This is a genomic window from Bacillus taeanensis (genome assembly GCF_003318295.1).
GTDB classification, from domain to species: Bacteria; Bacillota; Bacilli; order Bacillales; family UBA6769; genus Maribacillus; species Maribacillus taeanensis.
The window spans coordinates 1-57,671 of the sequence record NZ_QOCW01000012.1 but is presented as its reverse complement, the minus strand read 5'-3'; the positions used below and the strand labels follow the sequence as shown (position 1 = coordinate 57,671).

The window sequence follows — 57,671 nt, the reverse complement described above, 5'->3', positions numbered from 1 at the left end:
ATAAAAACACTCCCCCGCACTGGTCTGCTTAAATAAAATAAGAACAGGATCAAGATGCTGACATATTTTGTTAGCATCTTTTAAATTCGTTTTTTAAAATTTCACTTACCGTATTAATAATATAAAATAAAAGAATAGAAAACAACAATTATATAAAAACTAAAAAAAATTAAAATGGAGGTCTTCCTATAATGCGAGTTCGATTATTTATTGTAATCATTATGTATCTTTTTTTTATTGCAACACCATTAACAAATATCTATGCTGAAGATTTATCATCCAAAGAAACTAAAAAAGCTGCTATTATTATTGATGATTTTGGTGGAAATGTGAAAGGTGTAAAAGAATTTTTATCTGGAAATATTCCGATCACCGTTGCTGTAATGCCATTTTTGGAACAATCAACTGAACAAGCAGAACTGGCTCATAAGCATGGACTTGAAGTAATTGTTCATTTGCCATTACAGCCTAAGAAAGGAAAATTATCATGGTTGGGTCCAAATCCGATAACGAGTAATTTATCAAACAAAGAAGTAAAAAAAATAGTAGAAGAAGCCATATTAGATGTTCCTCATGCGGTAGGAATTAATAATCATATGGGTTCTTTAATTGTAGAAGATAAAAGAATTATGCGCGCCATTCTAGAAGTTGCAAAAAAACATAACCTCTATATCGTAGATAGCGGAACAAGTCCTAAGTCTGTTATTCCAGAGCTGGCTGAAGATCTAGGAATACAATGGGAGAAACGTGATATCTTTTTAGATGACACCCATTCTTCAAGGGAACATGTTTTGTCACAAATGAAAGAGCTATTAAAGGTTGCGGAACAAGAAGGAGAAGCAATAGGAATTGGCCATGTAGGAATTAAAGGGGAAAATACTGTAAAAGGAATACAGGTAGCATTAAAATTTTTTGAAGAAAAACAAATTGAAATTGTCCCGGTTTCTCAATTATTTAATACGGATATTCCTCCATTGTTAGAATAAAATAAGGAAATACAAACAGAAGGCTCCCTAAGGTTAAACCTTAGGGAGCCTTCTGTTTGTATTTATATTGACATTTCTTTTAAACTTCTAGATAATTAAATGCTGGACTACTTTTTTTAGAAAGTTGAGGTGCAACTATGGGTACATATCATTCATTACCTTTTTCATATGATGCTTCTTCTTCATTTTTTGAAAAATTAAATGAGTGGATTGGAGATGTTTTCTACGATTATCTTCCTGAACAAGGGTTTGAACTTCGCGATGAACAAATTTTTATGGCTTTTCAACTTGAAAGAGCTTTTCAAGAAAAGAAAATTATGTTCGCAGAAGCTGGAGTAGGAACGGGAAAAACAATTGCCTATTTGCTTTATTCAGTCTGCTATGCAAGATATATGAGGAAGCCAGTTATTATTTCATGCGCAGATGAATCGTTAATTGAACAGCTTGTGAAGCGTGAAGGAGATATTGCAAAGCTATCTAAAGCATTGAATCTTAATATTGATGCTCGGTTAGCTAAATCGCCTGATCAGTATTTATGTTTAAAGAAGTTAGATCATGTGCGAGACGGCAAAATAGATTATGATGAGATCTACGATGAAATTTTTGAAACCTTACCATCGTTTGTAAACAGTAATGAAACCATGCAGTCATTTTATCATTACGGCGATCGAAAAGACTATTCGAATTTAAGTGATACTGAGTGGCATTCCATTGGATGGGATAAGTTTCAAGACTGTTTTGTATGTGATAAACGACATAGATGCGGTCAAACGTTATCGAGAGACCACTATCGTAATGCAGCTGATTTGATCATATGTTCACATGACTTTTATATGGAGCACCTTTGGACATATGATGCTCGCAAAAGAGAAGGACAACTTCCGCTTTTGCCAGAAGCAAGTGCTGTTGTATTTGATGAAGGACACTTAGCAGAAGTTGCTGCTCAAAAAGCGCTAACATATAAAATGAGCCATAAAGTATTAGAAGAAATTTTACTTCGTTTAAGTGCAAATGATGTGCGTGAACAGGTTGCTCTTTTAATTGATGAAATCATTTTACAAAGTGATCATTTTTTTCACACCTTACAAGAACATACTGAAAAGGTTGCGGGATCTGATCGGAGAGAGATTACTTTTTCAAATGTGTTATTAAGAGAAGGGGAAAACCTTCAAAAACTTCTTTCACAGTTAGAAGATGAACTTGTGTTTGAAAGTGAACTATATACCATTGAAGAATATCAACTTCGAATTGTAGAAGAGCATATTGAAATGATTCAACATGCATTAAGATTATTTTTAAAGCAGGAAAATTTAATTGCATGGACAGTTCAGGAAACTGAAGGGCTAATCCTAGTCATTATGCCTCGATTGGTTCAAGAAGTTTTAAAAGAAAAACTTTTTTCAAAGAGAATACCGATTATTTTTTCTTCTGCTACTTTATCAAATGATAAATCTTTTGATTATATGGCAAATGGTTTAGGGATTCAATCTTATTTATCTTTTTCAATTGACTCTGCGTATGATTATGAAAAACAGATGAAGGTGTTGGCTCCAAATCTAGCAAAGGGGACGTTTAAAGAGAAAGTTCAATTGGCGATACAAGCGTTAGAAAGATCAGAAGGGCGAGCACTCATACTATTTAATCAAAAAGAAGATTTAAAGCGATTTAAAGAAATGATTAAAGGACATGAATGTTTTCAGAAATGGCCATTTTTATTTGAAGGAGATCAAGAAATTAGCAAATTAATTTCTGTCTTTCAAAGAGAAGAATTAAGTGTTTTATGTGCGGTAAGCTTATGGGAAGGGTTAGATATTCCGGGACCATCTCTTTCCAATGTAATTGTATGGTCATTGCCATACCCTCCAAATGATCCTGTTTTTGCTGCAAAGCGTAAGTTTTCTAAGAATGCTTATTATGACGTGGATGTACCGTATATGCTTCTTCGTCTTAGACAAGGAATGGGCCGCTTAATTCGTTCGGAGCAGGACTATGGCAGTATTTTGCTTCTTGCTGAAAATCTTTATCATGATACTGAGCTTTTTGATGCAATAAAAAGTATTATGCCAAAAAACTTAAAAATACTTCAAAATGAATTAAATTCATTCTAAAAAAACGGGTCCTTTTTGTGACCCGTTTTTTATCTAGAGAGGGATAAAAAGTTTATTGAATTGAAACCCTAACGATGTGTTATCTAACATTGATTCAAGAAAGGAGAGGAAGCAATATGAAATTCTATAATTTACCTCTTATAGAAAGGTTAGAACAGGTGTATGTGCTTTCAGAAACTTATCAGCTTTTATTAAATCAATTAGAAGAACATCATTATGAGGCAGCAGCAGCTGAAAAAATTACAGAAGACATTAAAAAAATTGAACAAGAACTTATCACCTATACTGGAGAAAAGTATAAAGAAGATCTTGCTTCAATGTTAAATAAAGAATTTTTCTTTCCCGATACTTATGATGAGTATGAATAATTGTAATGATAGGTGGAAAAAACGACCTTAAAACGCGTCGTTTTTTCTAAGTGCTTCATAAACTGTATTTGCTAATTGTTCCATATCACTACTATTAAAAAGCTTTAATTCATTAATAAAGTTATAAAATACCTGATCTGTTTGACATTCTCCATTTAACCCTAATAAAATTTCATGTAAATCAAGAAGTAACGTTCTCTGTATAGGATTATCAATGTTATCACGATCATGCATTACAATCACCTTGCCTTTTTTATTAATAGTATGCGAAAATAATGAAGCAAAACATACATTCAGAATGTGATAGATAACTATAGATATGAAAAATCAATGGAGGTTTGCATATGAGTATACATATCGAAGCAAAAGAAAATGAAATTGCTGAAACGATTTTACTGCCGGGTGATCCACTGCGAGCACAATATATTGCTGAAAACTTTTTAGAAGATGCGCTATGTTATAACAATGTGCGCGGGATGCTTGGATTTACTGGTACATATAAAGGACAGCGGGTTTCTGTTCAAGGGACAGGTATGGGAGTTCCTTCTATTTCTATTTATGTAAACGAGTTAATTCGCAGTTATGGTGTGAAAAACTTAATTCGTGTTGGGACATGCGGAGCGATACAAAAAGACGTAAATGTTCGCGATGTTATTCTTGCGATGACTTCTTCAACAGATTCGCAAATGAATCGTCTTGCCTTCGAAGGGTTTGATTACGCACCAACTGCCTCATTTAATCTTTTAAAGAAGGCATATGATGAAGGAGTAAAAAAAGGACTTCATATTAAAGTGGGCAGTGTTTTAACAAGTGACGTCTTTTATCGCGACAGCATGGATATTGTAAAGAAACTAGCTGACCACGGGGTGCTTGCAATTGAAATGGAAACAACTGCACTCTATACGCTGGCTGCAAAGTATGGAGCAAATGCACTTTCTGTTTTAACAGTAAGTGATCATGTGTTTACAGGGGAAGAAACAACTGCTGAAGAACGACAAACAACATTTAATGAAATGATTGAAATCGCACTTGAAGCTGGCATTGCTGAATAACTAAACATACACATCCGCATATCAAATGCGGATGTGTATGTTTAGTTAATGGTTTTGTTCATACTGCGCTCGCTTTATAAAAGCTGTTTCTTCTTCAATTAAACCGCATGCCCCGCATTGAATTTTGACTGAAGCCCCGCGGTAGGGAATGTGAAATGGCTCTAATGTATCGTTTGAATATTGTTCGACCACTTCACCAGATTGCGGGTCGAGCTTCACAGGTTTTGCAACTTGTTCAATAATGTTAAAACGGGTACGGTTTGTTTTACAATTTGGGCATAAGTAAGGTTGATTCATCTTCATTACTCCCTTCTAATCCCTATTATTCCCTTAATATTTTTAGATTATGAAAGCAGCAAAGGCTGTTTAAGAAGGGCTCTTTAAAATTTTTATACTTCGCTGATGTTGAATTTGATATAACCTCATAAACAAAGTAATGGCTGCTGCTGTTAGCCCAGAACTTAAACCAATCCAATAGCCAAATGCTTCAAAAGTAGTATAATTGGCGAGGTAATACCCAACAGGAAGTCCAATAACCCAATACGAAATAAGCGCCATAAACAAAGTTACATTTACATCCTTATATCCTCTAAGCGCTCCTTGTATCGGAGCCGCTACTGCATCTGATAATTGGAAGAAGATCGCATAAAGCAAAAACTGTTTTATAAGCTTCAAAACCGCTTCATCCCTTGTATATAAATTTGCAATCTGTTCATTAAAAACTAGTAATCCTACTGCGCAAAGCAGGGCCATCATTATACCGGTACCAATTCCTAAATAACTATAATGGACGGCATCTTTATATCGTCTAGCTCCGACTTCATAACCAACTGCAACTGTTAAAGCGATAGAAATACTGAGCGGAACCATATATAAAAATGAAGCAAAATTTAATGCGGCTTGGTGAGCGGCAATTGTTATTGTATCAAAATTACTCATTAGTAATGTGACTGCCGCAAATATACTTGTTTCAAAAAAAATCGCAAACCCAATTGGGACGCCGATTTTAAGCTGTTCTCTCCAAACTGAAAGAGAAATAGGAAAAAAGGTTTGGAAAATTCGATGATGACTAAACGGTTCTTTGCGGTGAATAACATATAAAGTGATTAAAAAAATACACCAATAAGTAATGGCAGATGCATAGCCAGCACCAACTCCACCTAATTTAGGAAAGCCGAATTTTCCAAAAAATCAACAAATAGTTAAAAAGAACATTAATTGGTAATGAAAGCAATGTAATAGTCATCGTTACTCTTGTTTTACCAAGGGCATCAATAAAGCACCGAAATACTGTATAAATAAAGGTCGGTAATATCCCAAATGACAAACCGGTTAAATAATTTTTGGCAATGGTTTGAACTTCAGTTTCTAAGTTCATCGTATTTAAAATACTGTCTAATGAAAAAAGCCCTATTATAAAAATAATAATGGTTATACCAATAGAAAGATAAATACCTTGCATAACAGAAAAAGATACATGTTGTTTTTGTTCTGATCCAATTAACTGCGACACAATCGGAGTAATAGAAAGTAAAATGCCGCTTAGACCGGTAAACACTGGCACCCAAATGCTTGATCCTATTGCAACACCAGCTAAATCATTTGACCCAGCATGACCTGACATCATCGTATCGAAAAAGTTCATCGCATAAAGACCAAGCTGTGTCACAAGGACTGGAAGTAAAATTGTCATGAATAATCCAATTTTTTGTTTGATTGTTTTCGTTTGATACATAAGTGTTCGCCTCTTAAAATTTAAATTAGTATAACTGCAATAGAGTGAATTATAGCACAAAAATAAAAGATTGATAGCATTCATAATAAAAATGAGGCTGATCAATCAGATCAGCCTCATTTTTAAAACAGCTTTCTTATTAAAAAATAAGATGAGCAATGAGTACGATAATTGGGAGTGTAATAAGCGTTCTTTCAATAAAAATAATGATTAAATCTTTAAAGCTCACTGGTAGTTTTGACCCTAATAACAGACCGCCAACTTCAGACATGTAAATGAGCTGTGTAACAGAGACGCACGCAATAACAAATCGGGTAAATTCACTTTCAATGCCGCTTCCAATCACAGCAGGTAAAAACATATCAGCAAATCCAACGACCATTGTTTGGGCAGCTTCTGCAGCATACGGAACCTGCATGATCGAAAGAAGTGGAATAAATGGTGCACCTAATAGTTTAAATAGAGGTGTATATTCAGCAATAATAAGTGCTGTTGTTCCGATTGCCATCACAACCGGAATAACACCCAACCAAAGGTCTAACACATTTTTAGCGCCGCTTTTTAAAAGAGCGGGAAAATCATTATTTCTCTTTGCTTCTGCTGTTGCTTTTAAAATCCCCCATTTAAATGGAGAAACTCCTTTTGGCACCACGTTATCTCCTTTAGCCTCTACTTTTTCAAAAAATGTATCAGGCTTGGTTGAAAGAGGAGGAATGCGTGGGCAAATAATAGCTGCCGCAAGTCCTGCTATGACAATTGTAAGATAATATTGAAAAAATAAATGTTGTAGTTCCATATAGGAAAGGATAACAATCGTAAACGTGATGGATACAACAGAAAAAGTTGTCCCAATTACTGCAGCCTCACGTTTTGAGTAAAATCCATCTTCATACTGTTTATTTGTAAGAAGAATTCCTACCGTTCCATCTCCTAACCACGATGCTAAACAGTCAATTGAAGACCGACCAGGGAGAGTGAAAATGGGCCGCATAATTTTTGTTAGCAGCGCACCAAAAAGTTCAAGCAATCCAAAATTAAGAAGAAGTGGAAGGAAAAGACCGGCAAACAGGAAAACCGAAAATAGAACAGGAATTAAATCAAACAGCAGCAAGCCTCCAGTATATTCTGAAGTAATCCACTTAGGACCTATGTTAAAAACGGTTAGGAGGGCAAACAGAGCGCCAACAATTCTCGTTATTAACCAAAACGTATTTACATTAAAAAGTGTTTTCATAAACGAGCGCTTCATAATAAAAGCTGGCTTTATAAGAATGGCAAGTAATGAAAAAAGCGCTGTAAGTATCATGATTACAGTCATCATCATTGGTAAGTAGTTCGCTAAACTGCTTTCCACGAAACCCGCTAACATGGCAACCGGAATTGTAATTTCCTCATTATAAGAAAAGGGTATCATAAATAAAAAGATGCCAATGAGAGAAGGAATAATAAAGGTTAAATAGTCTCTAAAAGAGTGTTCCTGCTGTTCTTTCTCGGTTTGTATGGGAATCTGTTTTTTACTGCTTTCCATTTAATCATCACCTCAAAATGGTTTATTTTAGAAAACGCATCCATCTAATTATTAATCTAAATTTTAATTTAAGAAAAGTCAATATTGTAAGAAAATTTAAATAACTACACAAAAATAAATAACTGTATAAATATTAAGGTTTTAATTAGATCTTCTGTTAGTTAAAATCTTTATTAATATAGTTTTTCAGTATTTAATTCTGTATGTTTAATAAGAAAACAGTATAAGAATAACATAATTTTCATTGAAAAAAATTTAAAAAAATTTTCAAAAAACTAGTTTTTTTGCAGAAATGGTATGATTTCTAGTAGAATACTCTAGTAGAGTTTTTATTATAAAAGAAAAAACATGTTAAAATAACATGGTTGAAAGGATTGTTTTTATGTCGGTTTATACAGATAATCTGCAGCTTCCTCAAGAAATTGAGGCAGGACTCATTCAAAATAAAACCAATTTATTATCGCTGTCTCCGGAAGATAAAATGTTAGTTGGCTCAAGTGGCTATACTGCAAGTGACCGTTCCATTTTATTTGACGCTATCATTGCGCTATCGTTAGGTAAAAATGTTTTATTAAAAGGGCCAACTGGATCGGGTAAAACAAAGTTAGCTGAAACATTATCCCATCTTTTTTCAAAGCCAATGCACAGCATCAACTGTTCAGTTGATCTAGATGCAGAAGCCCTGTTAGGCTATAAAACGATTGTTGAAAAGAATGGAAAAAATTCAATTGAATTTATTTCAGGACCTGTCATCAATGCGATGAAAAAAGGTCATCTGTTATATATTGATGAAATTAATATGGCTAAACCTGAGACACTTCCTGTTTTAAATGGGGTGTTGGATTACCGAAAAATGATTACGAATCCATTTACAGGAGAAGTTGTAAAAGCATCTGCAGGGTTTGGCGTCATCGCTGCGATTAATGAAGGATATGTAGGAACAGTGCCTTTAAACGAAGCATTAAAAAACCGCTTTGTAGTGATTGACGTGCCGTATATTCAAGGTCCGCACTTAAAAATGGTTTTAAGTAATCAAACAATGTTAAAAAACGAAGCACTCCTCAATCAATTTGTAGCGTTATCGGCTGACTTGATTGTTCAAGTAAGAAATGGTCAAATTTCAGAAGAAGCGGCATCTGTACGTGCATTAATCGATACTTGTGATTTAGCTGTGTACTTACCGCCAATTCGCGCCATTCAAAGAGGGATTATTGAAAAGCTAGAAGACGAGAGGGAGAAAGCAGCCATTCAAAATATAGCTGAAACGTTATTTGAGTGAGGTTTTTATCATGAAGCATATACTTTTTAACGATAAAAAAATAGATTCTTTTTTGTTTATGGAACTTTCCGATTTAGCTAAAACTTTATCAAAAATGGCTGACCTAGAAGTGGAATATGGGTATCGCTCTTATTATGATCCTGTTCATAAAAAGATTTTATTAAGTCATTTTTGGGACAACCGTACAAATGAAGAACGTGTATACGGCTTAAAAAGTGAAGTGTTTTTAAGAGCGGTTGGAAATATGAACAATTCGAATAGAAAAGAAATGAATCAATTTTTAAAAAGAGCAGCAAAAACGTCTCTGCCAAGTTTTGCGAAACAGCTTTTTGTATTGGGAGAAGACTTGCGGCTTGAGGAAATTATTAAAAGACAGCGTCCAGGAACGAAAAAAGCTTTTGCAGTTAGGCGAGCAGTATATCAACGAGATTTTGAAAGTCAATTTAAAGTGAATATTGTAAAAAGTGTTCATACGGATGCTCTTTTTAATTTGATGTATGGTCTGTTAACAGCTCAGTCATTTGTCGAAGAAGTGCCTGCCATTAACGAAAGTATTGACCGGGCAATGCCGTTTATTCAAAATGAACTTACAAAGTTTTTCGAAACGAAATCAACAAAAGATGTTTCGAAGGTTTGTCTAAGTCTTATTGAAGTGCTTGAAGAGATTTTAGAAGGTGATATGTTAAATACGTATTTTCTCCTTCCTGAGCTTAATTATGAGGCAGGAGAGAACTCATTAACATTTGAGGATTTAAAGAGAAAAGATAAGCTAACTAATTGTGATGTATTAGAAGAAGAAAAAGATGGCGACGAAGACATTCATGAACAAAAAATGCCGATGTGGCATAGAGAGACGAGTGAAACAACGAAAAGCTTTCTGCAGTTTGACCTTGAACAAGGTTCCCAAACTGATATGTTAGGTGAAGGAGTTCGTGAAGGCGATTCAGGAGACCAAGCAATGGGAATTGTTCAAGGTTCGGCGCAAAAAAGTACCCAAAATGATTATTCTGAAATGGAAGCGTTGGAAAGCAAACAGGAGTTGAAAGAGGGGGGAAAAGACAACGAGTATGGCAAAGAAAATAAATTTGCCTTTTCCATCTTTTTAACGCCTGAGCCGCTAACTGCTGTTCATCTTTCAAATTACGAAAGCAATAAAACGATTGTGGCACCTTATCAAAAAAAGTTAAAACAAATGATTCAAAAAACGTTAGAGCATAAAAAAATTATGCCTAGAAATGATCTTCATTTTGGGCGGTTAAATAAAAAGTTAATTCGTCTTTTTACGGATGAAAACCCGCGTCTTTTTTATAAAAAACAGGAACCTTCCACGGAAATCGATGCGGCTTTCTCTCTGCTTGTTGATTGCTCTGCATCAATGTTTGATAAGATGGAGCAAACCAAACTTGGTATTACGCTATTTCATGAAGCGCTTAAGTCCGTTTTTGTTCCTCACACGATTGTTGGATTTTGGGAAGATACAAATGAAGCAACAGAAACAAAACAGCCGAACTACTTTAAAACTGTTGTTGATTTTAATTCTTCATTAAAACGAAAAATTGGTCCGGAAATTATGCAGCTTGAACCTGAAGAAGATAACCGCGATGGTTATGCGATTCGCCATATGACGGAAAACTTATTAAAGCGAAGTGAGAAACAAAAGTTTCTGCTCGTCTTTTCTGACGGCGAACCTGCAGCAATGGGATATGAACAAAATGGAATTGTCGACACACATGAAGCGGTATTAGAAGCGAGAAAACATGGGATTGAAGTAATCAATGTTTTCCTAGCAAACGGAGAAATTGATGAAGCACAACAAAAAACAATTCAAAATATATATGGAAAATACAGCATTCTCGTTCCAGTTATTGAAGAACTGCCTGATGTTTTATTTCCATTATTAAAAAAGCTGCTTCATAAAAGCATATAACAAGTTATAAACCCAGGGACTAGTCCCTGGGTTTATGCTAATTACATTTGTTCTTTTTAATCACACGAATGTAAATAAAATATGTGCTTATTGTTAGAAGAACTAACCAAATATAAGGAGTTAAATCGTTTAAATGTCTATTTACATCATTCCATTTTTCTCCTAATTGAAAGCCTAAAGTGATAAACGATAAAGTCCATACCAATGCCCCAGAGTAAGCAACAACTGAGAATTTAAGAGGCTTATAATTAGAAATACCCGCCAAGTAAGCTGTTACATGTCTTATTCCTGGAATGAAATAGCCAATAAAGAGAAGAAAGGAACCGTATTTCCTAAAAAGTTGTTGAGTCAGCACAAGTTTTTTTTCAGTTATATACATTTTACTTCCATACCGTTTTAAAAATGGTAAACCTAACTTAGATCCTAAAAAATAGCTGATTGTTATTCCAATGGCACTTCCTAAAAAAGCAAATAGTAATGCCATGACAAATGTCATATTTCCTCGATAAACATTATATCCTACAAATGTTAATAAAATTTCATCTGGTAATGGAATTCCCACAATGCCGCCAATAAGAAGTAGTAGTATTCCGAAATACCCGTAATGGATTAAAAATTGATCCCAAGATTGTTCCATGTCACATCTCCATTTAGAAATTATTAATATAAACTACTTTTTATTAAATCATATTTAAACAGCATAAAAAACAAGAACATTGTTTGATTTTATTTTAATTTGTATGTTTTTAGTGTGTCAGGCACAAAATATTCCTTGGAAAATGATTTTAAATAAAGGATGGTATATTATATGTGGCATGCATTATTATGGGGTGGGATTGCTGGATCTGCTGTTTTTATTGGTGCCTTAATGGGACTTTTATTACCTATTAAAAAGAAAATCATTGGTTATATTATGGCTTTTGGCACAGGGGTTTTAATAGGCGCCGCTTCCTTTGAAATGCTTGATGAATCGCTTCAAATTGGCGGTCTTTCTGTTACGATTAGTGGATTTATGATCGGAGCTGCTTTGTTTACAGCATTTGATATCATGATTGCAAAACGAGGCGGAAAAGAGAGAAAGCGTTCAAAAGAAAATCCCAAAAACAATTCAGGATTAGCGATTTTTATCGGAACGGTGATTGATGCCATACCAGAGTCTGTTATTATCGGTATTAGCTTAATTCATCAGCAGGTGAGCTATTTGTTAGTGATCGCGATTTTTATTAGCAACCTTCCTGAAGGATTATCAAGCAGTATTGGTTTAAAAAAAGATGGATATTCCAACAGGAAGATTTTATTTTTATGGGTAATCGTATTTTTATTATCTAGTTTAAGTGCTTGTTTAGGGTTTATTTTCTTACAAGATGCTTCCAATTCATTGGTTGCTGGAATTAGCGCGTTTGCTGCAGGAGGCGTGGTCGCAATGGTTTCTTCTACAATGATGCCCGAAGCACATGAGGAGGGTGGACCTATTGTCGGCTTTATTACGGCACTTGGATTGATTGCTTCACTAGTGTTAACAACGATTCAGTAAAAAAATATTTTACAACAACCTTTCCAATTTAAAAGAAAATAATGTTATAGATAGATCTCTTATTCTAGCAATAAAATGAAAAGTTATTTATAATGACATATATCTCTTTAAATCTTCTAAGAGAGGATGTTATTGTTGAAAGTTAAAGTAAAAAGTAAACTTGGAGAATACTTAAAAGAAAAAGGGATTAAAAAAACACAAATGTCAAAACTATTGAATGTCCATCATAGTCAACTTCACAGATGGTGTGAAAATGATAAAAATGGCTTTATTAAAGCAATGCCTTCTGTTGGGGTAGCAATTTTAATTTCGCAAATTCTCGGCTGTGATATAAGAGATATATTTGAAATTATTGAGCAATATCCAGGCGGCGAAGATAACTAAACCTGCAAGGAAGCGAATCACCCAAGTGTTTTAAATAATAACAAATAAAACGTTTGGCTGATTCGTTTTATTTTGCTATTCAAGCATTAACATTGCATTTCTTTTAGGAATTATGGCAAAATAAATATTGAATATTATAAAAATAACCACCATTATAAAAGTAAGCAGTTTTAAAGCGCATATCAAAGGAAAAACAGGAAACGAGATGAAGATTATATTATTTTAATTTTGGGAGAGTGAAAAATCGTGAGTAAAGATATGAACAGCTTTTTTAAAGAGAAAATTTCTGAAGCAAAAGTGCAATTTGAACGTACAGTAGATTGTAAACATATTGAATTTGACGATTTATACCCCTATATGAGCGAACAACCACAGTTTTTCTGGTATAAGCGTTATGTTGCTTGGCAGGAATTATTAACGGTTACAAAATTAGCTGGTGAGCTGGAGGTTGATTGGAAACCTCAGTTTACAGACAAGCAGGTTAATTATATTGAAGAAAAAGTATTAGATGCAAAAGTTTTAGATCAGTGGTATGAAGAAAGTCAAATTGAGACAGAAGAACAAACAAATAACAATGAAAAATAAATAATCACCTAAAAACGCTGAACTGTTAACAGTTCAGCGTTTTTAGGTAGAAAGTACAGATAGTACGTAATCCTCTGCAAATAATTTTTTGAAATTTTTCTAAAATCACATCTTTACAAAAATAAATAATTCCTGTTAAATATACAAGTATAAAAAATAGTGTTACAATATTAAAAAATCAAAATATGTAGAAGATTGAAAAGTTAATAATGTGGAGGGATTTGTTGTGGCAGAATTACGCAGTAATATGATTAAAAAAGGATTTGACCGAGCACCGCACCGAAGCTTACTTCGAGCAGCAGGTGTAAAAGAAGAAGATTTTGATAAACCGTTCATTGCGGTTGTTAACTCATATATTGATATAGTTCCTGGGCATGTTCACCTTCAAGAATTTGGGAAAATTGTAAAAGATGCCATTCGTGAAGCAGGCGGTGTACCGTTTGAAATGAATACAATTGGCGTTGATGACGGAATTGCAATGGGACATATTGGCATGCGCTATTCATTACCAAGTCGTGAAATTATTGCGGACTCCGTTGAAACGGTTGTTTCAGCGCACTGGTTTGACGGTATGGTTTGTATTCCGAACTGTGATAAAATCACACCGGGAATGATGATGGCAGCAATGCGCTTAAACATTCCGACAATCTTTGTCAGCGGCGGTCCGATGAAAGCCGGCGTGACAAGTGATGGAAAGAAAATCTCTCTTTCTTCAGTATTTGAAGGCGTAGGTGCTTATCAATCTGGTAAAATTGATGAAAAAGGGCTGCAGGAACTTGAGCAATTTGGTTGCCCGACATGTGGTTCTTGTTCAGGAATGTTTACCGCGAATTCAATGAACTGTTTAGCAGAAGCGCTTGGAATTGCACTTCCTGGAAACGGAACAATTTTAGCGGTTGCGCCGGAGCGTAAAGAATTTGTAAAAAAATCAGCAAAACAGCTTATGAACTTAATTGAAATGGATTTAAAACCGCGTGATATCGTAACTGAAAAAGCGATTGATAATGCATTTGCGCTTGATATGGCACTTGGCGGTTCAACAAATACAGTTCTTCACACACTTGCTCTTGCAAATGAAGCAGGTGTTGACTATCCGCTTGAGCGAATTAATGAAGTAGCAGCACGTGTACCGCATCTTTCAAAATTAGCGCCAGCTTCTGACGTGTTTATTGAAGATTTACATGAAGCAGGCGGTGTATCAGCGGCCCTTAACGAATTATCGAAAAAAGAGGGCGCACTTCACCTTGATACAATGACTGTAACAGGTCAAACATTAGGTGAAAATATTGCTGGCTGCGATGTAAAAGATTATAACGTCATTCGTCCAATTGATAATCCATTTACTGAAAAAGGCGGTCTTGCTGTATTATTCGGTAACCTTGCTCCAGATGGCGCGATTATTAAAACAGGTGGCGTTGATGCTGGTATTACAAGTCATGAAGGACCGGCAATTGTATTTGAATCTCAAGAAGAAGCACTATCAGGAATTGCAAATGGCAAAGTTAAAGAAGGGCATGTAGTCATTATTCGTTATGAAGGACCAAAAGGCGGTCCTGGAATGCCGGAAATGCTTGCACCAACTTCACAAATCATGGGGATGGGGCTTGGAGCAAAAGTTGCGCTTGTAACGGATGGTCGTTTCTCTGGAGCTTCCCGCGGTATTTCAATCGGACATGCTTCACCGGAAGCAGCAGAAGGCGGACCATTAGCATTTGTTAAAGACGGCGATCATGTTGTGATTGACATTGACAAACGTATAATGGACGTTCAAGTGCCTGAAGAAGAGTGGGAAGCTCGTAAAGCGGATTGGAAAGGCTTTGAACCTAAAGTAAAAACAGGTTACCTTGCCCGCTATTCTAAGCTTGTTACTTCCGCGAGCACTGGCGGTATTATGAAAATCTAATTTTTTATGTGAAAAAATATGAAAAGATACATGGTAGACTGCTAGTATAACAGTTTTACCATGTATCTTTTTTTATACTTTTAAAGGTGTTTTGGACTGATGTCTTTTTGCGGCAATAGTTATTAACAGCCATCTAATAAGATATGTTGAAAAAAGTGCAAGAATAAATGAAGCGATGAATACATAAACAGCATAAGACGCAATGAATTTCATCACTTCATCGATTATCTCCTCTTTCCCTGCGAATATTGTTAATAAAACGAAATAACATTACATCCAATATTAATATACCTTCTTTAAAATTACTTTTAATTGATATTATCTTAATTATAGCTGTCTTAAAGTTCCTTTTCGATAGAAAAACGAAACCTTTTATTTTTTTAGTCGTATATATTAGTAATTCAAAGTGAAGGAGAATGACAATGTTAAAAAAAATAATAAAAATGCTTTTAAATAGACGTAAACATTATCGTTCATACAGCAGCAGTGATAAACGTCATCGGTATAGAGGATATAATAGAAAGGGACATTCTCATTACGGACATTCTCATTATAAAAGAAAACATAAAAGCGGCAGCTTCTTTTCCAGCTTTTTCAGCAGTTAACATGTTTAGTTAGGTGAAGACATTGGTAACTTCAATTTATAAGAGTATAAAAGCTTTTTTACAAGATCGCCCCCTCAAAAACGGTACAATGATAAAAGGAAAATATGAGATTGTTGAAACACTTGGTATGGGCAGTTACGGCATTACGTATCTTGTTCGCGATACTAGGCAGCAAAATAAGTTATATGTATTAAAGCAAACAAAACCAAGCCGGCGAAAAGACGAAAAAAGTAAGCTGTCTTATCATTATGAGACAAACATCTTAGGTACGCTTAATCATCCTGCGATTCCTAAAATCCATGAAAATTTTTTCTTTAAAGATGATTTCTATTTCACAATGGAATTCATAAACGGAAATACTTTTGAGGATTTAATTTTTCATAAAGGCAAAACTTACACAGAGAATGAAGCGTTTCAAATTCTTCAACAATTGTTAGTCATCGTAAAATATATACACAATGAAAATATTGTGCATCGAGATTTACGAATTCCAAATATTATAGTGGTGAAAAATCAACTCCACCTCATTGATTTTGGATTAGCCAGGTATATTGGTGATAAACCAACAGTACATGCAGAAAGGCTTTCAGATTATATGATCGAAAAGCAATTAAAACGAGAAGTAACATTTCAAAGTGATTTTTATTCGCTTGGTCATTTTCTTCTTTTTCTGCTTTATTCTGACTATACCCCTTCATCAAAAGTTGAGCGAAGTTGGGAAGAAGAGCTCCCTATAAGTAAATTCTCTAAAGAAATACTTAGAAAAATGCTCCAGATTAAAGAGCCATATCATCATATTGATGAACTGATTCATGCTGTTAACCATAGATTAAAGATTTTTGACAATAATATGTAATTTCAGTTATAATTAATAATAAAAAACTATTAGCAGTCCATACATTCACTTGTTATAAAAGGGTCCTGTTTTTTACAAACACTTTTTATAATAAGTGAATTTTTTGAGATGTTGAAATGATGGAGAAGAAAATTGTAAGATATAAACACGTGGAAAAAGGATAAAATGTTAGTTGAAGTCTTTTAATTTGAAGCTGTTTTTTTAACCTTTATAAAAGGATGTGAATTTAGATGTACGGTAGAAAAAATGATGAAGAAATACAAACAGAAGAAACAAAAATTTGGGAATGTACGTCTGATGGGTGTAAATGTTGGGTTCGTGATAACTTTAAAAGCAGTGAAGAACCAACATGCCCAATTTGCAGCAGTGAAATGCAGGAGAACACAAAAGTATTACAAGTGATTAACAATCCTTCTCAAAATAAAAAATAATTTCAGTTTTTTATAATGCTTAGGATTGCTCAAGTATCGTTTAGCTTTAGGGAGTGTAGAAGTATAAACAAGTCGATTTCTTATCTTATTAGAGTATCGGCTTGTTTATTTTTAACGGAATAAAATGAATCCGCTCACAAATTTCACATACCATATTTATTTTAAAATTATAATTTAAAAAACAAACAATAGTAATTAAAAAACTTAACAACAAATACAATAAACTAACAATAAAATAAAAAGAAAGAAGTTATAAATAACGATGCGAAAAAGAAATACCCCTGCTTTTACATTTTTAGCATGGGCATCATTTGCGCTGGCATGAGGATTTATGTTCATAGGCCTTTATAACATGGAAGATAACGAAGACGAAGAGATGCATAGACCTAAAAAAACAGTGAAAATGGAAGATGGAAAACAAGAAGCAAGGTAAGGATTCTTTTAATGTTAAAGAATAAGTAGAGCGAAGTGACTCTCCATAACAGTAATTTTCACACTTACTCTTTATAATGTGTTTCACTATTATTAAGTTTATTTTTTGGACGAATTTCCCATTTTTCCAACCGTTTATAACGACTATAATAACGATAAGATTTTCGAATAAGATCTAATCCCCACATCGGTATTGGAAATTGCACTTTACTAAAGAAAGGTTTATAAAAGGAATAATACGCCTTTCTTAAATCTTTCCATTTCCTGCATGATTTTGTTTGTAAAAAATCAGAAATATCAACAATATATCCTCTTCCCTTATCCATAACAATATTTTTACCGTGAATATCAATAGGATTTAAACGTTGGTTTATCGCATAACTCAAAGCTTCATCTACATCTTTAATCACTTGCTCAGGAATTTGTAACCCTTTATTTATTGCATTATATAACGTAATGCCAGATAGATTTTTTAAAATTAAATATCGTTCTCCATACGCGTAAAGTTTAGAATATGACGCATGATCTCCAATTTTTTTATATACTTCAATTTCCTCTTCTATTCCAGGCCGATTTTCTCCATAAACTTTTATTACATACTTTGGAAATTTAGAATGAAGAAATACCCCTGCATAATTTCCTTTTCCAACTAAAACCCAATTTTCAGGAATATTTGAAACGATTACTGGATTAAAAGGGCTGTTACTATATACATCAATATTTGGCAATAATTCTTTTTCTACATTTTTTTTAAGCTGTTTAATCATTGATATCACCCTTTTATTTATCTTTTTATTCTTAAATTTTTAAAGTGGGAGATTGAATGAAGCGTGTATAAATAATATTTATCATGAAAGTTCTGTTTCAAAATAATACAGGGATTGGAGTGTATGATCAATTATATTATGAAAATCATCAATTTGATCTTCATTAATTTTACGTCCGAATGTTAAGGTTACTTTGTTATAAACAGTATTCTTATTACTATAGTAGTATGAAATTTCTTGTTTAATTGCTGGACGCTGATTCCATATATTATTTAAAAAGAATTCAATATGAGAGCAATCTTTTTCAATATTTTTTATCCTCGTATAAAAATATACAGCTATTTCACAACCTGCTTCTGTTTCATTTTCTTCTAATATTTCAAGAGCCAGATCTTTCATTGATGTATGCAAAGCGATTTCGGCTAATGGGTAAGAATCTTTTGCTTTATAGGATTGAAACTGCATAGAAAAGCACCTTGACATTACAGCTAAGTTAAGAATATCACTTCGATTCCTTACTTTAATTTCATTTGTTAAATCTAAATCATAGATAGCACCTTCCATGACGACTTTTAAGTTTTCATAGATTGTGGGATCAAACATCATCGGTTCTCCTTATCTTTTATCGATACATATTATTTTTAAAAAGAAACATTTTTTGTTTATTTACCTTCCATTGCTGTTTCTCTATTGTATACTTCTTAGATTTTTTACTCAAGATCACAAATCTGTGATATTCTATTCTTAATAATTAGATATAAAAGGGGAATATTAAGTTGGTCTATCGTATAATTCGTTTCTGTGTAAAAGTATTTTTAATGATCCGTTTTCGCTTAAAAATTGAAGGTTTAGAAAATATTCCGAAAGGTGCCTGCATTTTAGCAATGAATCATACGAGCAACTATGATTCTCTTATAGTGGGCACACATGCACCTCGTAAAATGTACATTATGGCAAAAGAAGAACTATTTAAAAATCGTTTCTTTTCCTATATCATTACCGAAATGGGATCATTTCCTGTTAAAAGAGGACAAGCGGATATGAAATCGCTTAAACATACGTTGAAAATATTAAAAAATGGTGGAATTTTCTCGATCTTCTTTGAAGGTACACGTTCAAAAGACGGTGAAATTCAAGAAGCAAAAAAAGGAATCGGCTTTATTGCAGCAAGAAGTAAAGCGCCTGTTGTACCGACATATGTGTATGGTGCTAAAAATGGTTGGTTTAAACCAGCGGGGGTTATTTTTGGAAAACCGATTACGTTTGAAGACGGTACAGAATATGAAGAAATCACTTCACAAATTACTAAAGAAATAAAAAAGCTTATAAAAGCAGCAAATTAGAACACTCTATTAAAAGAGTGTTTTTTATTTGTATAGTAATTATATAAAAATCAAATTAATTGACGTTATTAAAATATTTTCATAAAATAAGCATCTACTTAAGTCATAGAATTTAGTAAAGAGGTGTAGACATATGGCAGAAATTTTAACAGGAAAAACCGCTTTAGTCACAGGCGCCGGTAAAGGAATTGGACGAGCAACCGCGATTGCATTAGCAAAAGAAGGCGTGAACGTTGGATTAATCGCACGTTCTGAAAGTGATTTACAAGATGCCGCTGAAGAAATTAGAGCACTTGGTGTAAAAGTCGCCATCGCAACTGCAGATGTTTCTGAAAATGAATTAGTTATTGAAGCAGTCAACTCTATAAAAAAAGAATTAGGATTGATTAATATATTAATTAATAATGCAGGAATTGCGAAGTTTGGCGGATTCCTTGATTTAGAAGTAACGGATTGGGAAAAAATTATTAACGTGAACTTACTAGGTGTGTATTATGTAACGCGCGCAGTATTACCTGATATGATTGAGCGCAGCACTGGAGATATCATCAATATTTCATCAACAGCAGGACAAAAAGGCGCCCCTGTAACAAGTGCATACAGTGCTTCAAAATTTGGCGTACTTGGTCTGACTGAGTCGCTTGCATTAGAAGTACGGAAACATAATATTCGTGTAACTGCGCTAACCCCAAGTACGGTTGCAACACCATTAGCAATAAATACAGGCCTTACTGACGGCAATCCTGAAAAAGTGATGCAGCCTGAAGATCTTGCTGAATATATTGTTGGTCAATTAAAATTAAATACACGTGTGTTTGTTAAGTCTGCTGGGTTATGGTCAACAAACCCTTAAAAAACACTAAAAGAGATAGCTGGAAAAACATCCGGATATCTCTTTTTCGTTTATATCTTTTTTACATGTTACAATAAATAAGCAAAAAGAACGGCATGAATGAAAGAGGGAGTTTTACAGCATGACACGCACAATTGGATCTTTTTTATTTGAATGGAACCGCGCCCTTGCTATTGAGCTTAACTATTTGCAGGAAAATGGGGGAGAACGATATATTCTTCCTTCAGGAGAGCTGTTGGCGAAAAGTCACGAGGAATATGTGTATCACTTTCACACCACTGCAGAGCTTTACGTTCCTGATAGTTCTCCTGTTCGTATTGTATATAAGGAAAGGGAAGTTAAAGGGGAAGTGATTGCTTCTGAAGGAAGATCTCTATACGTTAAAATATCAGACTTTCTTGGTAATTCTATTGAAGGTGCTGATTTATATAATGAACCATGGCAGTTGTTGGAATCGCTTATTGACCGACTAAAGGAAATAAAAGAAGATCGTCAAAAGCTTAGAAGAGTAAAACGTCTCATGACTGGCGAAGCGCCCGTTAATCATCTTCAGAAAACGATAAAAAATGACCAGCATGAGGCATTGTTAAGATCATTTTATAATGCGACTACCTACATTTGGGGACCGCCCGGCACTGGAAAAACATACACGCTTTCGAGAATTGCCGCCAATCATTATCGTAAAGGGAAAAAGGTATTAGTTCTTTCGCACAGCAATGCAGCGGTTGATGTGTTAATGTTAGAGATTGCAAAATATGTGAAAAAAAAGCAGAATTGGCATTCTGGAGATATCGTTCGCTATGGATTTAGCCGTAATGAACAGATGCAGGAATCTCCAGACCTACTTTCTGCAAAACTTATTGAAAATAATTATCCTACTCTTTTTGAAAAGCAGCAAGCATTTCAAGAAGAACGCAAAAATCTCATCCGCCGACAAACAGGGGCTTCACGGATGAAATTTGTTGATGAACATCTCCATAAAATAAGTATGGAGATAAAAAAATTAGAACAAGAACTGCTTGAAGACGCTCAAATGATTGGGTCAACGCTATCAAAAACAGCTTCAGACCGCGTTTTATATAAAAAAGAATATGATTTAGTGATAGTAGATGAAATTAGTATGGCATACGCTCCGCAAATTGCATTTGCAGCTTCTCTTGGAAAACGAGTGGTTGTATGCGGTGATTTCAAACAGCTTCCGCCGATTGCGTTAGCTGATCATCCTTATGTAAATCAATGGTTAAAAGAAGATCTTTTCTATCAAACTGGAATGGCGCAGAAAACGGAGAAGGGAATCTTTCATCCTCATTTATTTATGCTTACGAAACAGCGAAGAATGCATCAGGATATTTCGGCATTTACAAACCGCATTATTTATAAAGGAAAAGTGAGCAATCATAAAAGCGTCATTAAAAAACAAGAAGTTGCTAATAAAAAGCCGTTTGCCAAAGAAGCCGCCCTTTTGCTCAACATGTCTAATCTTCATGCATATGGAGCCAAAGACAGTACAACGGGGTCTCATTATAATCTTGTTTCAGTATTACTTTCAATGAGTTTAATTCTAAAAGCTTCTAAAAGCGGCATAGATTCAATCGGATACGTAACACCATATAAAGCGCAGGCAAACCTCATGAACAGCTTGATTAAAGAGATTCTGCCTAATAAACATATACTTGCGGCAACAGTACACAAATTTCAGGGATCAGAACGTGATTCCATCATTTTTGATGTGGTGGACAGCTTTCCTGAAACACGTCCTGGTATGCTTATAAAGGATGAAAAAAGTGATCGTTTAATCAATGTAGCTGTAACAAGATCACGAGGGAAATTTATTGCAGTTGCCGATGAGTCCTTTTTAAAAAAGCGGCTTCCAAAAGAACGAGCATTATCTAAACTTTTTACTCATTTTAAAAATCAGAATTCCTCTTACCAATCAAACCAATTTTTACGTGAACTGATTCAACATCAAAAACTGATTTGGTATAAACCAAAAGATGACAAACAAATGATTGGTGATCTCGAGAAAGTGAAGAAAAGTGTGCTGCTTTCCATACCTTTTGCAAGTAAGATTTCCGACATATTTTGGGAAAAGATAAAACATAAAAATCTTGAAATCACGATTTTTACGAAAGAGCCTCATGCTGTAAATTTAAGCGCTGCAAAAGTTATTCCATCATCATTTCCATATTCAATCATGCTGTTAGATGATAAAGTATTATGGCTCAATATGCCGTATGCTGATCATAAACAAATATTATTAGCAGCAAGAGTTCATGCTCCTGAAATGATTTCTTTACTAGTTAGCTATCTTGATTTTAATCCAGAAGAGATAATCGAACAAACAAACGAAATTGCTATAACCTCTAATAAAATAAATTATTCCCTTACTAAATATTTAAGCGTCTGGGAGCGCTGTTCAGATTGTAACAGCGTCCGAGAAGCGGAAGTGACAAAGCGTGGGAAAGTAAGACTGATTTGTCATTACTGCGGCGGTACTGGAGGCGTTACCCGCTTTATTTTACAGCGTTATATAGATTTTGTAGAGTTATCATGTAAACGCTGTTCAAAGCCTCTTGAAGCTGTTTCTAGCGAGGAGACAATTTGTGCAAAATGCCCTAAGTGTGCGCAAATTGTAGAACCGAGGGAATTGGTTTAAATTTCATAAAAAATTATCTGTTCATACCAATTTCTTTTATTATATTTTTAAATCTATTATAATTTTAATAAATATTAAGGCTATTTATCTACTATCATAGTTAATAAATGGGGAGGACGTATAATGGCTAATAAGGCCTCGTTAACAGGTACTGTTTTTTTATCAAAATTAATTACGCAATATGCTCATATACATGAAAAAACAGTTGGTAAAACAGCAGAAGAATATGTTTGTCAAATCGGGGTTCGAACAGGCGAATGGATTGAATCGTTTTATGGAGATAAAGACAGTGTTTGGACTGTTGAAGAATATGCTGAAGTCATTATTGATCTTAAAAACTCAATCGGCGGTCATTTTTACATTTCATCTGTTCATCCAGATCATGTTGTTGTTAAAGCAAAAGCGTGTCCATTTGGAGAAGTCGTACAAGATGCCCCACATTTATGCCGCATGACTTCAAGTGTATTCGGCGGCATTGCTTCTCGAAAGTTCGGATATGGAAAAGTAAGCTTACGAAAAAGAATTGCTTTAGGCGATTCAGGCTGTGAAGTAGCCATTTATTTTCAGCCTGACGAAAGAGAAGCAGGAGATATTTATGAAAATCTTCCCCGCACACCAGAAAATGGTGATCCTTTTAAATGGGAAGAAGAAACACTGCTTCGCTTAAATGAAGAATTAAAGAAAAGCGATGAGCTTGTGATGAAACTTTTGGATGAGTTAGAAGAGCTTCGCGAACAGATTAAGATTGAAACAGAGAAAAATAGCAGCCCTTCTTCAAGAACGCTATAACATTTATAATGACACATTAGCTTATATGAAAGAAGAACAAAAAGGAAATGTGTATATTATACAGCCAAGCCGCAAACTGCCGGTTAAATTAACTAAAATCGTTATAAAAAAGCGATAGTATAGAAAACTACCATCGCTTTTTTACTATTCAGAAGCAGCTGTTAAGTTTTGCAAAAATAGAGTTGCTGATAGATATCGTTTTGCCATCATTTGGAAATAAGCAGTATGAACGGATAATACAGAAATAACAATCGCATTTCGAATGGCTTCTCGCTGATCAGCATTAAGGCCTTGAAATGTCTCAACTAACTGATCTGCTTTACGTTTAATAACCGCTTCAATCGCTTGGAGTTTTCCTTCACTTAAAAGTTCTCTATCAAGATTGCTGTCAAATTGATTTAACTCCTCAAATAAGGAGGAATAAGAAGCATATAGGAGGACAGGATTAATTAAATCGTCATCTTGGTCTGACGGATCATTTACGATTAACCTTAAAAGTTTTCGAATCGATTCAAAGTCCAGTGCTGTTTTTAAGTCTTCCACCATAAATAGCAGTGCCGCTTGTTCAATTGAATATTTCTTCCCTTTTTGTGGAGATCCTACCATCTCTTTAATATCGCGCTTTACCCAGTTTTGCAGTGCAGTAATTGAAAAGTTCGTATTTTCAATTTGATTGCCAAGTGCCACAATTTCATTAAGTGAAAAACCAATATCACGTTCCTCCACTTTAATGATTTTTTCAAAAATAGATGCTAAAGCCGTTGTAATAAGAGCGCTTGTTGACTTTCCATTTTCAATCTCTTTTTTATGTTTTTTTCCCCATGACTCCTGCAAAATTGTAAGAGGCTTTTTAGAATTCCAGCCTTTAAGTGAAAGAAGGAGATCGGCCATTTCTTTTCTTGTTAATTGAAATGTTTCCAATATGTTACCTCCAATTATTTAAAAGTTCTTATGACCTTATATTATGTTTTGTTTATATTAAAGTCAAATAATCTATGTAACCTATAAATTTTACTCGATTTACACTAAACAAGTCTTCAAAAGTACTTGTTGAATTAATGTATGATGAGGAGTATGGATATTCTGCTGAAATAGAAGTGAATGGTCGTCAGCAAATATTAATTGAACTAAATCTTATTGAAGCCCTTCGTCAATGGCTTCATACTATTCATCAAATTGATCCTTTTTCAGTTGATCTACAGGTTGAACTGGATGAGGAAGAACAAAAAAGCAGGAGAACATTTAAACGTTCTCCTGCTTTTTTGTATGTTTCTCATTATACTTACAGAATTAAAATATCAGAAAACCTTGTTAAGTTTCCTTACATAGAAAGTCACTTAAAGGAGAGGTTGTGAAATAATAGCAAATGACGGTTTTTATTTACTAAATAGTTGTATCAAATAGGGGGATTAATATTGAAAGTCAAAAGTAACATATCAATTTTAGTATTATCAACTTTAGCCATGATCGTTTCATTTACTGCTTGGTCTATTATTTCACCTATCGCCGCAACCGTTCAGAACATTTACGGTTTAAGTGAAACTGAAAAAAGCTTTTTAGTCGTCATGCCTGTTATTTTAGGCTCTTTAATGCGTATACCAATGGGAATATTAGCTGATAAATATGGCGGTAAAAAGATTTATACATTTACAATGATTTTTCTTATTTTTCCGTTAGTAGGTGCAGGATTTTCTAATTCATATCTATCGTTATTATTTTGGGTCTTTTTAATCGGAATGGCAGGTACTACATTTGCAATTGCAGTCACTTATGTAACTCGTTGGTTTTTACCTGAGAAACAAGGGTTAGTTCTTGGAATTACAGGGATGGGTAATTTAGGAACTGCGGTTTCAAGTTTTTCAGTTCCTATTATTGCCGCTCAGTTTGGTCTTAGCTGGACTTTTTGGGGAACGGCAATCGTATTAATGATTATGGTAGTCATATTTTGGTTTGGAACCCATGAATCCGTACCAAAAAAAGAGGCAAAAGGTTTTAAGACTTCTCTTTCAGTGGTAAAGTTTAAAGAAACATGGGTATTATCTTTATTCTACTTTTTAACATTTGGAGGATTTGTTGCATTTAGCTTTTATTTACCTACATTGCTTCAGCAAAATTTCCAGCTCTCAGCAGTAAGTTCAGGATGGAAAGTTGCAGGATTTGTTATTATTGCAACAGTCGTCAGGCCTTTAGGAGGGTATGCGGCGGATCGTTTTGGTGCTGCAAACGTATTGAACATTTTATTTGTCGGGATTTCCTGTTGTGCGGGATTCATTAGTTTTACAAATCATGATTTTATTCTATTTAGTGGATCTTGTTTATTCATGGCCTTTTTATTAGGATTAGGAAATGGAGCCGTATTTAAACTCGTTCCAGAGGTTTCGGCTGCTAATACCGGAGCTGTGACTGGAATTGTAAGTGCGATTGGGGGTATTGGAGGATTTTTCCCACCTCTTGCATTGGGGATTATTAAAGATCTAACAGGAAGCTATAGTCTCGGGTTCATCTTATTATTATTATTTGCATTAGGGTGTTTAGTTGTAAATAAACTTTCATTTAAAAGTAATAAAAGCCGTTACATTAAATCATTAATTAGAACGAATAATAATTTTTCTAGATAAATGTGCAAAACAAAAAGAAATCGTCAATAGAACTGTTCTATTGACGATTTCTTTTTGTTTTGCATTATTATTTTAAAATCTCTCTTTCATCAAAGTCTTCTAATGACCAGCGGATATAGTCAGAAGTTTGCAGAGAAATTTCATCTGCAGCGATGGTTTGAACATCTCCATTTACAAACAATGCCCAATGAATATTTTCATTTGGAATGCTTTTATGACCTTCAATGGAAACGATTAAGCCATCTTCTAGTTCGATGTTAAATTCTCTTTTCATTACATCTAATAAGCTTTCGTTTTCGTTGAACTGTACTTCTTTCGCAACAATTAATTCATTTGTAAAAGAAACAATAGAAATCGTTGCGGTTTTATCTTCGCTGGCAGCAGTTTCATTTGCCAATACAGAGTATGAGCTCGCCTGGCTGACTAAAAATAAAACAAAAAATAATAAAAAGAATTTTGTTTTATGCATACATACAAATCCTCTCTAAATGGTTGTATGGTTATTATTTTTCAATTTGTTATTTATTATTAAAAGTTTACTCAAAATAAGAAAGCTTGGCAATTTGCCAAGCTTTCTATCTATAAAAGTTTAAATTTAAAACTCATGTGCATTTCGCCTTAACGTTCGATAAGCCATGTTTTGTACCTTCGTACTGCAAACGGTGCGAACCTCGTACTCCGGCGGCAATCATTTATCTACGAATGAATCGTCATTCGTCCTTCTCTCCGTTGAATTCCGTTGAGAAGGTTCCCCTACCATAGTTTGGGTTTCTCGCTCGTGGGGTTTACCTCGTTCCACTTCTCTCGTTTCCAAGAGAACTACGTCACTGTGGCACTTTCAAGGTATTCACACCATATCTAAAAGACGTAGGTGCTTTCCCTGCCGTTAGTTCAGCATTAGCCGAACTACCTCAGTTTATTTTTTCACTGAGCACGAACACTACGATCATCTCAGATCGTGCGAGCATGGACTTTCCTCTACATCGAAGCGATGCAGCGATTACCTGAACGTTACCTTTATATTACACAGAAAATAAATTCTGCGCAAATGTAATTAATGGTAATCATTCATTGACATAGGTAATATCAACATAAAATAGACAGCTTTTATTATATTCTTACAGCGATACTTTTATTTTAAATGCAGCATAATAAAACAAAACAAAGAGACATTATGGAGGCGATGCAATGAATAAAGCGGTGTTTTTAGATCGTGATGGTGTGATAAATGAGGTATTAAGCAAGCGGGTGAAGTTTGTCAATAAGCCAGAACAGTTTTTTCTGTTAGAAGGTGTTGGCGAAGCAGTAAAAAAACTTAATGAAGAAGGATATAAAGTGTTTGTTGTGACAAACCAGGGCGGCATTGGTTTAGGGTATATGAAAGAACAAGAGCTGCATCGGGTTCATGAAAAAATGATCAGTGATTTAGGGGAATTTGGTGCGTCTATTAATGATATTGCTTACTGTCATCATAAACCAAAAGCAGGATGCGCATGCCGCAAGCCTGAACCGAAAATGATTTTAGACTTAGCTAAAAAGTATGATATCGATTTAAGTAAAAGTTATATGATTGGTGATCGTGATCCTGATATTGAAGCAGGACAAGCGGCTGGTGTCCACTCTATATTAATTGGCAAGAGAGAGCCAAGAGCACAGTTTTCTAATTTGGCAGAGGCGGTAAATTGGATTTTACAAAAGGGAAGAATCGTGTAAAAGTGTGCAATCTGTGCATAATAACAAAAAAGATGAAAAGAGGACCTTATTATGAGAGATAACATTGTCAATACACCGCCTTTTCTAATGGGGTTAAGCACCGCTGAAGAAAATATAAAAAATACGCATGATAGCTATGATGTGTATGTCAACGAGGACTTCGTAGGGAAAAAAGTTCTCGTTACCCAAACAGAAAAAGTCGATGATATAATGGATTTTTTAAAACGGCAGGGCTTTACAAACTTGAACGCTCGTTTAGATGGGGATCACTTTGTTATTGAAACAAACGATGATCAGGGGAGCTTGAAAGAAACTTTATCAACATATTTAAAAATCCGCTAAGTAAAAGAGATAAGCTGAAAAATCAATATAAGGGGATGCAGATGAAAAGATGAATAGCATAATAGATGAGAAGATTCATTATTGGAGCACACTTCTGCACAGAGGACAATCGGATTTAGTTAGTGAATCCTTTCATGATGATATGAATGAGGATGATCGCTCTGACTTAGAGGGCCATCTTAAGCTAATTGAAACGTTTGTGAAGGATTTAAAGCATCTTCAGTCGCCTTAACGGGTATAGTGAAAATAAAGGAGGTAAGATGCTGTGATGAAGAAGAAAAAGAAATTAGAAGATGTTGTAAAAGAAGAAAATTTAACATGGGAAAATGATCGTTTAAGTGAAGAAGATCTCGATAAAATCAATGAAGCATTAAAGGAAATGAAACAAAAAAAAGAGAAATAACGGACCGTTATTTCTCTTTAAATGAACTAAAAATTAATCGTTTAAATAAGAGCAGCAGTAATCTGCAACCGTATGTACTTTTAGTTGGAATTTCTCATTCGCCGGTACATAAAAGACGCCGCTTCCATCAATTATTTTCCAATCTTCACCAGGTAATTTGTATTCTAAGTGACCTGCTAAAAATTCCATTTCTTCTTTTAAATCAGTAGAAAACTCATATTCACCAGGCATCATAATTCCTAATGTTTTACGAGATCCATCTTCTAGGATGACCGTTCTGCTTGTTACTTTACCGTCAAAGTAATGATTTGCTTTTTTAATAAGTGTCACGTTTTTTAATTGTTCCATTTTGTTCTTCCTCTCAGCTGTATATTTTTCTTCATTCTTTAATTTATCATGAAATTCTGATAAAAGAAATATTAAATATTTTCAAAAAAGTATTTGTTTTTGTTTTAAACAGTTATTATGATAAGAATATACGTTCGTAAAAAGAGTGCATAAAAAAATACTCCCTAATATCTCCTCATCGAACAACTTCACCTTTTTCATTAAGACCATTTTTCTTAGAGTCCTTTAACCCTAATAAAATTGGATAACAAATTGAAAGGAGTTTTATGATGGCTGCTATTACTGAGTTGTATCCTCGTGCTGTTGAGCATACAAAAAAGAAAATTTATGAAGACATTAATCATTATTTAGAAGATAAAGAAGAACTGCCTTCTTTTGAAGATTATTTAGCAGACCGAGGGCATTATACAGAACAATTATGGATAAATGTATGGCTTACAAAAGTAACGAATGCTGTTTCAAAACAAGAGAAAAAGCGCTATTTAAGTAAAAAGGGATATGAAGTGGATGGCATTGACAAAAAAATCATTAATAAAGTGTTTCGAAACGAAATGAGAACCTACCAGCCTTTTGATGTAACATCATGGCTTCATCAAAAAATTTCAGATCGTGAAGAAGAATGGCAAGTAAGATATCAAAATGCAAGAAGTCATTTCTTAAATCGGGAAAAAGAACAGAAAATCAAGGAAAACAGAACAAAAGTATTAACCGCTATAGAAAATGCTGTTGAAGAAATTATTGACGATCATGAAGAACTGTTTTATTTGTATGTAAGGCATTATGCAGCTCAGCAATTAGCAAATGATTTTAAAAGTAAACCTAAATATCGAAGAATTGATCCGGTTAAAATTGAAGAGATGTTAGTTGAAGAAGGCTCCTTTCATGCTTCTGATTATGATGAGGTATCTGAGTTTTTCAGCGAATTAACAGGAGCGGTTCATAAAGTAGATAGTCAGCATATCTATGCCTATGAAACGTATTATGAGGCTTATGAAAAGCTTATTGAAAATTACCTTTCTGAGCAGCTTCCAAAGTTAATTATAGAACATCTTCCTGAAGCATTTTTTCATGATTACGAAGAAACCTTTCATGAAAAATTAACGGATTTAAGCGTAGACGATCTCATTCTTTATAATCTTCAATCAGATTATTTTGAGAAAATAGAATTAGAAAACCTTTCTGATCTGCTTAACCTTTCCAACGTTCCTTTTGATGTTTCCGTTCATAAAGAAATATATGAAAAAGACTTTGCGGAAAAGATAAGAAAGAAAGAGGAAGAGCTTGCTGAATTAAAACGTAAACGAGAAGAAGAAGCGCGAATGATTGAAGATATTTTTGGCCGTGAATACAGCCCGTCTTTCGATCGTAATAAGCGTTATGTCCTTCATATCGGTGAAACGAATACAGGAAAAACGTATCATGCTTTAGAGCGAATGAAGGAAGCTCAGAGCGGTCTTTATCTTGCGCCGCTTCGCCTGTTGGCACTTGAAGTGTTTGATAAGTTAACGAGTGAAAACATTCACTGTGCGCTAAAAACGGGTGAAGAAGAGAAAAATATAGAAGGAGCGAGCCATTTTTCCTGTACAGTTGAAATGTTTCATGAAAAAGATTTTTATGATGTTATTGTAATTGATGAAGCACAGATGATAACAGATAAAGATCGCGGCTTTTCATGGTATAAAGCTATCACAAAAGCAAATGCTCATGAAGTACATATTATTGCTAGTACAAACGCGAAAAAGATGATCCTACAGCTTTTAGGAGATTCTCAAATTGAAATCAATGAATATAAGCGCGATATTCCGCTTGAAGTGGAATCAAAATTTTTCCAAATTAAGCATACGAAAAAAGCAGATGCGCTTGTTTGCTTTTCAAGAAGACGCGTTCTTGAAACCGCAGCCAAGCTTCAGAGCGATGGTCATGCAGTTAGCATGATTTATGGGAGTATGCCTCCAGAAACGCGAAAAAAGCAGATGCAGCAGTTTATGGACGGGAAAACAACTGTAATTGTCTCTACTGACGCGATTGGTATGGGATTAAACTTACCGATTCGCCGGATTGTCTTTTTAGAAACAGACAAGTTTGACGGTACGAGAAGACGCCGTTTAACATCTCAAGAAGTGAAACAAATTGCCGGACGTGCTGGTCGAAAAGGACTTTATAACGTTGGAAAAGTAGCTTTTACAAAGGATATAAGAGTAATGAAACGACTTCTCGAACAGCAGGACGAACTCGTTCAAACGTTTGCGATTGCTCCAACAAACTCTGTATTTGAACGCTTCCAAAGATATTATCGTGATCTTGGTACTTTTTTTGCATTGTGGGAAAAATTCGAAAGCCCGCCTGGAACAAAAAAAGCATCACTGTCAGAAGAACGAGAACTTTATAAAGTTATTCGCAACACGGAGATTGAGGCTCGCTTTTCAATGATGGATCTTTATGGTTTCCTACATCTGCCGTTTTCCAAAAAAGAACCTAGTCTCACAAAACAGTGGGAAGAAACGATGTGGGCGATTATAGAACGAAAAGAACTTCCTGAGCCGAAAATAAAGAAAGGAAATCTTGAAGAACTTGAACTCTCTTATAAGGCACTCGGCCTTCACCTTTTGTTTTTATACCGCTTAGAAAGACAAACAGAGGCAGCTTATTGGGAGCGTCTTCGCGACCAAATTAGTACGTCTGTTCATGAACAGTTAAAAACCGATATTAAAAACTATACGAAAAAATGCAAGCACTGCAGCAAAACACTTTCTTGGGATTATCCATATTCGATGTGTAATACCTGTCATTCGAAACGATATAAAAGGCAGTTTTATGATATCTATGAAGAAGATTGGTCTTTTTAAAAGAGTTCACAAAGTGTGAGCTCTTTTCTTATGTATCTTTTTACATAAAATTTAGGTGAAGGTTTAAAATAACCATGAATCATCAGGAAATCTAAAACACTTAAAAATTATCTTTGTAAAATATTATTATGGTATTACCCCGTATTTTTTTTCATTTTAATCCTAATTAACTATATTTATATAATAAACACAAAGGTGGTAAAGAAAATTAAAAGAAATACGATTTCACCCGTTATCTTCATTACAATTTTTCTATTCGCTTCTTTGTTTATGTATGTAAAGCCCCATGTTTTATATGCAGTTCCAAATAAACATTCATTAACCTATCAGTTAAACTCCCTCTTAACGCAGGAACCTGCGCTAGAAGGAGCATTAGCAGGCCTAAGCATTCGCTCTGCCGCTTCTGGGGAGATTCTTTATGAGCATTTAGGAAATGCCCGCTTAAAACCCGCTTCTAATTTAAAATTATTTACTGCCGCTGCTGCGCTGTCAATATTAGGTGAAGACTATTCGTTTAAAACAGAACTACTCACAGACGGTAAGGTAAGCTTTGGAATGATTCAAGGAAATCTTTATGTAAAAGGAAAAGGAGATCCTACTCTTTTAAAATCAGATCTTGATAACATGGTTAAAAAACTGAAAGAGAGCGGCATAAAAATCATTCGAGGAAACGTAATTGCAGACGATACCTGGTATGATGATGTACGCTATTCTAAGGACTTACCATGGAGTGACGAAACGACTTACTACGGTGCCCAAGTTTCTGCTTTAACGATTTCACCTAATGGAGACTATGACGCAGGGAGCGTCATAGTTGGGATAAGCCCAGGAGAGGATCTTAACAGTAAAGCAAATATATCATTAAAACCGGAGACAAATTATATAACTGTCATTAACGAAACAAAGACTGTCTCATCTGAGGAAAAAAAGAGGCTTGTGATTGAGCGCGGCCATGGCACAAATACAATAAAGATTACTGGAACTATTCCCATTAACTCAAAGAAAGTAAAGGAGTGGATTGCTGTATGGGATCCGACGGCATATGCGCTCCATTTGTTTCAACAATCCTTACAAGAACACGGCATTAAATTATTAGGTGACGCTACAAAAGGAAAGACTCCTGAAACTGCCGTACTTCTTCATACTCATGAATCAATACCATTATCAGAGCTTATTATCCCTTTTATGAAATTCAGCAACAACGGCCATGCTGAAACGTTAATAAAGGAAATGGGTAAAGTCATAAAAGGAGAAGGCAGCTGGGAACAAGGCCTAGAAGTCTTAGAAACTGAGTTAACAAAACTTGGTGTTAATACGAATACCCTTGTCCTAAGAGACGGCTCAGGAATCTCTCATGTAAACTTAGTTCCTGCAAATGAAATTTCAAAACTCTTATATACCATTCAAAAGAAAGAATGGTTTCCAACTTACTTAACCTCCTTACCGATCGCTGGTCATAGTAACAGAATCAAAGGAGGAACATTAAGACATCGAATGAAAGAAACTTCTGCACAAGAAAGAGTAAAAGCGAAAACAGGTACTTTATCTACAGTTAGCTCATTATCAGGTTATGTTAAAACGAAAAGTGGAGAAACACTTATTTTTTCAATCCTTTTAAACAATTTAGCAGTTGAGGAGAAAGGAAAAGAAATTGAAAATAAAATTGCAGAACTATTAGCTAATTTGTAACACTATCTCTCTTACTGGGTAAGCATATTTTAAGGCTAAAAATAATAGTTGTGATAAGATGTTTTTATAGTTAATTTAAAATGAGGTGTAACAATGAAAATAGAAGTATGGTCTGACTTTGTATGTCCGTTTTGTTATATCGGAAAACGCCGCTTAGAGGAAGCACTGGCGCAGTTTCCTCATCGCGATAGAGTAGATATTGTTTTTAAAAGCTTTGAATTAGATCCGAACGCAAGTAAAAATACAACTCTTTCCGTTCATGAACATTTAGCAAGTAAATACGGGACGACAGTTGAACAAGCAAAGAAAATGAGTGAAAATGTTGCTGAACAGGCAGCCTCTGTTGGCTTAGATTTCAAATTTGACACGATGATTCATACTAATACGTTTGACGCCCATCGACTTGCTAAATTCGCTGAAGAAAAAGGAAAAGACGCAGCGCTAACAGAGCGCTTATTAAAAGCCTACTTTACTGATTCTAAGCATATTGGCGATCATGAAACATTAAAAGAACTTGCGATTGAAGCTGAACTAGATGGCGAAGAAGCAGAAGGTATTTTAAAGGGTAGCGATTATGAAGAAGCGGTGCGTGCAGATGAAGCAGCAGCTCGTCAAATTGGTGTCCAAGGTGTTCCGTTCTTTGTATTAAACGGAAAGTATGCGATATCAGGCGCACAGCCAGCTGAAGTGTTTAAAAGCGCCTTACAGCAAGTATGGGAAGAAGAGAACAGAAAATCACCATTACAACCAATAGCTGAAGGGAATGCTGAAAACGCCTTTTGTACAGATGAAGGCTGTGAAGCATCAGATTCAACTAAAAAATAACAGCGAGATACATTTTCATATTTAAAAAAGCAGATCGTATACGGTCTGCTTTTTTAATTTGGTCATTACTGTTCATTAAAGTAATTATTGTCTTGTTTAAGTGTATTTTTCTAATAAAACATAAATTCATTAATAGAATAATAAAATCCGCATTATATTGATATTGTTCTTATATATTTAAAACAACGGGACTAATTGTTTACCTATTAATGAGTATAAAATGAATTGCTACTGTAAAGGAGTGAACGAAATTGCTTCATATCGTCGCCTGCATTAAACAAGTACCAGATACAAAAATCATCAAAATGAATCCAAAAACAAATACGATGGATCGATCAAGTGCACCAGCAATTTTAAATCCATATGATGCTCATGCTGTAGAAGAAGCGGTACGAATAAAGAAGAAGTATGGGGGAACGGTGTCCGTTTTAACGATGGGACCTCCACCAGCCGTTAAAGCCATTAAAAAGTGCATTGAAATTGGAGCGGACGAAGGGTATATGATTTCTGATCGCGCTTTTGCCGGTGCTGATACGTTAGCAACAAGTTACGCCCTTACTAAGGCGCTGAACAAAATCTCTAAAATCAATCCTGTTGATCTTGTTATTTGCGGAAAAATGACGATTGATGGTGATACAGGTCAGGTAGGACCAGGCATCGCGAGACGACTTGATATCCCTCCGCTTACCTCTGTAAAAAAAGTTGTTGAAATCAATAAAGAACAGGGATATATGATTGTACACCGTAAGATAGAAGATGGGTACGAGGTGATTCAGTCTACGTTACCTTGTTTACTTTCAGTTGAAAAGGATATTAATGAAATTCCATATTCTCCATTTCCGAATATGCTTAAAGCAGCGAGATATCAACCAACCATTTGGTCTGTTGATGATTTAGAAGATGTGGACCGAAAACAGCTTGGTTTAAAAGGATCACCGACAATTGTAGCAAAAGTATGGGCGCCACCAAAACCTGAAGGTGGAAAAATCCTAGAAGGAAGTTCAAAGGAACAAGTAGAACAATTACTTGTTTCTATACTTGAAAAGAAAGAACTGTTTGAGGAAGCGGGTGAATCTTAATGAGTTTTGAAGATTACAAGGGAGTTTGGGTATTTATTGAAGAGATAGAAGGGACGATTGCCCCTGTATCACTTGAATTGTTAGGTGCTGGACGAAAACTAGCTGATAAACGCGGAGTTGAACTTGCTGGTCTATTAATAGGTGACAATATGAAACACTTGGTAAATACAGTGTTTGAATATGGTGCTGATATTGCTTATGTTTATGATCAGCCCATTTTTAAACATTATCGTACGGAATCATTTATGAAGGCACTGCTTGAATGCAGCCAAAAATACAAACCAGAAATTATCTTATTTGGCGCTACATCAACAGGTAAAGATTTAGCGAGTGCCGTTGCAACTGATCTGCCTACAGGTTTAACCGCAGATACAACCGAATTGGATGTAGAAGAGGATACAGGATTATTGTTAGCCAGCCGACCGGCTTTTGGAGGAAATATAATGGCTACGATACTATGTAAAAAGTACCGCCCCCAAATGGCTACAGTACGTCCGAAAGTTATGAAAGCCCTTTCTAGACAAGTAGGAAGAACAGGTAAAGTGATAGAAGAAACGATTGAATTAAAAGAACAAGATATACGTACGAAAGTATTAGAAATTGTAAGGGAGACAAAAAAGAAAGTTCGTATTGATGAAGCGGATATTATTGTGGCTGGCGGCAAAGGATTAGGAAGTTCTAGCGGCTTTCAAATTATTCATCAATTAGCAGACACGTTAGGGGGAGCTGTAGGAGCGAGCCGGGACGTTGTGGAAGCTGGGTGGATTGAACATCATCATCAAGTCGGTCAAACTGGTGTAACAGTAACTCCAAAAATATATTTTGCTGTTGGTATTTCTGGTGCCATTCAACATTTAGTTGGCATGCGAAATTCTGATTTAATTATTGCAATTAATAAAGATCCTGATGCTCCTATTTTTCAGGCCTGTCATTATGGAATTGTTGGGGATGCGTTTGAAATCATTCCTGTATTAATTGAAGAATTTCAAAAAAATGTACGTGGAAAGGAAGACAATCATGTCCGAAAAGTTTGATTGTATTGTAGTAGGGGCAGGTCCTGCTGGCATTTCCTGTGCCTATGAACTAGCAAAAGGCGGGGCAAACGTATTGCTTCTCGAACGAGGAGAATATCCTGGATCAAAAAATGTAATGGGTGGGGTTCTATATCGAAAAATGATGGAAGACATTATTCCGGAATTTTATAAAGAAGCTCCTTTAGAGCGTCCAATTGTTGAACAAAGGTTTATGATGCTTGATAAGGAGTCTGCCCTAACATTCGGTTATAAAGGCTTAGAATGGGCGGAAGAGCCTTATAATAATTTTACTGTTTTACGCGCAAAGTTTGATCAGTGGTTTGCAGCAAAAGCAGTGGAGCAGGGTGCTTTATTAGTAAATGAAACCGTTGTCTTAGAATGTATTGTAGAGGATGGACGGGTTATTGGTGTTCGAACAGACCGCCCAAATGGTGAGATATATGCTGATGTCGTCGTTTTAGCCGATGGCGTTAACTCTCTTTTAGCTAAATCACTTGGTTTTCATAAAGAGTATAGACCAGATGAAGTAGCTCTTGCAACAATGGAAATTTTAAAACTGGATAAAAAGGTTATTGAAGACCGTTTTAACTTAGAAAAAAATCAAGGTTGTACAATTGAGCTTTTCGGAGACGCTACAAAAGGAATTCTAGGCACAGGATTTCTTTATACGAATAAAGATACGTTAAGTATTGGTGTAGGAACGTTACTTTCCGGATTAATAAAGCATAAAATAAAACCATATGAGCTGCTTGAATATGTTAAAGATCATCCAATGGTCCGGCCGTACATTCAAGGAAGTGAACCTCAAGAATATTTAGCTCATCTTATTCCTGAAGGCGGCTATAACTCAATGGGGAAGGTTGTTGGAGACGGTGTTATTGTCGTGGGAGATGCAGCACAGCTCGTAAATGCGATTCATCGCGAAGGATCAAATTTAGCAATGACTTCGGGAAGATTAGCAGCGGAAACCGTTCTTTTAGCTAAAGAAGCAAATGATTTCTCGGAAAAGATGTTAGATCATTACCGCATTCAATTAATGGACAGTTTTGTCGGTCAGGATATGAAAAAATATAAAGATACAACACATCACTTCGATAAATTCCCTCAATACTTTGATCAATATATCCCTATGATGAATCGTGCAGCAAGCCAAATGTTTACAGTAGATGGTACACCTAAAAGAGAGAAGCAAAAGAAAATATGGAAGGATATTGGTTCAGCTAAAGAGAAAGTAAAATTTGCTCGGGATGCATTTCGAGCCTGGAAGGTGATGAAATAATGAGTGAACAAAACAAAGGCCAGTCCATAGAAGAAAAACAATATCTTGTCCGTTTTAATGCTGATACGAAATCCCATCTTCATGTTATGGACCCTGAAATTTGCTTAACAAAATGTCCTGATAAAATTTGTACGATCTTCTGTCCAGCTGAAATTTATAAATGGGAAGATATTCGAATGCATGTCGGTTATGAAGGCTGCCATGAATGCGGAAGCTGTCGGATTGGTTGTCCTTATCAAAATATTCAATGGGAATATCCAAAAGGCGGTCATGGAATCGTTTTTAGGTTAGGATGATATTTGAAATATGAGGGCTAACCTACTGGATAGTCCTTATATTTAACTTATTTTTTTACATTCAAACTTGTTTCTAATATGTATATCTTTTTATTTATTTGTACATTTCTTCACATAGACGCTAAAAAAGAGAAATAAAAAGTAGTTTTTTAGTTATGTTTATCTATTTATTAATTCGCTACAGTAAAAAGCTGATCTTGGAGCGCTAATTGTTCAATTTCTTTTGTATATTTAATCGCTTCAGTTATGGAAAGAAAAAAAGCTGAAATATAGTATGGAAATTTATAATTAAAGCCTCCGTCGATATTAGCAGGAAATACGACAACGCTCCATTGAAAAGCTTTTGTTTTGGGGTTTATTTCACTGCCTTCTACTGCAATTAGCCAATGAGTAAAAGGGGGAAGTGTTTCTGCGTTTAGTGTTTTATTTAGCACTGATAAACGATCATTTTCACCGATGAGAATAAGCGGTTTTTGGTAAAACTCACTAAAGTTAGGAGCATTCCTCATAAGCATTTCTCCTTTTTATTAAAATTGGAGAACGATGAATGATTGATAAAAAGCTTTTTAAATTAAACATGAATATGTTCTGCTTATTTTAAAAGGTATCATATTATATGTATAAAAACTGAAAAAAATAATTGAAATAACCTAAAACATATAAATTAAGCTTGAAGGTTGTTAGAAAGTTTGATAGAATATAAAAAAATCAAAAGGCTATGTGTAACTGGCGAAACGCGGATAACCGCGAGGGAGCACATAGTGTCGCAGCCGTTCGCCTGGGCAGAGGTAAGGGATACTTATCCCTTGCCTCTTTCTGTTTATAAATATAAAATCTTATAAACTAATATAACTAAAAAGAGGAGAAGATAATATGAGCACAACCGTTTTAAACAAAGTAAAAACAATCAAAACCTTAAATAATATTGCGGAAAGCGGACTAAATGTCTTTAATAACGATCAATATACGATTGACAATAATAGTGAAAGTCCTGATGCGGTTCTTCTCCGCAGCTTTAATATGCACACAATGGAATTAGACGCTAATTTAAAAGCAATCGCACGTGCTGGAGCGGGTGTGAATAATATTCCAGTTGACAAATGTACAGAACAAGGAATCGTTGTTTTTAACACTCCAGGAGCTAATGCTAACGCTGTAAAAGAAATTGTTTTAACTTCATTAATGGCTGCATCTCGTAACCTGTTTTCTGGTGTGGCTTGGACAAACACACTCGACGGTGAAGGTGAACAAATTCCAAAGCTTGTAGAAGCAGGAAAGAAACAATTTGTCGGAAAAGAAATTAAAGGAAAAACGCTAGGTGTTATTGGTCTAGGTGCAATCGGTGCGCTTGTAGCAAATGATGCACTCGATTTAGACATGGATGTTATTGGATTTGACCCATTTATCTCTGTTGATACAGCTTGGAACTTATCTCGTAAAGTACAGCGCGCTATGACGATTGAAGAGCTGTTTGCTAACTCTGATTATATTACAGTACACGTTCCGTTAACAGAGGACACAAGAGGCATGTTTAATCAAGAAACATTCAGCATCATGAAAGATGACGTTTATATTTTAAACTTCTCACGTGGTGAACTAGTGAACGAAAACGATATGGAAACGTCACTTGAAACTGGAAAAGTTGGCAAATATATTACAGACTTCCCGAACGAAAAAGTGTTAAAAATGAAAAATACTGTTCCAATCCCGCACCTTGGTGCCTCTACGAAAGAATCAGAGGAAAACTGTGCGATTATGGCGGCTCGTCAAGTGAAGGATTTTCTTGAAACAGGAAACATTAAAAATTCAGTGAATTTTCCAAACGCTTCTCTTCCTTATACAGGAAATCGTCGTATGACTGTGTTCCATAAAAACGTTCCGAACATGGTTGGACAGATCACACAGGCAATTTCGAACTATAACTTAAACATTGCTGACATGGTGAATAGAAGCCGTGGGGAATATGCGTATACGATGATTGATATTGACAATGAAGTGAACGAGACAATTATTCCGGAATTAGAGACTAAACTTAAACAAATTGAAGCTATCGTTACAGCTCGTATTATTTAAATATATGCTAATAATAAGTTTTTACATGAAGGCTGCCGTTTTATTTAAACGGCAGCCTTTTTAGTTAGGATGTACCTAAATAAAAATACATATACCGAGCAAATGATATAAATACTATGGTTTAGAGTGTGGGTTATGTTGTTAAAGAAACACAACAATAACAAGACAAACCACTTTCTCTACTTTATAGAATGAAAATGAATAGGAGGGGCCAGACTATATGCCTAATGTAGAGGTATCTTGTTCAATTAGCAATTGTGCATATAATGTAGATGCTCGCCTTTGCGGAGCCGAGAAAATCATGATAGACATGGACCAGCATGCTAACTTTCACACCGAATTTTCCGGTGAATTAGGAAGAGAACATGTGGATGAAGCGAGAAAATCTGAAGAAACTTGCTGTAAAACATTTAAGCCTAAAAAGTGAAGAAAATTTATTAACTTTACAATAAAAAAATTAAATGGTTATCCTAATTGAACTGCAGCCTGAATAATGGACTCTTCTCATGTGTCCATTATTCAGGCTTTATTATATTTATAATCTACAATAATTTTATTATGTAAACTTAATTTTAATTGATGTTAAAAAGTTGAAATTAGGAACATTAGTTCTTATAATTATTATTAAGAGATGGTTTCTTAAAATTATGAATGAAAGGATGAGGATAATGGCTAGTAAACGAAAGAGTAAGTGTCTTCTAGAGAAGAAGGAAATGATAAAGTACTATCAAGAAGGATATGGCACAACTGAAATTGCTTCACTTGCTAATGTTTCTTCTAGATATGTTCGTCAAGTCTTAACACAAGCAGGTATTGAAAAGAGGCCACCAGGACATTGGAAACGAAAATATACGTTATACGTTAAATGAAGATTATTTTAAAACCTGGTCTAACAACATGGCGTATATTTTAGGCTTTTTTACAGCTGCTGGTGTGATTGTAAAAGAACTACAAACCGTTAGCTTTTCACAAAAAGAGAAAACGATTTTAGAAGAAATAAAAAAAGAATTAGGTTCTAACCAACCGCTTTATGTAAACAAGAATACGGGTGTATATATGTTGAATCTCCACAGCAAAATTATGAAAGAGGACTTGATGGAGATCCATGGCTTTACGCCAAACAAGTCACATAGTGTTGTATTTCCAAAGGTTCCGGAACGATATTTACATCATTTTGTAAGAGGTTATTTTGATGGTGATGGGAGTATATATGCACGTGGCTTTATGGTTTGTTTTGTAGGGGGCTCATATCGCTTTATGTTAGCATTTGCTTTATGTTAGCATTTAAAGAAATCCTTGAATCAAGAGAATTTAACCCGCTTCTTGTTAGTGAAAAGAATCATTATCGTATTTATATTAGTAGTAGACGTACAATAAAGCGTTTTTCTGATTGGATTTATAATAATAAATGTTTATATTTAAGGCGTAAGTTTGAAATTTTAGCAAAAGAAAAACTAGATGCTGAATTATTACAAGATAAAAATTCAAAGACGCCAACCCGACAAAGAATATTTTTAAATGAATTTAAAATTTACGGTTGTGTAAAGACATCATGTAATCACGTTGGAATAAGTTTAGAGACATATGAAAAATGGTTAAAAATGGATTTAAAGTTCAATGAAAGTATTAAAAAAATAAAAGATCAATAAAAAAGAAGAGAAGAATAAAGTAAACTTTATATTTTTATTTTTTTGATATTTAACTTACTTTTTTAAGTAGACATAATATATATTCTCGGAATCAACAAAATTAAAAGTTTATTCTGTCTCACCTAAGTAGTAAACTTCAGTTAGTGAGACAGAATAAACTTTTTTTCTTAAATTAATTAAAATGTAAATGCATTAATATTTGTGTACCAAATTTGGTAACCAATCCATAAGCTGATCAGCACAAATGAAAAAAATAAAAGGCCTTCAAGTTTTGAACCGGTTTTTATATATAATGGAAAGCGAAATCTTATTTTAAACGGATATAATAACTGGATACCTTTGGTTGTAAAAGCGTCTAACAGCAAATGACTAATGATACCGGTTATGACACCTAATTGAATCGTTTTGACACTATCGATCGTTAATAATCCGATCAACCAATAAATGACTGCTGTAAATAATATGCTGTGTGTAATCGTTCGGTGTCCAAACTGCTTGTTAATTGATTTAGATAATTTTTTTACTTTCTGACCGCTTATTGAATTTGGCTGACAAATATCCGGCAGCAGCCCGCCAAAAACAGCACTTACATAATAAATAAAAGGTTCATCAACTGCAACACCTTTTGAAGTAAAAAGATAATGTGTCACTGCTGCTGCGGTTATGCTTCCTACAATATGTGTCTTTCCTTCCATGATGCCTCATCCTTTGTTAAACTCTTTTCATTTTTTAGTTTACATAATATAATTATTGTTGCCTTATATGTAAAGAAATGAGCAGCAAATGCTACTCATTTAGTTGTGCCCTTATCGATTCTTGCCATATCTCATAAGGATTGCCGTCTTCTGCTATATCTAATACAAATGAGCCGTTGCTGTAACGGTCTGTTAATCGATAATCTCCTGTTTGAATATCGATTATTTTACCTTTATCTGTTTTAATGTATACCCGCTCATTTGCTGAAACTAACGCTACACCAGTGACGCGGTGAGGATTTTTCTTTAATTCTCTTAGCATCACAAGTCCTCGTTTAGCACGTGATGTCTTTTCGAATTCCGTTAATGCAATTCGTTTTACTGCACCCCTGTGTGTAATAACAAATAACTGATTCTTTTCAGAGTTTACGATAAAGCCGCTTACTACTTTATCATCCTCTTTTAAATTAATTCCTTTCACGCCTGCTGCACGCTGTCCTACGATATTGACTTCTTCTTCATCAAACCATAAACCATAACCAAGGTTTGTTGCAAGAAAGACCTGCTGATTTCCATCTGTACGATAAATGTTAACAACTTCATCATCGCCTTTTAGTTTTAGTGCCATTAGTGCTTTCGAATAGCGCGCTGCTTGATAATGCTTCAGTTCTGTTCGTTTAACCATCCCATTCTTTGTAATAAACAATAGATAGTCTTCTGTTTTAAAATCCTCAACAGGTACCGCTTCAATAATAGATTCATTTGAATCAATGGCAACGATATTCGCCACATGCTGACCCATGTCTTTCCAACGGATGTCCGGCAGTTCATGTACTGGTACATACAGATAACTTCCCTTATTCGTAAAGAGCAGTAAGGTATCCGTTGTATTCATATCTAACTTTTTCAATAGTCGATCGGTTTCTTTCATTCCGATATCTTCAGGACTTGATGCATTATATGATCGGATGCTTGTACGTTTAACATAGCCATCTTTTGTAACTGTTACCACGACATCCTCTGAAGGAACCATCACTTCTAGATTAATTTTAATTTCTTCAATTTCTTCTTGAATTTTGGTCCGGCGCTCATCTTCATATTTTTTCTTAATCGAAAGCAGGTCTTTTTTAATTACAGAGACCAATTTTTTTTCACTATTTAAAATGCCTTCAAGCTTTACAATTTCTTTTTGCAGTTCTTCCGCTTCTTTTTGAAGGGTTGTAATATCTGTATTGGTTAAGCGGTAAAGCTGCAGGGTAACGATTGCTTCCGCCTGCGCTTCTGTAAACGCAAACTTTTGAATTAAGTTATCTTTGGCATCACGCTTATCTTTAGAGGCGCGAATCGTTTCAATCACTTGATCTAAAATCGAAATCGCTTTAATCAAACCTTCTACAATATGAGCGCGTTCTTTTGCTCTTCGAAGGTCATATGTAGAACGTCTCGTCACAACTTCTTTTTGGTGATTTACATAAGACTCTAAAATTTGTTTTAAGCCCATTAATTTTGGTGTTTTATTATGAATGGCCACCATATTAAAGTTATACGCCACTTGTAAATCAGTATTTTTATATAAATAATTTAAAATGCCGTTCGCATCAGCGTCTTTCTTTAATTCAATGACAATTCTCATCCCATTGCGATCTGTTTCATCACGAACTTCGCTAATACCTTCTACTTTTTTATCGAGTCGAATTTCATCCATCTTCTTAACAAGATTTGCTTTGTTCACTTCAAAAGGGAGTTCGGTAATGACGATCTGTTCGCGGCCTCCTTTTACTTCTTCCACTGCCGCAAGACCTCTTAAAATCACTTTTCCTTTACCAGTTCGATAGGCTTTCTTAATGCCCTCTATCCCTTGTAAAATACCGCCTGTTGGGAAATCAGGTCCTTTAATAACGGTCATGAGCTCTTCAAGTGTACAATCAGGGTTTTCCATTTCCATAATCGCCCCGTCAATCACTTCACCTAAATGATGAGGGGGAATATCTGTTGCATAACCTGATGAAATTCCTGTAGAACCGTTTACTAATAAATTAGGATACATCGCAGGGAGTACGACAGGCTCTTCGATTGTATCATCAAAGTTTGGTGTAAACTCTACTGTATCTTTTTCAATATCACGAAGAAGTTCAGATGCGATCGATGATAATCTCGCTTCTGTATAACGCATTGCTGCAGGCGGATCACCGTCGACGCTTCCGTTATTACCGTGCATTTCAATTAACACATTGCGTACTTTCCAGTCTTGACTCATCCGCACCATTGCTTCATAAACAGACGAGTCACCATGGGGATGATAGTTTCCAATGACATTACCAACCGTTTTAGCTGATTTACGATACGGTTTATCATGAGTATTTTTATCTTGAAACATTGCATACAAAATACGACGCTGTACAGGTTTTAGACCGTCTCTTGCATCCGGAAGAGCGCGTTCTTGAATAATATATTTACTATAGCGGCCAAATCGATCGCCAATAACATCTTCTAACGGTAAATCTAAAAACTTTTCAGCAGGTACCAAATCATTCTGCCTCCTCAACAACACTAATATTTTCATTATCTAAAATGTTTGTTTCTTCATTTAATCCAAATTGAACATTTGATTCAATCCATTGTCTTCTAGGTTCTACTTTATCTCCCATAAGCACGGAGACTCGTCTTTCAACACGGGCTGCATCTTCAATTTTCACGCGGATTAATGTGCGTGTAGCAGGATCCATCGTTGTTTCCCAAAGCTGTTCAGCGTTCATTTCTCCAAGACCTTTGTAACGCTGAATCGTATAACCTTTGCCAATCTTTTTAATTGCTTCCTTTAACCCGTCTTCATCCCATGCATATTCAATTTTTTCTTTCTTTCCGGTTCCTTTACTCACTTTATATAAAGGCGGAAGCGCAATATATACTTTCCCCTTTTCAATGAGCGGTCTCATATAGCGATAAAAGAACGTTAACAACAAGACTTGAATATGAGCTCCGTCCGTATCAGCATCCGTCATAATGACAATTTTGTCATAGTTCGTATCTTCGACTGTAAAATCCGGACCAACTCCCGCTCCAATCGCATGAATAATCGTACTAATTTCTTCATTTTTAAGAATATCTTGTATTTTTGCTTTTTCGGTATTAATCACTTTTCCTCGTAATGGTAAGATCGCTTGAAATTTACGATCGCGTCCCTGCTTTGCAGAACCGCCTGCAGAATCTCCCTCAACAAGATAAAGTTCATTTCTAGCCGTATTACGAGATGTTGCAGGTGTTAACTTTCCGCTTAACACCGATTCTTTTCGTTTATTCTTTTTGCCAGTGCGGGCATCTTCACGAGCTTTTCGCGCTGCTTCACGTGCCTGTGCGGCTTTAACAGCCTTTTTAATTAACATTTCCGCTGTCGAAGGGTTTTCTTCAAGGAAATACGAAAATTGCTCTGAAACGACCGCATCAACGGCTGAGCGGGCATCGCTTGTTCCAAGTTTACTTTTTGTTTGCCCTTCAAACTGCAGTTTTTCTTCTGGAATTCGAACAGACACAATGGCAGTAAAACCTTCGCGGATATCTGTTCCTTCTAGGTTTTTATCTTTTTCTTTTAGCAAGTTTACTTTTCGAGCGTAATCGTTAATGATTCTTGTTATCGCAGATTTTGCGCCTGATTCATGTGTGCCGCCATCTTTTGTGCGCACATTGTTAACAAAAGAAAGCACATTTTCAGAAAATCCATCGTTATATTGAAATGCAATTTCTGCTTCAATGCCGTTTGCTTCTCCTTCAAACATGACAACTGGATGCAGCGTATCTTTTTCTTCGTTTAAATAATCGATAAACGCCTCAATTCCTGTTTCATAATGGAATTCTTCTTGACGGTCATGACGTTTATCAATGAGTTCAATTTTTAACCCTTTAAGAAGAAAAGCAGCTTCTCTAAGGCGCTCGCTTAACGTGTCATAATTGTAAACAGTTGCACTAAACATTTCAGAATCCGGCTTAAAATGAATCATCGTTCCCGTTTGTCTTGTTGTTCCTGTTTTCTCAAGCGTAGTTACAGGATGACCACCACGCTCAAAGCGTTGCTTATAAACAGTTCCTTCTCGTTTAATTGTAACCTCAAGCCATTCTGACAGGGCGTTTACAACAGAAGCACCAACACCGTGAAGACCTCCGCTTGTTTTATAACCGCCTCCGCCAAATTTTCCCCCAGCATGAAGAACTGTTAAAATCACTTCTGGAGTTGGCTTACCTAACCGGTGCATACCAACCGGCATACCTCGCCCTTCATCCTGAACACTAATACTGTTATCGTGATGAATGGTAACTGTTATTTTATTACCGTGACCAGCAAGTGCTTCGTCGACGGCGTTATCTACAATTTCATAGACAAGGTGATGCAAGCCGCGGCTGTCCGTACTTCCAATATACATTCCTGGTCGTTTTCTTACCGCCTCAAGGCCCTCTAAAACCTGTATTGCATCATCATTGTAATCAACTTGTTTGTTAATAGCCATTGTCTTGCCCCTTTCAACATACATGTAGCTATAATAGCGTACCACATAAGAACGTGCGTTTCTATATTTTTATTTTTCAACTAGTTTCATTTTATCTTTAATCTTATAAATCGCAAACTATTATTTGCAATATATACGATATCACATGTTTATTATCCTCTATCCTTACCTGTTATTTCTATTTCAATGCGAGAGAGAAAAAGAAAAACCACTCTTCGTTGAGTGGTTTTCGCGATTATTTTGTTAGAGCATGTTCAACTTTAATGCAGCGGTCCATAACCACTGTCACATCATGTTTTTTTAAGTAATCATAGGCTTCTTGGTTTGCAACACCAAGCTGTGCCCAAAACACATCCGCGCCAATTTCAACAGCTTCTTTTGCAATCTCTGGTAAAAACTCGCTTCTTCGAAAAACATTTACAATATCAACGTGTCCGTCAATCTCTTTTAACGAAGACACCGCTTTTACGCCAAATGCTTCCTTAATGGTAGGATTCACTGGAATGATTTCATAGCCAACCTGCTGCATCGCTTGAGAAACACTATAAGAAGTTCGCATTGGATTGTCAGACAAACCAACAACCGCAATTCGTTTTTTTGACTTTAAAATTTCGCCGATTTCCTCGCGTGTTGGATTTTCAATGGTCATTATGATCACCTCAAATAAACTTATTTTTTGTTTAGAAGTTCTTTTTGTTGTAAAAAAACTGCTGGATGATTTATCTTACGCATTTATTCCCTAAATCTTTTTATGTTAAACGATAAACATCTTTATATTTTTTTTCTAAATAATCGATTAAATAATGAGCATTTAGCGATTCGCCTGTTACATCTTTCATAATTTCAATTGGTTTTTTCATCTTTCCGTATTGATGCACATTTTTAGTTAGCCACTCTTTAATAGGTAAAAGATTTCCTTCTTCCATCAATTCATTAAAGCTGGACAGCTCTTTTTCCATTGCATGCTTTAACTGCGCCGCATAGATATATCCTAATGCATACGATGGGAAGTATCCAAAAGAACCACCAGACCAGTGAACATCCTGTAAAACACCTTCCGCATCATTCGCTGGTGCAACACCTAAGTATTCGTTCATTTTCTCATTCCAAATCTTCGGAAGATCTTTTACTTCAATTTCATCGTTAAACAAAGCTTTTTCAATTTCATAACGCACCATAATATGAAGCGCATATGTTAATTCATCTGCTTCAATTCGAATAAGAGAAGGTCCCGCTGTATTAATCGCCCGGTAAAAGTCTTCTGTTGAAACCTGGTCAAATTGACCGCTGCTGTACTTTTTCAATGTAGAATAATTTTTCTTCCAAAATGAAAGGTGTCTGCCGACAAAGTTCTCCCAAAACAGCGATTGCGACTCGTGAATGCCCATTGATGTACCATCGCAAAGCGGCGTTCCAATTAATTCATTTGAAATATTTTGTTCATAGAGAGCATGACCGCCTTCATGTATCGTTCCAAAAACAGCTGTACGAAAATCTTTTTCATCGTATTTCGTTGTCACACGAACATCTCCAGGATTTAATCCAGTCGCAAACGGATGAACCGTTTCATCTAAACGTCCCGCTTGAAAATCATAACCCATTTCTTTTAATATTTCTAAACTAAATGCTTGTTGATTTTCTTTTGGAAAATGAGCGAATAAAAACGAGGTTTCCGGTTGATCTGAAGCGTTAGCGATTGCTTGCACAAGCGGAACAATTCGCTCTCTTAACTGACCAAAAACCCGGTCAATCACTTCTACTGTAACGCCGGGCTCATACATATCCAATAAAGCATTATATTTATGCCCCTTATATCCCCAATAAGTAATAAATCGTTTATTAAAAGAGACTAATTTTTCTAAGTATGGACGGAACATCTCAAAATCAGACTGCTCTTTCGCTTCCTCCCAAACCGACTCCGCTTTTGCTGTTAAAATCACATATTCTTTATATTCTGCAGGAGGAATTTTTGTGTTTCGTTCATAGTTTTCTTTACATTCTTGAAGAGATTTTTTAGTAACAGCCGATAAATTGGATGCCCCAGATAGGTCTTCAATATAAGACTTCATTTCAGCTGAAACCGACATGTTAAACAGATCACTTGAAAGCATACCAATTACTTCTGAGCGCTGTTCCATTCCTTTTTTAGGAGCTCCTGTACGAAGATCCCAATACATTAAGCTGATTGTTTCCTCAAAACCTGCCATTTTTTTTATGTATTCTAGAAATTGCTGTTCAATTTCCTTGATGTTTTTCACTATAAAAACCCTTTCTTTATTCAAAATTACCGCATAATTATTTTAGCACACATCTTTTTTTTGTAAAAAAAGAACGTCTTTTCAATAAAAAAAGGAACGTGCAGAACCGTTCCTAATGTGAACATTAATATTTAACTGCTGAATAAAGTGATTGAATAAGTTTAGGATCTACTCCATGGGCATGGGCTACCCCATGCTGATAGGCTTGCCTCGCTTCTGACATAGAAGAAAGTATAAATTCACGATTACATGACGCAGCATGCTCTTCTGATAAAAGATGCTGTTCAGCAGAGCATAATGCTTCATAAATTTTTTCAAGCTCATGAAACCGCTGCATGACCTTTCACCTGCCTTATTTTAAACTATTTTCATAGTATATGGCAGAATGTTCTCTTTTATACATGCTATTTTTCACGAGATGATCTAAATAAGAACATTCACCTCTTTTTATAAGTCTTCTTTAATTTAGTGTAGTATTCTTTTCAAATACACATAGAAAACGTTCTCTTGCTTCATATTAACATTGAAACAATTTTGAAGGAGGAATTACACATGTCTATGTATGATAACGTTCAAGAAGAAATTGAAAATATAAAATTGGTTATTGCCAATGCGGAAAAAACATTAAGAAAGGCCCAGCTGCAGGAAGAAATTGATTTAGCTCCTTATACAGATGCACAGCAGGAACTTGAAAATTGCTATATGCAGTTAGAACAGATGATTCATAATTCAACGCCAGAACTTCGCGACCAGCTCCAGCGCGTCCAGCAGATGGTTCGAAAAACACAAAATGAAATGGTGCTGGGTTTTCATGTGACAGAACTTGACTGAAGAAATCCTTCAGTCTTTTTTTGTTTACTTAAGGTCTCCCTTGATGCGAGTTTCCCATGATATGATGAAAGAAAGATTTTACGAATGGAGATGATTGGTATGGAAAAGTGGGGAATTATAGGGATTGGAAAATTAGGAACGGCTCTTGCTGCTCAGGTACAAAGTCAGAAAATAGGTGTGTATCATCCAAACTACGAGAAAGCAGAATCGTTTACTAAAAACTATCCTCATACTTATGCATTAAGAAAAAGTGAATTAGAAAAAATCGATTATTTGATCCTCTCTCTTCCTGCTCAACAAATCTCTTTGTTTCTTAAAGAAACGAATCATCTTTTAAAAAGCACTGTTCTCATAAACATGGCCACCTCTTTAAAAACGAATGATCTTCATCTGCAATTTCCTAACTTAACAATAATCAGTATGAAATTTATTGGTCATTCAAATGCATTAAGACTGTACGGAAATGGTCTTTTTGTCACTGCTAAACAAAAAGCAGCTCATCATGTTCTTCGCTTTTTTGAAGAAATTGGCACTGTATTAGATGCTGATGAATCGCTTGTATTTGAAGTCAATAAAACAGCAACAACATATGCCGTTGAAGCAGCAGTAGAAATTGAAAAAAACCTGCAAAAACAAGGATATGAAGACGTCTTAATAACTACTGCTCTTCAATCAATGGTTCCTGAAGTGATACGGTCTTATGTACAGGGCACATTGGGGCATTTTGCTCAAAATATTGTAAAAGAAATTAAACAGAAAGATAAATTATTTTGAAAAAATTGAATTTTCAATTGATTGCAAGGGGGAAACGCTTTACAATAAGAGAAACAAATATTGTAATATAAAATTGCTATGTTGGTTTAGGAGGAGAAAGCATGAGTTATTCAAAAGTAGAGAAACCAGGTTATTTTGGAGAATTTGGTGGCAGTTTTGTGCCGCCACAGCTGCAGGAAGCACTTAATTATCTTGAGAAGCAGTATAATCTTTATAAAGATGATCCAGTGTTTAATAAAGAATTTCGTTACTATTTAAAAGAGTATATCGGTCGTGATAATCCACTTACATATGCTGAGAAGCTGACTGAAAAGCTTGGCGGCGCTAAAATTTATTTAAAACGTGAAGATTTAAATCATACAGGTTCTCATAAAATTAATAATGTAATGGGGCAAATTCTACTCGCAAAACGGATGGGCGTAAAACGAATTATTGCCGAAACCGGAGCTGGTCAGCATGGTGTCGCAACTGCTACAGGTTGTGCGATGTTCGGAATGGATTGTGTCGTGTATATGGGAGCAGAAGATGTTCGCCGACAAGCACTAAACGTATTTCGAATGGAGTTGTTAGGCGCAAAGGTTGTGTCCGTTTCTAACGGCCAAGGTCGTTTAAAAGACGCTGTGGACGCCGCGTTAACCGATTATATGGAAAGTTATGAACATACCTTTTATTTACTTGGATCTGCAGTTGGACCTCACCCTTACCCGACAATGGTGAAGCATTTTCAATCGGTGATTAGTGAAGAATCAAAAGCACAAATTCTTGAAAAAGAAGGTCGCCTTCCTGATGCTGTTATCGCTTGCGCTGGCGGAGGAAGTAATGCAATTGGAGCGTTTGCTCATTATATTGATAAACCTAGTGTTCGCTTAATCGGAGTTGAGCCTGATAAAGCCCCTACATTAACAGAAGGTGTGCCGGCAGAAATTCACGGTTTTAAAACACTCGCTTTAATTGATGAAGATGGGAATCCGAAGAAAACTTATTCGATTGCAGCGGGACTTGATTATCCAGGAATTGGACCTGAACACAGCTCTTTAAAAGTTTCTGGTCGCGCTGAATATTATTCGGTTACAAATGAAGAAGTACTTGAAGCGTTTCAAGTGTTATGTAAAGAAGAAGGGGTTATTCCTGCCTTAGAAAGTGCTCATGCTGTTGCTTACACCTTAAAGCTTGCACCAACGTTAGATAAAGAGCAACTTCTCATTGTAAATGTATCGGGGCGCGGGGATAAAGATGTGCAGGAAGTATTTGAATTATTAAAGCAGAAAAAATCCTAAAGGGTCAATCCCTTTAGGATTTTTTCTTTTTATTTATTAAAAGTTTAATACAAATACTTTATCACGCGTCATTGATTCAATACTTCTGCGCACTCCCTGCACGCCTAAGCCGGAATTTTTCACACCAATAAAAGGAAAATGATCAGGGCCGCGCTCTGTTTTAGCATTTAACTGCACAGAGCCTACTTCAAGTTCAGCACCAAGTTTCATTGCTTTTTCTACATTTTTTGTAAAGATACTTGCCTGCAGTCCGTATTCAGAAGCATTTGCAAGTTCAACTGCTTCTGTCTCATTTTTCACACGAATAATTGGAAGTACTGGACCAAACGGCTCTTCCCAAGCAAGATCCATATCAGCTGTCACATGGTCAAGCAGTGTTGGATAAATAAGGTTTTCTTCACGTTTATTTCCGGTAACTAAAGATGCTCCTTTTGAAAGCGCATCATCAATTAAGCTTTGAACAAAATCAGCAGATTGTTCATCAATTAATGCTGTAATATCTGCATCTTCTTCAGGTGTACCAATAGATAGGGCTTCAATTTGTTCTTTGATTTTTAATGTTAACGCATCAGCCACTTCTTCTTGTACTAAAACACGTTTAATCGCCGTGCAGCGCTGACCAGAATAAGAAAACGCTCCTCCAACAATATTTTTAGCTGTTAAATCAAGGTCTGCATCTTCTAGTACAATTGCAGGATCTTTACCTCCGAGTTCAAGTACAAGCGGAATCATTTTTGCTTTCTCGGCAATCGCTTGTCCTGTTGCAGTTCCACCAGTAAAAGAAATCATATTTACTTTAGGGTGCGTTACTAAGAAATCACCAATTTCAGAACCTTTTCCTGTTACAGCTTGTACAACACCTTTTGGAAGATTTGTATTTAATAATGCTTTAATCATTAATAATCCGCTTAATGATCCTTGTGTTGCAGGTTTGAAAACAACAGCATTACCAGTGATTAATGCAGGAGCAACTTTTGAAGCAGCTAAGTTTACCGGATAGTTGAATGGTGAGATCGCAAGAACGACACCAAGTGGTTCTCTACCAATCATTGCAATTTTATCAGTTGTACCGCCTGGAAATGCATCGCCTTTCATCATGTCACCATGAAGACGAACTCCTTCTTCAGCTGTGTAACGAATTAAGTCAGCTGTACGATCCACTTCTTTTTGTGCAGAAGAAATGCCTTTTCCAACTTCTTTTGAAATCGTTACTGCTAATTCTTCTTTATTTTTTAAAAGTTCATCCGCCCAGGCGTGAAGAACCTGAGCACGCTTGTACACTTCTACTTTTGCCCATGTTTTTTGCTGAAGAGAAGCCTCATTCATCGCTGCCTCTACTTCTTTTTTTGTCATAAGTGGGATACTTCCTAGAAGCTCATTACCAGTAACTGAATAAATTTCTTTTTTGTTTTTTGCTAATACCGTTGTACTTTGCAAACTTGACACCTTCTTTTCTGTAGTATTTTCCTGTTCATTCATCGCTGTTAGTTTTCAGATTATTCATGTGATTCTAAATTTATTATGGAAGAAAATATAATAGATGTTCAAATGTAATGAAAACGGAAACATTTTCCATTTAAACGCTATCATCTCTGACTATCTTTAAAATACATCGAATTTCTTAACTTTAATACCGAATTTTGTTTATAGTCTGAAAATTTATATAATTATGTCGATTAATGTTGAATAATTAAAAATTAAAAGAGCATACTAGGAGAGACTCTAAAAAGGTGGGGATAAGATGTCTGAACCATATAATGATATTAAACAAGTAGAAATGACAGTAAAAACAGCACAAAAAATGGTCGGTTATGCGACAATGAGTATGGATCCTGATCAATTAAAAGATGCTACAAACGCTTTAAATCAAGCAAAAACACAGTATCAAGAAGCACTTGCAAATCAAACAGGTGTGGATCAACAACTTTTTCAGCAGTCAGCAGAAATATTAAGAGAATGTGAAACACAGTTATCAGGAGCAAAAAACGAATAAAAAAATGCTGTCGATTTTTGACAGCATTTTTTTTATGGGAATTTTATTTATTTTATTTATATGGTCCGTTTAGTTCAATGATACTTGAAATTTCATTTCCCTCTAAAGCTTGTGAACCTAATTTATCAGCTTCACTATTTTGGTTTCGTGGAAGCAGAGTAAAATTCGCACGGAGGCGCAGTTTTTTCATTGTTTGTTCAATTCGATCAATCCATCGATTTAGATTTTCTTCATAACAAGGCCATTCTTCACTCAATTGATTAATGACAACTTGAGAATCTCCTCTAATTTGAATGGAAAATTCCTGCGTTTGAAGTGCTTCAATTTCTTGGAGTGCCATCCATAAGGCCGCATATTCCGCTTCGTTATTAGAGTCCATATCAGAAATTTTTTCGTTTTTTCTAATCCGAAAGAATTTATTGTTTTGTGTATAGTAAATAACAATTCCAAGGCCTGCTTCATTCGTTTGGCGGTTATAATTACCATCAAAATAAACGACAATGTGATGAGGTGCTTCAAGCGCTTCGTTTAAATAGCGATCAAGCTCTTTCTTTGACCATTCTTTTCCCAATTCATCAATTAATTCAAGCTGTTGAACTCGTCCTGTTTTTTCAATATCTTGTATGAGTGTTAATAGATCTTTTGCGTCTATTAAATCTGAAGTAAATGTCAGTACATCATTGATTCGAGTTGGTTTATAATGCCATTTCAGATAGAACTTCATGTAAAAACCTCTCTTTTTGCTATTTGTTAACTAACTGCTTTCCGCACTTTTTTAATTCTTGTCCAACTGAGCATGTTTGAATACAAAAGCGCTGTGCATAATTTTTTCCATATGTTTTTCGTAAATGATCTCGTACAAAGCAATCACTGCAGTATGTGTCTAATATTTGACTGATTTCCATCATTACGTCTTGACGTTCCATTATTTCATTCAACTCCTACTTAACTTTCCCGTTGTTTCTTAGTATTTGTAAACACAAGTTATTTTACTAAAACAGCTCGTGAGTAATCACAGAATCCCCTTTAGCCGATATTCTACATTCCTGCTAAAAATCCTTTATGTTTCTTTGTTTTAAAATAGTATTTATATAAAAATATATGGAGGATAACTTAGTGAGAGAACTACTTTTGTCTTTTAAGTTATTTCTCTTGGTTGATAGGATAGGGTTTGATACAATCATATAAACATTACTTACCATACCATGAGATTATAAAAAGGGGAAAAATTATGATTGAAGTCTATGTGGACGGAGCAAGCGCGGGAAATCCAGGTCCCTCAGGTGCTGGAATCTTTATTAAATTATCAAATGGAGAAGTGGAACGTTATTCAATACCGCTTGGGATTATGACCAATCACGAGGCGGAATATCATGCGTTTATTAAAGCGCTAAAAATTTGTGTAGAAAAAGACTATTTATCTGCTTCTTTTCGAACAGATTCTCAGTTAATTGACCGCGCTGTGGAAAAGCGTTATGTAAAAAAAACAGTCTATAATGATCTTCTCCAACAAGCCCTAGAACTGATGGATCAATTTGAATTGTTTTTTATGAAATGGATTCCAAGCAGTCAAAATAAAACAGCAGATGAATTAGCACGAAAAGCAGTCCAGTTAAATTAAAAGAAGAGGCAGATTGTGAGCAGCCTCTTCTTTTTTATTGATTAATTTTTAACAGCGTGTGTTACACATTTGTCGTATAACCCTTTTTCTTTTAAAACCGCTATTAACGTTTCGCCCATCACTGCTGGCGTATCCGCTACTTGAATGCCGCATGCGTTCATGGTTTTAATTTTTTCAGCGGCCGTTCCTTTGCCTCCGGAAATAATCGCGCCGGCATGCCCCATCCGTTTTCCAGGAGGAGCTGTTTGACCGCCGATAAAGCCGACAACAGGTTTTGTCATATTTGCTTTCACCCACTCAGCCGCTTCTTCTTCCGCTGTCCCGCCGATTTCTCCAATCATAATCACCGCATACGTGTCGTCATCTTCATTAAACGCTTTTAGGACATCAATAAAGTTCGTCCCGTTTACAGGGTCACCGCCGATTCCAACCGCTGTTGATTGACCAATTCCTGCTTCAGAAAGCTGATGAACGGCTTCATATGTTAATGTACCAGAGCGGGATACAACACCAACATGACCTTTTTTATGAATATAACCCGGCATGATGCCAATTTTACATTCTTCAGGCGTAATTACACCCGGACAGTTTGGTCCAACAAGACGTGTTTTCTTTCCTTCCATATAGCGCTTCACGTTCACCATATCAAGGACTGGAATGCCTTCTGTAATACAAATCGCCAAATCAAGCTCGGCATCGACTGCTTCCATAATCGCATCCGCCGCAAATGCAGGTGGTACATATATAACAGAGGCATTGGCACCCGTTTCTTTCACTGCATCTTCTACTGTATCAAATACAGGTACGCCTTCCACTTCTGTTCCGCCTTTACCAGGTGTCACACCACCAACGATTTTTGTTCCATACTCCAGCATCTGCTGTGTATGAAATAATCCAACTGATCCTGTAATTCCTTGTACAATCACTTTTGTTTTACTATTAATAAATACGCTCATTTTTCCCTCGCCTTTCTATTATACTAATGCTACGATTTTTTCTGCGCCGTCTGCCATTGATTCCGCTGCTGTAATATTTAAGCCTGATTCTTTTAGAATTTTCTTACCTAAATCAACATTTGTTCCTTCTAAACGAACGACAAGAGGAATCTCAAGACCAACCTGCTTTGTCGCCTCGACAACACCTTGAGCAATCACATCACACTTCATAATACCGCCGAAAATGTTGACATAAATGCCTTTTACATTTTCATCGGATAAAATAATTTTGAATGCTTCCGTTACTTTTTCAGCTGTCGCACCGCCCCCAACGTCAAGGAAGTTTGCCGGATCGCCGCCGTAATGTTTAATAATATCCATTGTGGCCATCGCAAGACCTGCCCCGTTTACCATGCAGCCGATGTTGCCATCTAAGGCGATGTAGCTTAAATCATATTTGGAGGCTTCAATTT

At 35.4% G+C, this 57,671-nt stretch carries 61 protein-coding genes, 1 other RNA gene, 4 pseudogenes and 1 riboswitch (1 of these 67 running past the window's edge); of the genes and pseudogenes, 42 read left to right on the top strand and 24 right to left on the bottom strand.

Annotated elements, in window-relative coordinates:
* The 4 genes from DS031_RS12610 to DS031_RS12595 form a co-directional block, all read left to right on the top strand.
* Nucleotides 1–32: the 3' end of a YpjP family protein gene (locus DS031_RS12610; RefSeq protein ID WP_181833142.1), read on the top strand. It extends 643 nt beyond the left edge of the window; 32 of the gene's 675 nt are visible here — the last part of the coding sequence; its start codon lies beyond the left edge, outside the window; it ends in the stop codon at nt 30–32.
* A 159-nt stretch (nt 33–191) separates the two neighbouring features.
* Complete coding sequence (locus tag DS031_RS12605) at nt 192–986, top strand: divergent polysaccharide deacetylase family protein (RefSeq protein ID WP_113806420.1); 795 nt, start codon at nt 192–194, stop codon at nt 984–986.
* 137 nt (nt 987–1,123) lie between these two features.
* Nucleotides 1,124–3,094 (top strand): ATP-dependent DNA helicase, encoded by a 1,971-nt coding sequence (locus DS031_RS12600; protein ID WP_113806419.1) that lies wholly within the window; start codon nt 1,124–1,126, stop codon nt 3,092–3,094.
* Between the two features lie 116 nt (nt 3,095–3,210).
* Nucleotides 3,211–3,462: a hypothetical protein gene (locus tag DS031_RS12595; protein WP_113806418.1), complete on the top strand. Its 252-nt coding sequence runs from the start codon at nt 3,211–3,213 to the stop codon at nt 3,460–3,462.
* 27 nt (nt 3,463–3,489) lie between these two features.
* Here the strand turns inward: DS031_RS12595 and DS031_RS12590 are convergent, their stop codons facing one another.
* Complete coding sequence (locus tag DS031_RS12590) at nt 3,490–3,696, bottom strand: hypothetical protein (RefSeq protein ID WP_113806417.1); 207 nt, start codon at nt 3,694–3,696, stop codon at nt 3,490–3,492.
* Nucleotides 3,697–3,806: 110 nt separating this feature from the next.
* Here DS031_RS12590 and deoD point away from each other — a divergent pair, with 110 nt between their 5' ends.
* Entirely contained in the window at nt 3,807–4,514 is a 708-nt protein-coding gene (deoD, locus tag DS031_RS12585; protein WP_113806416.1) for a purine-nucleoside phosphorylase, read from the top strand.
* A 45-nt stretch (nt 4,515–4,559) separates the two neighbouring features.
* Here deoD and DS031_RS12580 read toward each other — a convergent pair whose 3' ends face one another.
* From DS031_RS12580 to DS031_RS12570, 3 genes and pseudogenes are all read right to left on the bottom strand, one after another.
* Nucleotides 4,560–4,811, bottom strand: coding sequence for a DNA alkylation repair protein (locus tag DS031_RS12580; protein ID WP_113806415.1), 252 nt, complete (start codon nt 4,809–4,811; stop codon nt 4,560–4,562).
* A gap of 69 nt (nt 4,812–4,880) precedes the next feature.
* A pseudogene (locus DS031_RS12575) lies at nt 4,881–6,249 on the bottom strand (MATE family efflux transporter).
* 139 nt (nt 6,250–6,388) lie between these two features.
* A complete protein-coding gene (locus DS031_RS12570; RefSeq protein ID WP_113806414.1) occupies nt 6,389–7,777 on the bottom strand; it encodes a YjiH family protein in 1,389 nt (462 codons plus the stop codon).
* 382 nt (nt 7,778–8,159) lie between these two features.
* Here DS031_RS12570 and DS031_RS12565 point away from each other — a divergent pair, with 382 nt between their 5' ends.
* Complete coding sequence (locus tag DS031_RS12565; RefSeq protein WP_181833141.1) at nt 8,160–9,056, top strand: ATP-binding protein; 897 nt, start codon at nt 8,160–8,162, stop codon at nt 9,054–9,056.
* Between the two features lie 10 nt (nt 9,057–9,066).
* Complete coding sequence (locus DS031_RS12560; RefSeq protein ID WP_113806481.1) at nt 9,067–10,983, top strand: vWA domain-containing protein; 1,917 nt, start codon at nt 9,067–9,069, stop codon at nt 10,981–10,983.
* Nucleotides 10,984–11,020: 37 nt separating this feature from the next.
* Here the strand turns inward: DS031_RS12560 and DS031_RS12555 are convergent, their stop codons facing one another.
* Nucleotides 11,021–11,620, bottom strand: coding sequence for a DedA family protein (locus tag DS031_RS12555; protein WP_113806413.1), 600 nt, complete (start codon nt 11,618–11,620; stop codon nt 11,021–11,023).
* 171 nt (nt 11,621–11,791) lie between these two features.
* On the opposite strand from DS031_RS12555, the gene DS031_RS12550 reads away from it, so the two are divergent.
* The 4 genes from DS031_RS12550 to ilvD all read left to right on the top strand — a co-directional run bounded on the left by DS031_RS12550 (nt 11,792) and on the right by ilvD (nt 15,389).
* On the top strand, nt 11,792–12,517 hold the full coding sequence (locus DS031_RS12550) for a ZIP family metal transporter (protein WP_113806412.1): 726 nt from the start codon (nt 11,792–11,794) through the stop codon (nt 12,515–12,517).
* A gap of 135 nt (nt 12,518–12,652) precedes the next feature.
* Nucleotides 12,653–12,901, top strand: a complete 249-nt coding sequence (locus DS031_RS12545; RefSeq protein WP_181833140.1) for a helix-turn-helix transcriptional regulator — start codon at nt 12,653–12,655, stop codon at nt 12,899–12,901.
* 258 nt (nt 12,902–13,159) lie between these two features.
* A complete protein-coding gene (locus DS031_RS12540) occupies nt 13,160–13,486 on the top strand; it encodes a hypothetical protein (protein WP_113806480.1) in 327 nt (108 codons plus the stop codon).
* A gap of 226 nt (nt 13,487–13,712) precedes the next feature.
* Nucleotides 13,713–15,389: a dihydroxy-acid dehydratase gene (gene ilvD / locus DS031_RS12535; RefSeq protein WP_113806410.1), complete on the top strand. Its 1,677-nt coding sequence runs from the start codon at nt 13,713–13,715 to the stop codon at nt 15,387–15,389.
* Between the two features lie 72 nt (nt 15,390–15,461).
* Here ilvD and DS031_RS23690 read toward each other — a convergent pair whose 3' ends face one another.
* A complete protein-coding gene (locus DS031_RS23690; protein ID WP_181833139.1) occupies nt 15,462–15,605 on the bottom strand; it encodes a hypothetical protein in 144 nt (47 codons plus the stop codon).
* A 206-nt stretch (nt 15,606–15,811) separates the two neighbouring features.
* Here DS031_RS23690 and DS031_RS12530 point away from each other — a divergent pair, with 206 nt between their 5' ends.
* The 3 genes from DS031_RS12530 (at nt 15,812) to DS031_RS12520 (ending at nt 17,281) form a co-directional block, all read left to right on the top strand.
* Nucleotides 15,812–15,994, top strand: coding sequence for a hypothetical protein (locus DS031_RS12530; RefSeq protein ID WP_113806409.1), 183 nt, complete (start codon nt 15,812–15,814; stop codon nt 15,992–15,994).
* 22 nt (nt 15,995–16,016) lie between these two features.
* A complete protein-coding gene (locus DS031_RS12525; protein ID WP_113806408.1) occupies nt 16,017–16,850 on the top strand; it encodes a serine/threonine protein kinase in 834 nt (277 codons plus the stop codon).
* A gap of 230 nt (nt 16,851–17,080) precedes the next feature.
* Nucleotides 17,081–17,281 carry a cold-shock protein gene (locus tag DS031_RS12520; RefSeq protein ID WP_113806407.1) on the top strand — a complete coding sequence of 67 codons (201 nt, stop codon included), beginning with the start codon at nt 17,081–17,083 and terminating at the stop codon, nt 17,279–17,281.
* A 497-nt stretch (nt 17,282–17,778) separates the two neighbouring features.
* Here DS031_RS12520 and DS031_RS12515 read toward each other — a convergent pair whose 3' ends face one another.
* Together DS031_RS12515 and DS031_RS12510 are read right to left on the bottom strand one after the other, a co-directional pair.
* Nucleotides 17,779–18,480 (bottom strand): serine/threonine protein kinase, encoded by a 702-nt coding sequence (locus DS031_RS12515; protein WP_113806406.1) that lies wholly within the window; start codon nt 18,478–18,480, stop codon nt 17,779–17,781.
* Nucleotides 18,481–18,561: 81 nt separating this feature from the next.
* The gene (locus DS031_RS12510; protein WP_113806405.1) at nt 18,562–19,083 is read right to left on the bottom strand and encodes a hypothetical protein; all 522 of its coding nucleotides are present in this window, start codon (nt 19,081–19,083) and stop codon (nt 18,562–18,564) included.
* 173 nt (nt 19,084–19,256) lie between these two features.
* On the opposite strand from DS031_RS12510, the gene DS031_RS12505 reads away from it, so the two are divergent.
* From DS031_RS12505 to DS031_RS24570, 5 genes are all read left to right on the top strand, one after another.
* Nucleotides 19,257–19,823 (top strand): lysophospholipid acyltransferase family protein, encoded by a 567-nt coding sequence (locus DS031_RS12505; protein ID WP_245947397.1) that lies wholly within the window; start codon nt 19,257–19,259, stop codon nt 19,821–19,823.
* Between the two features lie 133 nt (nt 19,824–19,956).
* Nucleotides 19,957–20,676 (top strand): 3-ketoacyl-ACP reductase, encoded by a 720-nt coding sequence (locus DS031_RS12500; protein WP_113806404.1) that lies wholly within the window; start codon nt 19,957–19,959, stop codon nt 20,674–20,676.
* 121 nt (nt 20,677–20,797) lie between these two features.
* The gene (locus tag DS031_RS12495) at nt 20,798–23,332 is read left to right on the top strand and encodes a DEAD/DEAH box helicase (protein WP_113806403.1); all 2,535 of its coding nucleotides are present in this window, start codon (nt 20,798–20,800) and stop codon (nt 23,330–23,332) included.
* 123 nt (nt 23,333–23,455) lie between these two features.
* Nucleotides 23,456–24,121 (top strand): methanogen output domain 1-containing protein, encoded by a 666-nt coding sequence (locus DS031_RS12490; RefSeq protein ID WP_113806402.1) that lies wholly within the window; start codon nt 23,456–23,458, stop codon nt 24,119–24,121.
* Between the two features lie 25 nt (nt 24,122–24,146).
* Nucleotides 24,147–24,239 (top strand): hypothetical protein, encoded by a 93-nt coding sequence (locus tag DS031_RS24570; RefSeq protein WP_342767246.1) that lies wholly within the window; start codon nt 24,147–24,149, stop codon nt 24,237–24,239.
* A gap of 26 nt (nt 24,240–24,265) precedes the next feature.
* Here DS031_RS24570 and DS031_RS12485 read toward each other — a convergent pair whose 3' ends face one another.
* Nucleotides 24,266–25,042, bottom strand: a complete 777-nt coding sequence (locus DS031_RS12485; protein WP_113806401.1) for a DUF1836 domain-containing protein — start codon at nt 25,040–25,042, stop codon at nt 24,266–24,268.
* 83 nt (nt 25,043–25,125) lie between these two features.
* Between DS031_RS12485 and DS031_RS24175 the strand changes: the two are divergent.
* Together DS031_RS24175 and DS031_RS12475 are read left to right on the top strand one after the other, a co-directional pair.
* A pseudogene (locus tag DS031_RS24175) lies at nt 25,126–25,344 on the top strand (DUF2653 family protein); the annotation flags it as partial.
* A 240-nt stretch (nt 25,345–25,584) separates the two neighbouring features.
* Nucleotides 25,585–26,739: an MFS transporter gene (locus DS031_RS12475; RefSeq protein ID WP_113806478.1), complete on the top strand. Its 1,155-nt coding sequence runs from the start codon at nt 25,585–25,587 to the stop codon at nt 26,737–26,739.
* A gap of 67 nt (nt 26,740–26,806) precedes the next feature.
* On the opposite strand, the gene DS031_RS12470 is transcribed toward DS031_RS12475, so the two are convergent.
* Together DS031_RS12470 and rnpB are read right to left on the bottom strand one after the other, a co-directional pair.
* Nucleotides 26,807–27,208 carry a DUF4430 domain-containing protein gene (locus DS031_RS12470; protein ID WP_113806399.1) on the bottom strand — a complete coding sequence of 134 codons (402 nt, stop codon included), beginning with the start codon at nt 27,206–27,208 and terminating at the stop codon, nt 26,807–26,809.
* Nucleotides 27,209–27,363: 155 nt separating this feature from the next.
* An RNA gene (gene rnpB, locus DS031_RS12465) (RNase P RNA component class B) lies at nt 27,364–27,751 on the bottom strand.
* A gap of 176 nt (nt 27,752–27,927) precedes the next feature.
* Here rnpB and DS031_RS12460 point away from each other — a divergent pair.
* From DS031_RS12460 to DS031_RS23685, 4 genes are read left to right on the top strand one after another with little or no spacing between them, the layout of a single operon-like run.
* Nucleotides 27,928–28,452, top strand: a complete 525-nt coding sequence (locus DS031_RS12460) for a D-glycero-alpha-D-manno-heptose-1,7-bisphosphate 7-phosphatase (protein ID WP_113806398.1) — start codon at nt 27,928–27,930, stop codon at nt 28,450–28,452.
* Nucleotides 28,453–28,503: 51 nt separating this feature from the next.
* A complete protein-coding gene (locus tag DS031_RS12455; protein WP_113806397.1) occupies nt 28,504–28,794 on the top strand; it encodes a hypothetical protein in 291 nt (96 codons plus the stop codon).
* A gap of 49 nt (nt 28,795–28,843) precedes the next feature.
* Nucleotides 28,844–29,026, top strand: coding sequence for a hypothetical protein (locus tag DS031_RS12450; RefSeq protein ID WP_113806396.1), 183 nt, complete (start codon nt 28,844–28,846; stop codon nt 29,024–29,026).
* Between the two features lie 33 nt (nt 29,027–29,059).
* The gene (locus DS031_RS23685) at nt 29,060–29,197 is read left to right on the top strand and encodes a hypothetical protein (protein ID WP_181833138.1); all 138 of its coding nucleotides are present in this window, start codon (nt 29,060–29,062) and stop codon (nt 29,195–29,197) included.
* Nucleotides 29,198–29,230: 33 nt separating this feature from the next.
* Here DS031_RS23685 and ppnP read toward each other — a convergent pair whose 3' ends face one another.
* Complete coding sequence (gene ppnP, locus DS031_RS12445; protein WP_113806395.1) at nt 29,231–29,545, bottom strand: pyrimidine/purine nucleoside phosphorylase; 315 nt, start codon at nt 29,543–29,545, stop codon at nt 29,231–29,233.
* Nucleotides 29,546–29,814: 269 nt separating this feature from the next.
* Between ppnP and DS031_RS12440 the strand changes: the two genes are divergently transcribed.
* From DS031_RS12440 to DS031_RS12410, 7 genes are all read left to right on the top strand, one after another.
* Nucleotides 29,815–32,391, top strand: coding sequence for a helicase-related protein (locus tag DS031_RS12440; protein ID WP_113806394.1), 2,577 nt, complete (start codon nt 29,815–29,817; stop codon nt 32,389–32,391).
* A 207-nt stretch (nt 32,392–32,598) separates the two neighbouring features.
* Nucleotides 32,599–34,080: a D-alanyl-D-alanine carboxypeptidase/D-alanyl-D-alanine endopeptidase gene (dacB, locus tag DS031_RS12435; RefSeq protein WP_425451965.1), complete on the top strand. Its 1,482-nt coding sequence runs from the start codon at nt 32,599–32,601 to the stop codon at nt 34,078–34,080.
* Nucleotides 34,081–34,173: 93 nt separating this feature from the next.
* On the top strand, nt 34,174–34,905 hold the full coding sequence (locus DS031_RS12430) for a DsbA family oxidoreductase (protein ID WP_113806392.1): 732 nt from the start codon (nt 34,174–34,176) through the stop codon (nt 34,903–34,905).
* Nucleotides 34,906–35,156: 251 nt separating this feature from the next.
* Entirely contained in the window at nt 35,157–35,984 is an 828-nt protein-coding gene (locus DS031_RS12425; RefSeq protein ID WP_113806391.1) for an electron transfer flavoprotein subunit beta/FixA family protein, read from the top strand.
* Nucleotides 35,984–37,018 (top strand): electron transfer flavoprotein subunit alpha/FixB family protein, encoded by a 1,035-nt coding sequence (locus tag DS031_RS12420; RefSeq protein WP_113806390.1) that lies wholly within the window; start codon nt 35,984–35,986, stop codon nt 37,016–37,018. The genes DS031_RS12425 and DS031_RS12420 overlap by 1 nt, the downstream gene beginning before the upstream one ends.
* A complete protein-coding gene (locus DS031_RS12415) occupies nt 37,002–38,297 on the top strand; it encodes an FAD-dependent oxidoreductase (protein ID WP_113806389.1) in 1,296 nt (431 codons plus the stop codon). The genes DS031_RS12420 and DS031_RS12415 overlap by 17 nt, the downstream gene beginning before the upstream one ends.
* On the top strand, nt 38,297–38,593 hold the full coding sequence (locus DS031_RS12410; protein WP_113806388.1) for a ferredoxin family protein: 297 nt from the start codon (nt 38,297–38,299) through the stop codon (nt 38,591–38,593). The genes DS031_RS12415 and DS031_RS12410 overlap by 1 nt, the downstream gene beginning before the upstream one ends.
* A 170-nt stretch (nt 38,594–38,763) precedes the next feature.
* Here DS031_RS12410 and DS031_RS12405 read toward each other — a convergent pair whose 3' ends face one another.
* Nucleotides 38,764–39,102 carry a hypothetical protein gene (locus DS031_RS12405; RefSeq protein WP_113806387.1) on the bottom strand — a complete coding sequence of 113 codons (339 nt, stop codon included), beginning with the start codon at nt 39,100–39,102 and terminating at the stop codon, nt 38,764–38,766.
* A gap of 203 nt (nt 39,103–39,305) precedes the next feature.
* Nucleotides 39,306–39,384: riboswitch (ZMP/ZTP riboswitch) on the top strand.
* Between the two features lie 82 nt (nt 39,385–39,466).
* On the opposite strand from DS031_RS12405, the gene DS031_RS12400 reads away from it, so the two are divergent.
* From DS031_RS12400 to DS031_RS24160, 5 genes are all read left to right on the top strand, one after another.
* On the top strand, nt 39,467–40,666 hold the full coding sequence (locus DS031_RS12400) for a phosphoglycerate dehydrogenase (protein ID WP_113806386.1): 1,200 nt from the start codon (nt 39,467–39,469) through the stop codon (nt 40,664–40,666).
* A 220-nt stretch (nt 40,667–40,886) separates the two neighbouring features.
* Entirely contained in the window at nt 40,887–41,093 is a 207-nt protein-coding gene (locus DS031_RS12395) for a DUF1540 domain-containing protein (RefSeq protein WP_113806385.1), read from the top strand.
* Nucleotides 41,094–41,334: 241 nt separating this feature from the next.
* Complete coding sequence (locus DS031_RS24170; protein WP_245947395.1) at nt 41,335–41,535, top strand: endonuclease; 201 nt, start codon at nt 41,335–41,337, stop codon at nt 41,533–41,535.
* 28 nt (nt 41,536–41,563) lie between these two features.
* On the top strand, nt 41,564–41,947 hold the full coding sequence (locus DS031_RS24165; RefSeq protein ID WP_245947394.1) for an LAGLIDADG family homing endonuclease: 384 nt from the start codon (nt 41,564–41,566) through the stop codon (nt 41,945–41,947).
* Complete coding sequence (locus DS031_RS24160; RefSeq protein WP_245947388.1) at nt 41,941–42,315, top strand: hypothetical protein; 375 nt, start codon at nt 41,941–41,943, stop codon at nt 42,313–42,315. The genes DS031_RS24165 and DS031_RS24160 overlap by 7 nt, the downstream gene beginning before the upstream one ends.
* A 176-nt stretch (nt 42,316–42,491) precedes the next feature.
* On the opposite strand, the gene DS031_RS12385 is transcribed toward DS031_RS24160, so the two are convergent.
* From DS031_RS12385 to DS031_RS12360, 6 genes are all read right to left on the bottom strand, one after another.
* Complete coding sequence (locus tag DS031_RS12385; RefSeq protein WP_113806384.1) at nt 42,492–43,010, bottom strand: metal-dependent hydrolase; 519 nt, start codon at nt 43,008–43,010, stop codon at nt 42,492–42,494.
* A gap of 91 nt (nt 43,011–43,101) precedes the next feature.
* Complete coding sequence (gene parC, locus DS031_RS12380; RefSeq protein WP_113806383.1) at nt 43,102–45,537, bottom strand: DNA topoisomerase IV subunit A; 2,436 nt, start codon at nt 45,535–45,537, stop codon at nt 43,102–43,104.
* A 1-nt stretch (nt 45,538) separates the two neighbouring features.
* Nucleotides 45,539–47,509, bottom strand: a complete 1,971-nt coding sequence (gene parE / locus DS031_RS12375; protein ID WP_113806382.1) for a DNA topoisomerase IV subunit B — start codon at nt 47,507–47,509, stop codon at nt 45,539–45,541.
* Between the two features lie 235 nt (nt 47,510–47,744).
* Nucleotides 47,745–48,158 (bottom strand): CoA-binding protein, encoded by a 414-nt coding sequence (locus tag DS031_RS12370; protein ID WP_113806381.1) that lies wholly within the window; start codon nt 48,156–48,158, stop codon nt 47,745–47,747.
* Nucleotides 48,159–48,258: 100 nt separating this feature from the next.
* On the bottom strand, nt 48,259–49,770 hold the full coding sequence (locus DS031_RS12365; RefSeq protein ID WP_113806477.1) for a carboxypeptidase M32: 1,512 nt from the start codon (nt 49,768–49,770) through the stop codon (nt 48,259–48,261).
* A 121-nt stretch (nt 49,771–49,891) separates the two neighbouring features.
* The gene (locus DS031_RS12360) at nt 49,892–50,104 is read right to left on the bottom strand and encodes a hypothetical protein (RefSeq protein ID WP_113806380.1); all 213 of its coding nucleotides are present in this window, start codon (nt 50,102–50,104) and stop codon (nt 49,892–49,894) included.
* Between the two features lie 215 nt (nt 50,105–50,319).
* Between DS031_RS12360 and DS031_RS12355 the strand changes: the two genes are divergently transcribed.
* From DS031_RS12355 to trpB, 3 genes are all read left to right on the top strand, one after another.
* Entirely contained in the window at nt 50,320–50,598 is a 279-nt protein-coding gene (locus tag DS031_RS12355; protein WP_113806379.1) for a DUF2524 family protein, read from the top strand.
* 99 nt (nt 50,599–50,697) lie between these two features.
* Nucleotides 50,698–51,372, top strand: a complete 675-nt coding sequence (locus DS031_RS12350) for an NAD(P)-binding domain-containing protein (RefSeq protein WP_181833137.1) — start codon at nt 50,698–50,700, stop codon at nt 51,370–51,372.
* 101 nt (nt 51,373–51,473) lie between these two features.
* Nucleotides 51,474–52,649 (top strand): tryptophan synthase subunit beta, encoded by a 1,176-nt coding sequence (gene trpB, locus DS031_RS12345; protein WP_113806377.1) that lies wholly within the window; start codon nt 51,474–51,476, stop codon nt 52,647–52,649.
* 36 nt (nt 52,650–52,685) lie between these two features.
* On the opposite strand, the pseudogene DS031_RS12340 reads toward trpB, so the two are convergent.
* Nucleotides 52,686–54,050 (bottom strand): annotated as a pseudogene (locus DS031_RS12340) (NADP-dependent glyceraldehyde-3-phosphate dehydrogenase); the annotation flags it as partial.
* 340 nt (nt 54,051–54,390) lie between these two features.
* On the opposite strand from DS031_RS12340, the gene DS031_RS12335 reads away from it, so the two are divergent.
* Nucleotides 54,391–54,642 (top strand): DUF2564 family protein, encoded by a 252-nt coding sequence (locus tag DS031_RS12335; protein WP_113806375.1) that lies wholly within the window; start codon nt 54,391–54,393, stop codon nt 54,640–54,642.
* 52 nt (nt 54,643–54,694) lie between these two features.
* On the opposite strand, the gene DS031_RS12330 is transcribed toward DS031_RS12335, so the two are convergent.
* Both DS031_RS12330 and DS031_RS12325 read right to left on the bottom strand, forming a co-directional pair.
* Nucleotides 54,695–55,366: a reverse transcriptase-like protein gene (locus DS031_RS12330; RefSeq protein WP_113806374.1), complete on the bottom strand. Its 672-nt coding sequence runs from the start codon at nt 55,364–55,366 to the stop codon at nt 54,695–54,697.
* 19 nt (nt 55,367–55,385) lie between these two features.
* Nucleotides 55,386–55,568: a zinc-finger domain-containing protein gene (locus DS031_RS12325; RefSeq protein WP_181833136.1), complete on the bottom strand. Its 183-nt coding sequence runs from the start codon at nt 55,566–55,568 to the stop codon at nt 55,386–55,388.
* A gap of 305 nt (nt 55,569–55,873) precedes the next feature.
* On the opposite strand from DS031_RS12325, the gene DS031_RS12320 reads away from it, so the two are divergent.
* Nucleotides 55,874–56,263, top strand: a complete 390-nt coding sequence (locus tag DS031_RS12320) for a reverse transcriptase-like protein (protein ID WP_113806373.1) — start codon at nt 55,874–55,876, stop codon at nt 56,261–56,263.
* A 41-nt stretch (nt 56,264–56,304) separates the two neighbouring features.
* On the opposite strand, the gene sucD is transcribed toward DS031_RS12320, so the two are convergent.
* Nucleotides 56,305–57,219: a succinate--CoA ligase subunit alpha gene (gene sucD, locus DS031_RS12315; protein ID WP_113806372.1), complete on the bottom strand. Its 915-nt coding sequence runs from the start codon at nt 57,217–57,219 to the stop codon at nt 56,305–56,307.
* An 18-nt stretch (nt 57,220–57,237) separates the two neighbouring features.
* Nucleotides 57,238–57,671 (bottom strand): annotated as a pseudogene (gene sucC, locus DS031_RS12310) (succinate--CoA ligase subunit beta); the annotation flags it as partial.

Coding starts and splice junctions, on each gene's coding strand:
- DS031_RS12335 (WP_113806375.1), top strand. CDS start 54,391: ATGTCTGAACCATATAATGATATTAAACAAGTAGAAATGACAGTAAAA.
- DS031_RS12590 (WP_113806417.1), bottom strand. CDS start 3,696: ATGCATGATCGTGATAACATTGATAATCCTATACAGAGAACGTTACTT.
- DS031_RS24170 (WP_245947395.1), top strand. CDS start 41,335: ATGGCTAGTAAACGAAAGAGTAAGTGTCTTCTAGAGAAGAAGGAAATG.
- DS031_RS12355 (WP_113806379.1), top strand. CDS start 50,320: ATGTCTATGTATGATAACGTTCAAGAAGAAATTGAAAATATAAAATTG.
- DS031_RS12400 (WP_113806386.1), top strand. CDS start 39,467: ATGAGCACAACCGTTTTAAACAAAGTAAAAACAATCAAAACCTTAAAT.
- parE (WP_113806382.1), bottom strand. CDS start 47,509: ATGGCTATTAACAAACAAGTTGATTACAATGATGATGCAATACAGGTT.
- DS031_RS12530 (WP_113806409.1), top strand. CDS start 15,812: ATGTTAAAAAAAATAATAAAAATGCTTTTAAATAGACGTAAACATTAT.
- DS031_RS12495 (WP_113806403.1), top strand. CDS start 20,798: ATGACACGCACAATTGGATCTTTTTTATTTGAATGGAACCGCGCCCTT.
- DS031_RS12455 (WP_113806397.1), top strand. CDS start 28,504: ATGAGAGATAACATTGTCAATACACCGCCTTTTCTAATGGGGTTAAGC.
- DS031_RS12600 (WP_113806419.1), top strand. CDS start 1,124: ATGGGTACATATCATTCATTACCTTTTTCATATGATGCTTCTTCTTCA.
- ppnP (WP_113806395.1), bottom strand. CDS start 29,545: ATGGAACAATTAAAAAACGTGACACTTATTAAAAAAGCAAATCATTAC.
- DS031_RS24160 (WP_245947388.1), top strand. CDS start 41,941: ATGTTAGCATTTAAAGAAATCCTTGAATCAAGAGAATTTAACCCGCTT.
- DS031_RS12500 (WP_113806404.1), top strand. CDS start 19,957: ATGGCAGAAATTTTAACAGGAAAAACCGCTTTAGTCACAGGCGCCGGT.
- DS031_RS12350 (WP_181833137.1), top strand. CDS start 50,698: ATGGAAAAGTGGGGAATTATAGGGATTGGAAAATTAGGAACGGCTCTT.
- DS031_RS12415 (WP_113806389.1), top strand. CDS start 37,002: ATGTCCGAAAAGTTTGATTGTATTGTAGTAGGGGCAGGTCCTGCTGGC.
- sucD (WP_113806372.1), bottom strand. CDS start 57,219: ATGAGCGTATTTATTAATAGTAAAACAAAAGTGATTGTACAAGGAATT.
- trpB (WP_113806377.1), top strand. CDS start 51,474: ATGAGTTATTCAAAAGTAGAGAAACCAGGTTATTTTGGAGAATTTGGT.
- DS031_RS12405 (WP_113806387.1), bottom strand. CDS start 39,102: ATGAGGAATGCTCCTAACTTTAGTGAGTTTTACCAAAAACCGCTTATT.
- DS031_RS12385 (WP_113806384.1), bottom strand. CDS start 43,010: ATGGAAGGAAAGACACATATTGTAGGAAGCATAACCGCAGCAGCAGTG.
- DS031_RS12420 (WP_113806390.1), top strand. CDS start 35,984: ATGAGTTTTGAAGATTACAAGGGAGTTTGGGTATTTATTGAAGAGATA.
- DS031_RS12490 (WP_113806402.1), top strand. CDS start 23,456: ATGGCTAATAAGGCCTCGTTAACAGGTACTGTTTTTTTATCAAAATTA.
- DS031_RS12470 (WP_113806399.1), bottom strand. CDS start 27,208: ATGCATAAAACAAAATTCTTTTTATTATTTTTTGTTTTATTTTTAGTC.
- DS031_RS24165 (WP_245947394.1), top strand. CDS start 41,564: ATGGCGTATATTTTAGGCTTTTTTACAGCTGCTGGTGTGATTGTAAAA.
- DS031_RS12370 (WP_113806381.1), bottom strand. CDS start 48,158: ATGACCATTGAAAATCCAACACGCGAGGAAATCGGCGAAATTTTAAAG.
- DS031_RS12595 (WP_113806418.1), top strand. CDS start 3,211: ATGAAATTCTATAATTTACCTCTTATAGAAAGGTTAGAACAGGTGTAT.
- DS031_RS12475 (WP_113806478.1), top strand. CDS start 25,585: ATGATCGTTTCATTTACTGCTTGGTCTATTATTTCACCTATCGCCGCA.
- deoD (WP_113806416.1), top strand. CDS start 3,807: ATGAGTATACATATCGAAGCAAAAGAAAATGAAATTGCTGAAACGATT.
- DS031_RS12520 (WP_113806407.1), top strand. CDS start 17,081: ATGTACGGTAGAAAAAATGATGAAGAAATACAAACAGAAGAAACAAAA.
- DS031_RS12510 (WP_113806405.1), bottom strand. CDS start 19,083: ATGTTTGATCCCACAATCTATGAAAACTTAAAAGTCGTCATGGAAGGT.
- DS031_RS12560 (WP_113806481.1), top strand. CDS start 9,067: ATGAAGCATATACTTTTTAACGATAAAAAAATAGATTCTTTTTTGTTT.
- DS031_RS12325 (WP_181833136.1), bottom strand. CDS start 55,568: ATGGAACGTCAAGACGTAATGATGGAAATCAGTCAAATATTAGACACA.
- DS031_RS12460 (WP_113806398.1), top strand. CDS start 27,928: ATGAATAAAGCGGTGTTTTTAGATCGTGATGGTGTGATAAATGAGGTA.
- DS031_RS12360 (WP_113806380.1), bottom strand. CDS start 50,104: ATGCAGCGGTTTCATGAGCTTGAAAAAATTTATGAAGCATTATGCTCT.
- DS031_RS12605 (WP_113806420.1), top strand. CDS start 192: ATGCGAGTTCGATTATTTATTGTAATCATTATGTATCTTTTTTTTATT.
- DS031_RS12580 (WP_113806415.1), bottom strand. CDS start 4,811: ATGAATCAACCTTACTTATGCCCAAATTGTAAAACAAACCGTACCCGT.
- DS031_RS12320 (WP_113806373.1), top strand. CDS start 55,874: ATGATTGAAGTCTATGTGGACGGAGCAAGCGCGGGAAATCCAGGTCCC.
- DS031_RS12395 (WP_113806385.1), top strand. CDS start 40,887: ATGCCTAATGTAGAGGTATCTTGTTCAATTAGCAATTGTGCATATAAT.
- DS031_RS24570 (WP_342767246.1), top strand. CDS start 24,147: ATGAAAGAAGAACAAAAAGGAAATGTGTATATTATACAGCCAAGCCGC.
- DS031_RS12515 (WP_113806406.1), bottom strand. CDS start 18,480: ATGATTAAACAGCTTAAAAAAAATGTAGAAAAAGAATTATTGCCAAAT.
- DS031_RS12550 (WP_113806412.1), top strand. CDS start 11,792: ATGTGGCATGCATTATTATGGGGTGGGATTGCTGGATCTGCTGTTTTT.
- DS031_RS12450 (WP_113806396.1), top strand. CDS start 28,844: ATGAATAGCATAATAGATGAGAAGATTCATTATTGGAGCACACTTCTG.
- DS031_RS12440 (WP_113806394.1), top strand. CDS start 29,815: ATGGCTGCTATTACTGAGTTGTATCCTCGTGCTGTTGAGCATACAAAA.
- DS031_RS12565 (WP_181833141.1), top strand. CDS start 8,160: ATGTCGGTTTATACAGATAATCTGCAGCTTCCTCAAGAAATTGAGGCA.
- DS031_RS12330 (WP_113806374.1), bottom strand. CDS start 55,366: ATGAAGTTCTATCTGAAATGGCATTATAAACCAACTCGAATCAATGAT.
- DS031_RS12555 (WP_113806413.1), bottom strand. CDS start 11,620: ATGGAACAATCTTGGGATCAATTTTTAATCCATTACGGGTATTTCGGA.
- DS031_RS12410 (WP_113806388.1), top strand. CDS start 38,297: ATGAGTGAACAAAACAAAGGCCAGTCCATAGAAGAAAAACAATATCTT.
- DS031_RS12570 (WP_113806414.1), bottom strand. CDS start 7,777: ATGGAAAGCAGTAAAAAACAGATTCCCATACAAACCGAGAAAGAACAG.
- DS031_RS12540 (WP_113806480.1), top strand. CDS start 13,160: ATGAACAGCTTTTTTAAAGAGAAAATTTCTGAAGCAAAAGTGCAATTT.
- DS031_RS12430 (WP_113806392.1), top strand. CDS start 34,174: ATGAAAATAGAAGTATGGTCTGACTTTGTATGTCCGTTTTGTTATATC.